Origin of the sequence: Candidatus Thiodictyon syntrophicum (assembly GCF_002813775.1) — a bacterium.
Lineage (GTDB): Bacteria > Pseudomonadota > Gammaproteobacteria > Chromatiales > Chromatiaceae > Thiodictyon > Thiodictyon syntrophicum.
On the sequence record NZ_CP020370.1, the window covers coordinates 515,718 to 573,388 of the forward strand.

44 protein-coding genes (2 of these 44 cut by a window edge) are annotated in these 57,671 nt (G+C 65.0%); 19 read left to right on the top strand and 25 right to left on the bottom strand.

Features of this window, described 5'->3' with window-relative positions:
• The 7 genes from THSYN_RS02245 to katG all read right to left on the bottom strand — a co-directional run.
• Window positions 1-648, bottom strand: the 5' end (the start) of a protein-coding gene (locus tag THSYN_RS02245; protein ID WP_100917703.1) for a helix-turn-helix domain-containing protein. 1,713 nt of this gene lie to the left of the window's left edge; the window shows 648 of its 2,361 coding nt (coding positions 1-648); the start codon lies at window positions 646-648; its stop codon lies beyond the left edge, outside the window.
• 130 nt (window positions 649-778) lie between these two features.
• A complete protein-coding gene (locus tag THSYN_RS02250) occupies window positions 779-3,928 on the bottom strand; it encodes a DEAD/DEAH box helicase (protein ID WP_100917704.1) in 3,150 nt (1,049 codons plus the stop codon).
• Window positions 3,925-4,683 (bottom strand): hypothetical protein, encoded by a 759-nt coding sequence (locus THSYN_RS02255; protein WP_100917705.1) that lies wholly within the window; start codon window positions 4,681-4,683, stop codon window positions 3,925-3,927. Before THSYN_RS02255 ends, THSYN_RS02250 begins: the two co-directional genes overlap by 4 nt.
• Window positions 4,684-5,106: 423 nt before the next feature.
• Window positions 5,107-8,397, bottom strand: a complete 3,291-nt coding sequence (locus THSYN_RS02260; RefSeq protein ID WP_100917706.1) for an efflux RND transporter permease subunit — start codon at window positions 8,395-8,397, stop codon at window positions 5,107-5,109.
• Window positions 8,390-9,520, bottom strand: a complete 1,131-nt coding sequence (locus THSYN_RS02265; protein WP_100917707.1) for an efflux RND transporter periplasmic adaptor subunit — start codon at window positions 9,518-9,520, stop codon at window positions 8,390-8,392. The genes THSYN_RS02260 and THSYN_RS02265 overlap by 8 nt, the downstream gene beginning before the upstream one ends.
• A 353-nt stretch (window positions 9,521-9,873) precedes the next feature.
• On the bottom strand, window positions 9,874-10,887 hold the full coding sequence (locus tag THSYN_RS02270; protein ID WP_100917708.1) for an Rpn family recombination-promoting nuclease/putative transposase: 1,014 nt from the start codon (window positions 10,885-10,887) through the stop codon (window positions 9,874-9,876).
• Between the two features lie 283 nt (window positions 10,888-11,170).
• Window positions 11,171-13,399 (bottom strand): catalase/peroxidase HPI, encoded by a 2,229-nt coding sequence (katG, locus tag THSYN_RS02275; RefSeq protein WP_100917709.1) that lies wholly within the window; start codon window positions 13,397-13,399, stop codon window positions 11,171-11,173.
• A gap of 527 nt (window positions 13,400-13,926) precedes the next feature.
• On the opposite strand from katG, the gene ubiH reads away from it, so the two are divergent.
• The 9 genes from ubiH to THSYN_RS02325 all read left to right on the top strand — a co-directional run bounded on the left by ubiH (window position 13,927) and on the right by THSYN_RS02325 (window position 24,887).
• Complete coding sequence (gene ubiH / locus THSYN_RS02285) at window positions 13,927-15,174, top strand: 2-octaprenyl-6-methoxyphenyl hydroxylase (RefSeq protein ID WP_100917711.1); 1,248 nt, start codon at window positions 13,927-13,929, stop codon at window positions 15,172-15,174.
• Window positions 15,175-15,403: 229 nt separating this feature from the next.
• Entirely contained in the window at window positions 15,404-16,615 is a 1,212-nt protein-coding gene (locus THSYN_RS02290) for a UbiH/UbiF/VisC/COQ6 family ubiquinone biosynthesis hydroxylase (protein WP_100917712.1), read from the top strand.
• Window positions 16,616-16,791: 176 nt separating this feature from the next.
• A complete protein-coding gene (locus tag THSYN_RS02295; protein ID WP_100917713.1) occupies window positions 16,792-18,045 on the top strand; it encodes a 6-phosphofructokinase in 1,254 nt (417 codons plus the stop codon).
• Window positions 18,046-18,376: 331 nt separating this feature from the next.
• Entirely contained in the window at window positions 18,377-20,401 is a 2,025-nt protein-coding gene (locus THSYN_RS02300) for a sodium-translocating pyrophosphatase (RefSeq protein ID WP_100917714.1), read from the top strand.
• A 144-nt stretch (window positions 20,402-20,545) separates the two neighbouring features.
• Entirely contained in the window at window positions 20,546-21,094 is a 549-nt protein-coding gene (gene ppa, locus THSYN_RS02305; RefSeq protein ID WP_100917715.1) for an inorganic diphosphatase, read from the top strand.
• A gap of 151 nt (window positions 21,095-21,245) precedes the next feature.
• Complete coding sequence (gene moaC, locus THSYN_RS02310) at window positions 21,246-21,734, top strand: cyclic pyranopterin monophosphate synthase MoaC (RefSeq protein ID WP_100917716.1); 489 nt, start codon at window positions 21,246-21,248, stop codon at window positions 21,732-21,734.
• The gene (gene yihA, locus THSYN_RS02315) at window positions 21,731-22,369 is read left to right on the top strand and encodes a ribosome biogenesis GTP-binding protein YihA/YsxC (protein WP_100917717.1); all 639 of its coding nucleotides are present in this window, start codon (window positions 21,731-21,733) and stop codon (window positions 22,367-22,369) included. The genes moaC and yihA overlap by 4 nt, the downstream gene beginning before the upstream one ends.
• Before the next feature lie 50 nt (window positions 22,370-22,419).
• Window positions 22,420-23,397, top strand: coding sequence for an Rpn family recombination-promoting nuclease/putative transposase (locus tag THSYN_RS02320; RefSeq protein WP_100917718.1), 978 nt, complete (start codon window positions 22,420-22,422; stop codon window positions 23,395-23,397).
• 125 nt (window positions 23,398-23,522) lie between these two features.
• Window positions 23,523-24,887: a hypothetical protein gene (locus THSYN_RS02325; RefSeq protein ID WP_100917719.1), complete on the top strand. Its 1,365-nt coding sequence runs from the start codon at window positions 23,523-23,525 to the stop codon at window positions 24,885-24,887.
• Here the strand turns inward: THSYN_RS02325 and THSYN_RS02330 are convergent.
• Window positions 24,804-26,090 carry an ISKra4 family transposase gene (locus tag THSYN_RS02330; protein WP_100917720.1) on the bottom strand — a complete coding sequence of 429 codons (1,287 nt, stop codon included), beginning with the start codon at window positions 26,088-26,090 and terminating at the stop codon, window positions 24,804-24,806. The genes THSYN_RS02325 and THSYN_RS02330 overlap by 84 nt on opposite strands.
• A 103-nt stretch (window positions 26,091-26,193) precedes the next feature.
• Between THSYN_RS02330 and THSYN_RS35150 the strand changes: the two genes are divergently transcribed.
• Window positions 26,194-29,481: an H-NS histone family protein gene (locus tag THSYN_RS35150; RefSeq protein ID WP_216644664.1), complete on the top strand. Its 3,288-nt coding sequence runs from the start codon at window positions 26,194-26,196 to the stop codon at window positions 29,479-29,481.
• Complete coding sequence (locus THSYN_RS02340; RefSeq protein ID WP_100917721.1) at window positions 29,478-30,041, top strand: hypothetical protein; 564 nt, start codon at window positions 29,478-29,480, stop codon at window positions 30,039-30,041. The genes THSYN_RS35150 and THSYN_RS02340 overlap by 4 nt, the downstream gene beginning before the upstream one ends.
• 188 nt (window positions 30,042-30,229) lie before the next feature.
• Here THSYN_RS02340 and THSYN_RS02345 read toward each other — a convergent pair whose 3' ends face one another.
• A complete protein-coding gene (locus THSYN_RS02345) occupies window positions 30,230-30,880 on the bottom strand; it encodes a hypothetical protein (protein ID WP_157817402.1) in 651 nt (216 codons plus the stop codon).
• A gap of 287 nt (window positions 30,881-31,167) precedes the next feature.
• Here THSYN_RS02345 and THSYN_RS02350 point away from each other — a divergent pair, with 287 nt between their 5' ends.
• From THSYN_RS02350 to THSYN_RS02365, 4 genes are all read left to right on the top strand, one after another.
• Window positions 31,168-32,658, top strand: a complete 1,491-nt coding sequence (locus tag THSYN_RS02350) for a phosphomannomutase (RefSeq protein ID WP_100917723.1) — start codon at window positions 31,168-31,170, stop codon at window positions 32,656-32,658.
• 89 nt (window positions 32,659-32,747) lie between these two features.
• On the top strand, window positions 32,748-32,996 hold the full coding sequence (locus THSYN_RS02355) for a cysteine-rich CWC family protein (RefSeq protein ID WP_100917724.1): 249 nt from the start codon (window positions 32,748-32,750) through the stop codon (window positions 32,994-32,996).
• Window positions 32,997-33,084: 88 nt separating this feature from the next.
• Entirely contained in the window at window positions 33,085-34,605 is a 1,521-nt protein-coding gene (locus THSYN_RS02360) for an ATP-binding protein (protein ID WP_100917725.1), read from the top strand.
• 9 nt (window positions 34,606-34,614) lie between these two features.
• Window positions 34,615-35,319, top strand: coding sequence for a response regulator (locus THSYN_RS02365; RefSeq protein WP_100917726.1), 705 nt, complete (start codon window positions 34,615-34,617; stop codon window positions 35,317-35,319).
• A 146-nt stretch (window positions 35,320-35,465) separates the two neighbouring features.
• Here THSYN_RS02365 and THSYN_RS33345 read toward each other — a convergent pair whose 3' ends face one another.
• The 3 genes from THSYN_RS33345 to THSYN_RS02385 form a co-directional block, all read right to left on the bottom strand.
• Window positions 35,466-36,047 (bottom strand): hypothetical protein, encoded by a 582-nt coding sequence (locus tag THSYN_RS33345; protein WP_157817403.1) that lies wholly within the window; start codon window positions 36,045-36,047, stop codon window positions 35,466-35,468.
• An 827-nt stretch (window positions 36,048-36,874) separates the two neighbouring features.
• Window positions 36,875-38,032, bottom strand: coding sequence for an IS91 family transposase (locus THSYN_RS02380; protein WP_100917452.1), 1,158 nt, complete (start codon window positions 38,030-38,032; stop codon window positions 36,875-36,877).
• Window positions 38,025-38,873, bottom strand: coding sequence for a tyrosine-type recombinase/integrase (locus THSYN_RS02385; protein WP_100917453.1), 849 nt, complete (start codon window positions 38,871-38,873; stop codon window positions 38,025-38,027). Before THSYN_RS02385 ends, THSYN_RS02380 begins: the two co-directional genes overlap by 8 nt.
• Window positions 38,874-39,543: 670 nt before the next feature.
• On the opposite strand from THSYN_RS02385, the gene THSYN_RS02390 reads away from it, so the two are divergent.
• The gene (locus THSYN_RS02390) at window positions 39,544-40,830 is read left to right on the top strand and encodes an ISKra4 family transposase (RefSeq protein ID WP_100917720.1); all 1,287 of its coding nucleotides are present in this window, start codon (window positions 39,544-39,546) and stop codon (window positions 40,828-40,830) included.
• A gap of 222 nt (window positions 40,831-41,052) precedes the next feature.
• A complete protein-coding gene (locus tag THSYN_RS33350) occupies window positions 41,053-41,394 on the top strand; it encodes a hypothetical protein (protein WP_157817404.1) in 342 nt (113 codons plus the stop codon).
• A 505-nt stretch (window positions 41,395-41,899) separates the two neighbouring features.
• Here the strand turns inward: THSYN_RS33350 and THSYN_RS02395 are convergent.
• The 4 genes from THSYN_RS02395 to THSYN_RS02410 form a co-directional block, all read right to left on the bottom strand.
• The gene (locus tag THSYN_RS02395) at window positions 41,900-42,340 is read right to left on the bottom strand and encodes a hypothetical protein (protein ID WP_100917729.1); all 441 of its coding nucleotides are present in this window, start codon (window positions 42,338-42,340) and stop codon (window positions 41,900-41,902) included.
• Window positions 42,341-42,712: 372 nt separating this feature from the next.
• Window positions 42,713-42,964 (bottom strand): UPF0175 family protein, encoded by a 252-nt coding sequence (locus THSYN_RS02400; RefSeq protein WP_100917730.1) that lies wholly within the window; start codon window positions 42,962-42,964, stop codon window positions 42,713-42,715.
• 32 nt (window positions 42,965-42,996) lie between these two features.
• The gene (locus THSYN_RS02405) at window positions 42,997-43,344 is read right to left on the bottom strand and encodes a chaperone modulator CbpM (protein WP_100917731.1); all 348 of its coding nucleotides are present in this window, start codon (window positions 43,342-43,344) and stop codon (window positions 42,997-42,999) included.
• A gap of 4 nt (window positions 43,345-43,348) precedes the next feature.
• Window positions 43,349-44,293, bottom strand: coding sequence for a DnaJ C-terminal domain-containing protein (locus THSYN_RS02410; RefSeq protein WP_100917732.1), 945 nt, complete (start codon window positions 44,291-44,293; stop codon window positions 43,349-43,351).
• A gap of 660 nt (window positions 44,294-44,953) precedes the next feature.
• Here THSYN_RS02410 and THSYN_RS02415 point away from each other — a divergent pair.
• Window positions 44,954-46,336 carry an MFS transporter gene (locus THSYN_RS02415; RefSeq protein ID WP_100917733.1) on the top strand — a complete coding sequence of 461 codons (1,383 nt, stop codon included), beginning with the start codon at window positions 44,954-44,956 and terminating at the stop codon, window positions 46,334-46,336.
• Between the two features lie 140 nt (window positions 46,337-46,476).
• Window positions 46,477-46,977 carry a single-stranded DNA-binding protein gene (gene ssb, locus THSYN_RS02420; protein WP_269467349.1) on the top strand — a complete coding sequence of 167 codons (501 nt, stop codon included), beginning with the start codon at window positions 46,477-46,479 and terminating at the stop codon, window positions 46,975-46,977.
• A 100-nt stretch (window positions 46,978-47,077) separates the two neighbouring features.
• Here ssb and THSYN_RS02425 read toward each other — a convergent pair whose 3' ends face one another.
• From THSYN_RS02425 to THSYN_RS02465, 9 genes are all read right to left on the bottom strand, one after another.
• Window positions 47,078-48,862 (bottom strand): carbamoyltransferase family protein, encoded by a 1,785-nt coding sequence (locus tag THSYN_RS02425; protein ID WP_100917734.1) that lies wholly within the window; start codon window positions 48,860-48,862, stop codon window positions 47,078-47,080.
• A gap of 5 nt (window positions 48,863-48,867) precedes the next feature.
• Entirely contained in the window at window positions 48,868-50,019 is a 1,152-nt protein-coding gene (locus tag THSYN_RS02430; protein WP_172965222.1) for a glycosyltransferase, read from the bottom strand.
• 49 nt (window positions 50,020-50,068) lie between these two features.
• On the bottom strand, window positions 50,069-51,451 hold the full coding sequence (locus THSYN_RS02435; protein WP_100917736.1) for a hypothetical protein: 1,383 nt from the start codon (window positions 51,449-51,451) through the stop codon (window positions 50,069-50,071).
• A 22-nt stretch (window positions 51,452-51,473) separates the two neighbouring features.
• Entirely contained in the window at window positions 51,474-52,757 is a 1,284-nt protein-coding gene (locus THSYN_RS02440) for a glycosyltransferase family 4 protein (protein WP_157817405.1), read from the bottom strand.
• On the bottom strand, window positions 52,742-53,944 hold the full coding sequence (locus tag THSYN_RS02445; protein ID WP_157817406.1) for a glycosyltransferase family 4 protein: 1,203 nt from the start codon (window positions 53,942-53,944) through the stop codon (window positions 52,742-52,744). Before THSYN_RS02445 ends, THSYN_RS02440 begins: the two co-directional genes overlap by 16 nt.
• 64 nt (window positions 53,945-54,008) lie before the next feature.
• Window positions 54,009-54,680, bottom strand: a complete 672-nt coding sequence (locus tag THSYN_RS02450; RefSeq protein ID WP_157817407.1) for a class I SAM-dependent methyltransferase — start codon at window positions 54,678-54,680, stop codon at window positions 54,009-54,011.
• Window positions 54,677-55,987, bottom strand: coding sequence for an oligosaccharide flippase family protein (locus THSYN_RS02455; protein ID WP_157817408.1), 1,311 nt, complete (start codon window positions 55,985-55,987; stop codon window positions 54,677-54,679). Before THSYN_RS02455 ends, THSYN_RS02450 begins: the two co-directional genes overlap by 4 nt.
• Before the next feature lie 65 nt (window positions 55,988-56,052).
• Window positions 56,053-56,727, bottom strand: coding sequence for a class I SAM-dependent methyltransferase (locus THSYN_RS02460; protein ID WP_157817409.1), 675 nt, complete (start codon window positions 56,725-56,727; stop codon window positions 56,053-56,055).
• A gap of 77 nt (window positions 56,728-56,804) precedes the next feature.
• Window positions 56,805-57,671: the 3' portion of a glycosyltransferase gene (locus tag THSYN_RS02465; protein ID WP_157817410.1), read on the bottom strand. 126 nt of this gene lie beyond the right edge of the window; 867 of the gene's 993 nt are visible here — the last part of the coding sequence; its start codon lies beyond the right edge, outside the window; its stop codon occupies window positions 56,805-56,807.

Consider the following 57,671-nt stretch of genomic DNA (forward strand, 5'->3'; position numbering starts at 1 on the left):
GGTACCGAGTAGTTCGGGGCGCACCTCAAAGCTCTCACAATAGGTTCGGCAGACCAGTCCGTGGTCATTGTAATAGGACCGGAACCAGTTATGCAGTTCGCGCAGACGCGGGTGATGGGCCGCCAGATCCTTAACCGACTCACTGGTGCGGTAAATGGCGCTTGCGAAGGTAGCGAAGTTCGCGAGATTGGCCCCGGAATGGGGCGTGGCGATGAACGCTATGCCACGGGTCTGTGTCGCGATCTTCTGCCACCGCGGCACCCCCAGGTCATTTGCGTGGCGGAGCAATTGTTTGGCGATGATGCCACCCATACTGTGGCTGACGAACAACAAGGGCCGCTCGCCGAGTCGGTGCGTCGCCAGCCGATCGAGTAATTGCACGCCCTGATCCGCCAATGGCATTGACTGTGCTTTCCAATTCGTCGAATTCGCCGGATAGCCCAGGGTCCAAACTCCGGCGTCCGGGCAGTCTTTGGCCAACCAGAGAGGCCAAAAGGTAGCGATATCGTCCGGATTCGACATCCAACTGGTGAACGCATCGCCGTCGAGTCCGTGGATAAACACGATGTTCAGTGCGTCGCTGTCGGATACCGAGATCGGGTGCAGTCCATGCTGCCTATCAATCTTGGGAATCTCTGTCATCAGCATGGTAGGTTTGCTTTGGAGTTCTCTTGATGATTGGGTAGGACGTGATTCGTATGGCCGGTAAGCCGATCAATTGACTCGGCTGCTTGCAAGCGGCTTCGTCTCCGAAGACAGTTTAACGCGGCCACAAAGATCATGAATAGGTCAATCCCTGCATCTGCCGCCAAACCTGCCAAACATCCCCAGGATCGACCCGACCGGCCAAGGCGGAGCGGTCGAGTATGCGGCTCCAGTCGGCCCGGTCAGCCCGCTCGACATGATCCCTGAATCGACCAGTCTCCTTCGGTTTGAGTTTGCCATAACGATCCCGATAGTCCTCGCCCACCGCCTCCGCAAGCTGACGGGGAACCCCCAAGAGCCCGGCGACCGCTGCCTCCGGCGTGCGGACCCCGTACTGGATGTAGGCCGGCAACATCTGCTGTTCGGCCGTGCTGGCGTCCATGACCGTGTTGTTGGTCAACACCAGACCGCGCAGATAGGCGTGCGCGCCCCAGGCGACCGTCATGGCGACCTTGCTGTGGACGTAGACGCCGGCGTTGCGTACACGATCATTCGCTTCCTTTCCGGGAAACTCGGCGGCGATGGTTTGCACTGGGGCACCATCCATCCACGCCTGGACGACTCGCGCGACGGCCGCGGTATCCATCTCGCCCTCGCCTTTACCGATTCCCAGATTCAATTCGGGGAGCCAGTGCAACGCCTCGATAAGGTGTTCCATGCCTACCGACTTGTTGGCGAGCACTGCACCTGGCCCTTGCTGGAGTAATGAATCGCCGCGGATAGCCGCGTACAGCGAGTCGAAGCTGAAGGAACCCAGGCCGGTGGCATCGGCGGTCTTGAGATAGCCGGTCTGCTTACCGGCAATCTCTCGCAGATAAGTTTGGGCCAGACCGCGCAATTGCCGACTCTGCAGCGGGCCGCTGGCCTGGCTGTTGGCAAGGCTCATTTGCAGGAGTTCGTCCAGGGCGTCGCGCGCCCGGTCGGCACCGAGCGTGGCGACCGCATGGGCGAGGTACTGGAAGAAGGGTCTGAGTTGGGGATAGTTGCGGTAGGCATCCTTGAGGCTGACCGCCGCACTGGCCTGGGCGAGCACTGCCAACAGGGCAGACTGGATGTCGTCGCTCAAGGCGTCCGCGTAACGCTCCCACTGGGCGCGGTGCTTGTGATTGACCAAGACCACGAGTCCCTTGTCGGCCATGCCGACGCGGCCGGCCCGCCCGGCGATGTTCCAGAATTCGCCGGGGGTCAGGTCGCCACCACCCCGCGGTTTATGGACGGAATGGACCAGCACGGTGCTGACGGGGAAGTTCATGCCTTGCGCCAGGGTCGAGGTCGCGGTGATGAACCTGATGGTGCCGGCGCGGACCTGGTCCTCGATCAGGAACCGCAACTCCGATGACAAGGCGGCGTGGTGAAAGGCGACCCCGCGCTCCAGACAGCGCACCAGGACGGATTCGGTACCGTAATCGGCTTGCGCCAAGGCGATGGCGAGGCGCAAGCCGGGTGTCGACTGCTGCGGGGAGAGCAGGTCGCGGCCTTCGGCAAGCTCCGCCGCGGTCTTCTCCGGTTCGGACTTGCTCGCGCTGAAGAAACCGAGCACTGGACCCAGGTTGACGAAGCGACGGGCCAGGTAAACCAGCTTGTCGCGGGCCGAGGAGAGCGGCCCAGAATCGGCGATCACCGGGAGGCTCGATGGCTGCGGATTGGGTCGCTCGCTGTGCGGCTCCCGCCAGGCGATCTCGAAGGCTCGGCGCGGTTTGCGCCCAGCGAGCGTGGCAAGCCCGATCATCAGGCGCGATGGACGCCAGGCGATGTTGATGGGGGCGCCGCGATCCCCGCCCAGCCAGGCGGCGATCTCGGCGGCGTTGTCGACGAAGGGCGTCAGGAGCAACAGCCGGATGTCCTTGCATTCGCGGCGCAGATTCGCCAGCAGCAACTCCAGGCGAACGCCGCGCTCCCCGTCGCGCAACAGGTGGGCCTCATCGACGACGATCAGCCGTACCCGGTCGAACCAGTCGCGATGGGTCCGCAACAGCAGGTCGGTCTTTTCCGGGGTGGCCACGATCACGCCGTCTGCCGATTGAAGCAGACCGAGTTCGTAGGGGTCTTCCTCGAAGGCGCCGCCGGCCGCCGACACCGCGATCTCCAGGTCACGCAGATCGCTGTTGAGCGTTCGCCGAACCTGGGTTGCCAGCGCCCGGGTTGGCGTCAGGTAGAGGACACGAGAATCCTTGCCGAAGGATTGCAGGCTTTGCAGGATGGCGAATTCCGCGAGCAGGGTCTTGCCGGCGCTGGTGGGCATCTGCAAGACGACGCAGACGCGCACCGGGTCGAGCAGGCTTTCCCGCAGTGCCTCCTGTTGGGAGGGCATCAGGCTGAAGATCGGGTGCTCCCGCCCGGCGGCCATGAGCGCACTCAGCAACTCGTTCATGCGCGGGTAGAGACCTTGGGCGGTCTTCCAGATCGAGTCCGAGTAGAGCCGCCAGGCCACGACCTTGACCGACTGGAGCCAGGTCAAGGCCTCCGGGTCCGCGGCCAGTTCCAGATAATCCTGTGCTCTGGTCAGCAGGCGCTTGAGTTCAGGCTCCAAGTCTCGCCGGTCGCCGGATGCATCCGCGACCGAGCCCGACAGCATGTATTCCGAGAGCCGCACCGCGACCTGGGCCAGATGGTACAGACCCATCAGGGTGAAGGCATCGCGGCGCCCGCTCCCGTTACGCGAACTGAGCCACTGGCTGTCGCGGTCCTTCTGGATGGCCGAGAGCCGATCAATGATGGCATTGCCCTCGACAAGGTCGGCACGCGTCCCCTGGCAAGCCATGGAGAGGAGCGCCCGGGCGATGTCCTCCCGGACTTGTTCGGGCCAGGGTTGCTCGTTGGTGCTCGGCAAGCCCGGTAGGCGACGCAGGAAGGCGCGGACCTCGGTGTCGCGGCGGGCCAGATAGCCAACGGCTACGTAAGCCAGCAGATCATCGGCGGATGGGCTGCTGCCCGATTCGGACAGCGCCTCCAGATAGGCCTCCCAAGTCCGAAAGACGGTCAGGTCTGGGGCGGCGGCGGTGGGTGCGGTTGAGGCCCCACGGAGCATCCGGTCCATGTCTGCGGTGAAAAGTGCGTCCTGCAGCCCAGCCACGGCGGCAATGCGCAGACGCCCGACGGCGTTGGGTCGAGCGCGCTCGACGGGTTTCGCCGTCAAGGTGGCCACCAGGCGCGCGTCGTCCAGAGCGCTCACGAGTTCGTTGACCTCGCGGGTCGAGTACAGGTCCTTGAGGACTGCGTTCACGCCTTGCGCGCCTCGCTGAAGACGCGGTGGCCGAAGCGCTCTAGGGGTGCACCGACCGAGACACAAAGTCCCCGCGTCTGGGCGGGCTCAAAGCGCGACTGTGCCACACGCAGGCTTGCAAGATCGTCCAAGTGCGCGGCAACAACCCCGCGAACGATCACCGGGCAGACGACAAGCGGTGGAAGGGATTCACGGCCCAAGGCTTCAAGCATGGCGAGCAACGTGGGCGCAAAGGCCGTCGTGTGAAGCAGGGCAAGCATCGCGGTCAAGGCTCGGCAGAGTTTGTCGGGCTCGCGGGGGACGCGGCAGCATTCATCGACCAGCGCCTTGGACACATCCGGCGGACGCTGGTCGTGGTCGGACGCTTTGACCTGAACCAAGACTAGGGCGACCGCACCGTCGTCCAGATCCAGCAGCCCCCATCCGTCGAATCCCAGCACCGGCTGGTTGGCGTTGCCTTTGGTCGCCTGGGGGCCGGCAGGGAATTGGACCTGATAGACGTCGGCCAGGACCTCCTGAGCGATCAACTCCGCGGCCTCCGACCGGTAGTTCCGGAAGGAAGACGGCTTACCCAACTCAACCTCCGGATCGGGCATCCCGGCACGGATCGCCTGTCGGAGGGCACCCAGATCGAAAAGTGCCGCAACGCCACCGTCTGGTTCGGGGAGGCTGTCAAGCAATTGCTCCCCGTAGGACTGGCGAGCGCGCCGGACGATCGCCGACAGGACGGCATCGCCGTTGGACTCCAGATCCACACTACACCGGGACACCAGCCAGCGATGCCTTCCCGGACCGGTGTCCGCTAGCGCCACGCATCCGTCCAAGCAACGACCCTCCGTTGAACGACCCTCCGTTGAAGTTGCCTGCTAGCTTAGCGGTGATCGCGGCCGAGCGATAGTCGGAGCGGGGCGCACATGCCTGACACCGCCCGGGCGCTGGGCTAGTATCGGTACATCGGGCAGGACCGTCACTACCACCCGCGCGCGGGTAACGCCAGGCAGGGGCTCAAGCAACCGGACCTGAGCATTTTCGTAGACGCCTTCAACTGTGGTCAATAATGTGTCGGTCCTCCGATGAGTGCGTTCCGGATGCGTATCAAGAAGATCTGGAGTCCAAGGCTTCAGCCTTGGATGGTCAGCGCCAAGGCTGAAGCCTTGGACTCCAGGCCGGGCAGCGCTTTACCCCGTCGCGGTCCGAATCCACTCCACCCGCTTGAACATGACCCCATAATAGACCACCGGTATGACCACCAGCGTCAGCAGGGTGGAGACCAGGAGCCCGAACAACAGTGACACGGCCAGCCCCGAGAAGATCGGGTCATCGAGGATGAAGACGGCGCCGGCCATGGCGGCGAGTGCGGTCAGGACGATGGGCTTGGCGCGCACCACGGCGGAGTTGATGACGGCATCGGCGAACGGGGTGCCCGCACGCACCTGTTGATTGATGAAGTCGACCAATAAGATGGAGTTGCGCACGATGATGCCGGCGAGCGCAATCATGCCGATCATCGAGGTCGCCGTGAACTTGGCGCCCAAGAGGGCATGGCCGGGCAGGATGCCGATCAGGGTGAGCGGGATCGGGGCCATGATGACGAGCGGCACCAGGTAGCTGCGAAATTGCGCGACCACCAGCAGATAAATCAGGATCAGGCCGACACCATAGGCGATGCCCATATCGCGGAAGGTCTCATAGGTGATCTGCCATTCACCGTCCCATTTCAGGCTGTATTCATAGGGGTTGCCGGGCTGCTGTATGTACCATTGGGGCAGACCGAGTTGCTCGGTCAGCTTGGCGGCGATGGTGAAGAGGCCATAGAGTGGGCTGTCGGTGGGGCCGGCCATGTCGCCGGTCACATAGACCACGGGCAGCAGGTCCTTGTGATAGATGCTGGGGGTGCGGGTGCTCTCCTGCACCGTCACGATCTCGGACAGGGGCACCAGGGCGCCGCCCTGGGCGCGCACCCGCAGGCTCATCACCTGCTCCAGGTCGGCCTTGTCGGCTTGCGCGTATTCGACCCGGATGGGCACCGCGTATTTGACATTGGCCCCGTGCAGGAAGCTCATGTCCTCGCCGCCCAGGACGGTGGCCAGGGCCCCGACCACGCTCGCTTGGTCCACACCCAGGCGCGCCGCCTTGGCGCGGTCGATCTCGACGATGAGCTTGGGCGCCGGGCTCTCCACCGAGTCGTCCACATCGACGATGTCGGGGGTCGACTCGAAGGCGGCGCGGACCCGGCCGGCGGTGGCGATCTGGCCCGGGTAGTCGAGCCCGTAGACCTCGGCCACCAGCGGGGCCAGGACCGGCGGGCCGGGCGGGGGCTCGGCGATCTTGGCGTTGCCTTGGTAGCGGCGGGCGATCTCCTGCAAGGGGCCGCGCAGGCTCAACGCGATGGCGTGGCTCTGGCGGTCGCGATAGTGCTTGTCGACCAGGTTGACCTGAATGTCGCCGACATTGGCGCCCGAACGCAGGTAATACTGGCGCACCAGTCCATTGAAGTTGATGGGGGCGGCGGTGCCGGCATAGGCCTGGTAGTCGGTCACCTCGGGGACAGTGGCCAGATAGTCGCCAAGCTCCGCCAGGACCCGGGTGGTCTGCTCCAGGCTGGTCCCCTCGGGCATGTCCAGCACCACCTGAAACTCGGACTTGTTGTCGAAGGGGAGCATCTTGAGGACCACCACCTTGCCGACCGCGAGCCAGATGGAGCCGCCGATCAACACCAGGATGCCGGCGAGCAGGAACCAGCGATTCAAATGGCCCTTGCGCCCGATCAGAAAGGGGCCGATGGCGGTCCGGAAGCCGCGCGCGAGGAGCGGGTTGCCGCCCTCGCCTGGGAGCGCGGGCGTCCCGCCCGCGTGTCCCCCGATTGGCGGGCGGGACGCCCGCGCTCCCAGGGGGTCTGCGGCAACCATACGATCATGACGCCGGCCGATCATGAAATTGGTCATCCAGGGGGTGAAGACGAAGGCGACCGCGAGTGAGATCACCATTCCCAGCGACGCATTGATCGGAATCGGCGACATATAGGGCCCCATGAGCCCGCTGACGAAGGCCATGGGCAACAGGGCGGCGATGACGGTGAAGGTGGCGAGAATGGTCGGTCCGCCCACCTCATCCACGGCCGCGGGCATCAGGTCCAGGAGCCGGGCCCGGGAGATGACCATGTGCCGGTGGATGTTCTCCACCACCACGATGGCGTCGTCCACCAGGATGCCGATGGAGAAGATGAGCGCGAAGAGCGAGACCCGGTTCAGCGTAAAGCCCCAGGCCCAGGAGGCGAAGAGCGTCAGGGCCAGGGTGATGATGACGGCCGCGCCGACGATGATGGCCTCGCGCCAGCCGACCGCGAGCCAGACCAGCAGGATCACGGAGGCGGTCGCAAAGACGAGCTTGCTGATGAGCTTCCTGGCCTTGGCGTCGGCGGTGGCACCGTAGTTGCGGGTGACCGTGACCTCGACCCCCTCCGGGATGAAGGTCCCCTGCAACTGCGCGAAGCGCTCGATCACACGCTGCGCGACCTCGACGGCGTTCACCCCCTGCTGCTTGGCGACCGCGATGGTCACCGCGGGGGCGGTCCCGGCCGGGGCGCTGCCGTTCTCCCGAACACCGGGGCCGCCGCCGATCGAGACATAGCTGTGGGGTTGCTCCGGACCCTGCTCGATGCTCGCCACGTCGCGCAGAAAGACCGGGCGCCCGGCGTGCAGCCCCACCACCAGGTCGCCGATCTCATCTGGGCTGGTCAGGAAGGTCCCGGCCTGGACCAGGATCTCCTGGTTGGCGGCAGTGACGCTCAGGTTGTCCACCTCCCGGTTGCCCGCCTGCAGGGCGCGGCGCAGGTCGCCCAAGTCGATCCCGTACCCGGCCAGGGCCTGGGGTTGCAGGAGGACGCGCACCGTCTGGCGCGGCACCCCGACGGTATAGACGTCCCGGGTGCCGTCGACGCGCTTGATCTCCTGCTCCAGGGCATGGGCGACCTGACCCAGCTCGAAGGCGCCGACCGCGGCATCCTTGGACCAGAGGGTGGCCGTGATGATGGGTACATCGTCGATCCCCTTGGGCTTGATGATGGGGGTACCGACACCGAGGGTGGGCGGCAGCCAGTCCGCATTGCTCTGCACCTTGCTGAACAGGCGCACCACGGCATCGGTATTGTCCTCCCCCACCTTGAACTGGACGCTGACCACCGCCATCCCCGGGCGCGAGACCGAATAGACGTGCTCGATACCCTTGATCTCGGACAAGACCTGCTCGGCCGGACCGGCCACCAGGTGCTCGACCTCGGCGGCCGAGGCACCGGGGAAGGGGATGAAGACATCGGCGAAGGTGACGTTGATCTGCGGCTCTTCCTCGCGCGGCGTGACCAGCACGGCAAAGACCCCGAGCAGCAGGCCCAGGATGGCCAGGAGCGGGGTGATGGCGGACGCCTGAAAGCCCTGGGTGATGCGGCCCGCCAGGCCCAGGCGCTCAGTCATGATGGTCTCCCGCCGCTGGGCGAGCCGCGGCCTGGGCCTTCAGCAGCACCCCGGCGGCGATCGGGTCCAGGGCCACCTGCTCACCCGCGGTGAGACCGGACAGCACCACGACATCGCCTGCCAGGGCGCGTCCCAGGCGCACCTGGCGCAAGTGCACCCGCCCGGAGGCGTCCACCACATAGACCCCCTTGACCTCGGAGCGGTGCACCACGCTCGCCTGCGGCACCGCCAATTCCGCCTTCTCGCCCACCACAAAGCCGATCTTCACGAACATCCCGGGGAACAGGCGGTTGGCCCCGGGGGCCGCGGCGGCGGGCAGGTCCACCCGTACCTTGAAGGTGTTGGAGCCGGCATCGGCGTAGGGGAAGACGGTGACGGCCCCGGACTCGAGCGGGGTATCGTCGGGGAGATAGACGAGGGCCCGGGCCCCGGCGCGCACCGGGCCGATCAGGCTCTGGGGCACGTCCACCGTCACCCGCAGGGTATCGAGCGAGATACCGCTGACCAGCGGCTGGCCGGGGCTCGCCATCTCCCCCTCCGACACCTTGCGCTCGGTCAGGATGCCCGAATAGGGCGCGCGGATCTCGGTGTATTTCAACTGCTCCTGGGCCTGGGCCAGACGGGCGCCGGCGGCGTCCAGGGCGGCCTGGGCACCGGCCAGTTCCGCGGTCGCCTTGTCCATCGCCGAATCGGAGACGTTCTTTTTGTCGAACAGCCCCTTGAAGCGTGCGTGCTCGTCGCGCGCCTGCTTCACCTGGGCGGTGGCGGACTTGAGATCCGCCGTCGCCTGGGCCACCCGGGCGCGGTGCTCGGTGTCCTTGAGGCGCACGACCACGGTGCCCTTCTCCACATAGTCGTCCACATCGAACAGGATCTCCTGGACCTGCCCCTGGGTCTGGGCGGAGACGGTGGAGCGGTTGACCGCCTCCACGATGCCGTCCAGGCGGTACTCCCGGGGGACGGTGCGGGACTGGACGACCGCGGTCGCGAGGGCGGTCGCGGCGGCCGACTGGGGCGCCGGTGGGGTCTGGGCGGGGGGATCGACCGCCGCGGGCGGATCGGCGGCCACGGCCTGGAACGCGAAGAGCGCGGTCAGGGTCGCGGACGGCAGGGAGAGACGCATGGTGGCTGCACCGTCTGAATATTAGCAACGCCTGATATAAAGCATAAGGGCGGCGACTGCAACCTCGGCGCGCTGATCGGCCTGGGGTTGCCGCGGGCCGCTGTCCGCACCCACCCCAGGCCCGTCCTGCACCCTCAGCCCGCCCGATCGTGATAGCCCTGCAGATTCGTCACCTCGGCGAGCTGCTTCAGGACCGCGCCTGACCCCGGCGCCTTAGGCGCCACCGGGATGGGCACTGCCCGGGTCCCCGCCGCGCGGACCACATCCCGCGCAGAACCAACCGACGAAGGTTCCGCGTCGCCTGCTCGCCCGGGTCTTCTGCGGAACCAGGAATCGACAACAGGCTGAGATCACTACCCCGTCCCGGGATCAGAGGGTTCGGGCTTGTCGGCGAGCAAGCGCTTCAGCCGCTCGTTCTCGGCCAAGGCTTCGTCCTTGGCGGCCCGCTCCTGCTCCTTGGCGGCCCGCTCCTGCTGCGCATCGGCCCGCGCCTGCTCCTTCGCCGTCCGCTCCTGCTCCGCGTCCGCCCGCGCCTGCTCCTTAGCCGCTCGCTCCTGCTCCTTGGCCGCTCGCTCCCGCTCCTTCGCCGCTCGCTCCTGCTCCTTGGCCGCCCGCTCCTGCTCCGCGTCCGCCCGCGCCTGCTCGACCTCCGCGCGCAGGTCCTCGAATTCGAGCTGGATGCTCTGCTGTTCGCGCAGATAGTCCTGCCGCGCCTGGTACGCATAATAGGCGTGCTCTTTCTCGGAGAAGGCCTTCAGTGTGTTCATGGCTCGCCTCATCTCTGGGGTCTGCATCCACGCGGGCAGGGCGTTCTCGTCCAGGCGCTCCGCCTCGTTGAAGAATTTCAGCCACCGCTGCTGCTCGGTTTCGACCGTGTCGGCGGCGAACTTGCTCAGTTCGAGCAGCCAGATACCGCCGTGGTCCAGAAAGACGCGACCGTGCCGGTCGCGCAACCGGAACTCGTGGGCATACTCCGGGGTATCCGGCAGCAGCGTCTGACCCAGCAGCCAGATGGCGTAGGTGGGGCGCAGCTTGCGGTAGCTTTCGCCCTCCTTGATCTGGCTGCGATAGAGGTTCGCCCAGCCATAGAGAATTCGCGCCGGCAGGTCGCGGTGATTGAGTAGTTGGACCTCGACCTGGAACATCTGGCCAGTCGCGTCGCGGGCCTTGACGTCCACAACGGTGAGCTTGTCGTCCAGGAATTCCTTTTCGTTGTAGGGATTCTGGATCTCCACGGCGACGATCGGCCGGGGCAGGTCCGCGCCCAGGACAGCGTTGAGGAAATGGATCAGCAGGTCGCGATTGGACTCGGCCCCCAGCAGGGCCTTGAAGACGCAGTCAATTTTGGGATCGATGGGATGGCGCATGTTGGCAGTTTAGGCAGGTGTCGCCGGTGCGGCAAGGGACACGGTCCCAGGGAACCGCGCCCGGTGCTAAACCGCGTCCAGAACGAGATGCGTAGTTTCGGCGGCACCGGTCTCGGAAAAACTACGTTTCCCGATGTGGTCGCGGTTTAGTACCCCGTTTCAGCTTCGGGGCTTGATCATGCGCAAGAATAGCTGAAGCGGGGTACTAGGGACACCGGGACGACAGCTTTGCGACCGCTCGAGCGAGACTCGTATCGGCTGTCTCGACCCGAGCGGCCTCTACCTACCCTTGCTTCCGATCGAAGCGGTCGGCCGTCATCACCTTGGTCCATGCCGCGACGAAGTCCCGGACGAATTCCCCATCACCGTCCTTGGAGGCATACACCTCGGCGACGGCGCGTAGCTCGGCGTTTGAGCCGAAGATCAGGTCCACTGGCGTCGCCGTCCACTTCAACTCACCCGTGGCGCGGTCTCGTCCCTCGTAGAGACCGTCGGTGTCCGTCGACTTCGACCACTTCGTGGCCATGTCGAGCAGGTTGACGAAGAAGTCATTGCTGAGCGTCCCAGGGCGCGGCGTGAGCACACCATGTTGCACGCCGCCGGCGTTCGCGCCTAAGCTGCGCAGGCCGCCGACCAGAGCGGTCATTTCCGGTACGGTCAGCCCGAGCAGGTCCGCGCGATCGATCAGCATCTCGGTCGGCGACTGCCGATTACCGGTACCGAAGTAGTTGCGGAAGCCATCGGCCGTCGGCTCGAGGACGGTAAAGGACTGGGCGTCGGTCTGCTCCTGGGTAGCGTCCGTGCGGCCGGGCGTGAAGGGTACCTGCAGTTGGTAGCCGGCTGCGCTCGCCGCCTGCTCGATCGCCGCCGCGCCGCCGAGGACGATCAGGTCGGCGAGCGAGACCTTCTTGCCGCCCGCGGCCCCCGCGTTGAAGGCCGTTTGAATGCCTTCAAGGGTCTGCAGCACCCGTGCCAGCTCTGCCGGGTCATTGACCGGCCAGTCCTTCTGCGGCGCCAGACGAACGCGTGCACCGTTGGCCCCCCCGCGCATGTCGCTGCCGCGGAAGGTGGATGCCGAGGCCCACGCGGTCCGCACCAGTTCGGCGGTGGAGAGGCCAGAGCCGAGGATCTTCTTCTTGAGCGCGCCGATATCCTTCGCGTCGACGACTTGGTAGTCAAGGTCCGGTACCGCATCCTGCCAGATCAGCACGTCCTTGGGCACCGCGACGCCCAGGTACAACGCGCGCGGCCCCATGTCGCGATGGGTCAGCTTGAACCAGGCCTTGGCGAAGGCCAGTTCAAACTCCTTCGGGTTATCGAGGAAGCGCTTGGAGATCGCGCGGTAGGTCGGGTCCAACTTCAGCGCCAGGTCCGTGGTGAACATCATCGGCGCGTGCCGCTTGCCCTCCACATGGGCATCGGGGACCGTATCGGCACCGGCCCCCCCCTTGGGTTTCCATTGGATGGCGCCGGCGGGGCTGCGGGTCTGCTCCCAGTCGAAGGCGAACAGGTTCGTCAGGTACAGCATCGTGAACTGCGTCGGCGACTGGGTCCATGCGCCTTCCAGGCCACTGCTGATCGTGTCCTCGGCATTGCCCTTACCGCACTTGTTGGCCCAGCCGAGGTCCTGCCGCTCGATGGGGGCAGCGGCCGGCTCGGGTCCCACGCACTCGGACGGCTTGCCCGCCCCGTGGGTCTTGCCGAAGGTATGGCCGCCGGCGATCAGGGCGACGGTCTCTTCATCATTCATCGCCATGCGACCGAAGGCCTCGCGGATCTGCGTGGCGGCCGCCAGCGGGTCCGGGTTACCGCCGGGGCCTTCCGGATTGACGTAGATGAGGCCCATCTGGGTGGCGGCGAGGGGGTTTTCCAGTTTGCCATCCTGGCTTACGCGCTGCTGGCCCAGCATGTCGGCTTCCGGACCCCAGTAGACGAGGTCCGGCTCCCAGTCGTCCGCCCGGCCGCCGGCGAAGCCGAAGGTCGTAAAGCCCATATCCTGCATGGCGACGGTGCCGGCGAGGACCATGAGGTCGCCCCAGGAGATGTTGCGGCCGTACTTTTGCTTGATCGGCCAGAGCAGGCGCCGCGCCTTGTCGAGATTGACGTTGTCGGGCCAGCTATTGAGCGGATCGAAGCGTTGCTGGCCGCCGCCGGCCCCGCCGCGCCCGTCCCCCATGCGGTAGGTGCCGGCGCTATGCCACGCCATGCGGATAAACAGCGGGCCGTAGTGGCCGAAGTCGGCCGGCCACCAGTCCCGGGAGCTGGTCATCAGCTCCTTGAGGTCCTTCGTGACGGCCTCAAGGTCCAGGCTCTGAAAAGCCTTGGCGTAATCGAAATCCGCCCCGTAGGGGTTGGACGCCGGATCATGATCGCGCAGTGGCTGCAGGTTGACCTGGTCAGGCCACCAGAACTGATTGGGTCTCGGCTTGCCGGGCGCCGGCGCGGGGTCCGCGGCCGCGGGTACAGCGAGAAAGGCCGCCAGGATGGCCGCGGGAATCGCTTTCTTGAGCATGGGAATCGTCTCCTCGTCTTTTGGTGGGCTGAATGGTCGTGGGCAACGCGATTTCCCGTTGCGTTCCTGCCTTCACGAGCCGGTCTGGAGCATACGCCTGTTGGTCCGAACCCGGACTGGCGCTGCTTTGGAAGGGGCGTTACACGCTGGAAGCCTAGGCTACGGGGTCGATCAGGTCCAAGCGTCGAAACTGATGGAAATGATAGGATACGCGGATCGACATGGAGGCCTTGATCATCATCCCGGCCACTGGGAGCGCCGCACCCCAGTGCGGCGCGATCTCTCAGACGGCTGCGGCGTCGCATGTTGCGGATAGGCCGGGCCGCACTGGGGTGCGGCGCTCCCGGTCGGTCGACCTGACGGCCGACCGAAAAACGTCGCTGGCTGGCTGGACGATCGGGGGCGGATAGGGTCTCGGGCGATCGAGTAGAATGGTCACGCCTGTCGCCCAACCCCAAGGTCGGAACTATGCCGCTGTTGCGTCCATTGGCGGGCGGCCCTCTTTTTTCTATTGTTCCGAGAGTGTTATGCAGCCCTACGACCTGGTGATCGTCGGCGGCGGCCTGATCGGCGGCTCGCTGGCCTGCGCGCTGGCGGATACCGGGCTGCGGATCGCGCTGGTGGAGGCGGTGGCTGCGGATGCCGCGCTCCAGCCGAGCTATGACGAGCGGGTGATTGCCCTGTCCTGGGGTAGTCGCCGCATCCTGGAGGCGATCGGTCTCTGGGGTGCGGTCGCGCCGGAGGCCGAGCCGATCCGCCGTATCCACGTCTCCGAGCGCGGCCAGTGCGGCATCACCCGGCTCGATCAGGCCGAACTCGGGGTTGATGCCCTGGGTTATGTGGTCCCGGCGCGCGCCCTGGGAGCGGCCATCCGCCCGACCCTGGATGGGTTGCCGGGGATCGATCTGCTGTGTCCGGCACGCCTCGTCGGGCTGCGGGTGCAGGGCGATTTGGTTGCGCTGCAGGTCGAGGGCCACGACGGTCTGATTGAATTGCGCTCCCGCCTGGTGGTGGCGGCCGACGGCGGCGATTCGGCGGTGCGGCGCGCCCAGGGGATCACCGTCGAGGAACAGCCCTACGGGCATGACGCCATCATCACCACCATCACCCCGGACCGGCCCCGCCCGGGTTGGGCCTTCGAGCGCTTCACCGACACCGGGCCGCTCGCCATGCTGCCCATGACCGCGGGGCGCTGGTCGGTGGTCTGGACCTGCCGGGAGCAGGAGACGGCGGGGCTGCTGGCGCTGCCGGACGACGCCTTTCTCGCCCGGTTGCAGGGGCGCTTCGGCTACCGGCTCGGCCGGCTGGGTCTGGCGGCACCCCGGCGCGCCTATCCGCTCAAGCTGCTGCTGACCCGTGAGACTATCCATCCCCGGCTGGTGCTGATCGGCAACGCCGCCCACACGCTCCACCCGGTAGCCGGTCAGGGGTTCAACCTGGGGCTGCGCGACGTCGCCGCACTCGCCGAGGTGCTGGCCGAGGCCGCAACCCGCGGCGAGGACCCGGGGGCGCCGGCGGTGTTGGCGGCCTACCGCCAATGGCGCGGCCCGGACCAGCAGACGACCGCCGCCCTCACCGACACGCTCGCCCGGCTCTTCGTCAATCCCTGGCTGCCCCTGCGGCTGGCCCGCAACCTGGGGCTGTTGGGGTTGGACCTGCTGCCGCCCGCGCGTCGGTCGGTGGCCCGGCGCTTCATGGGGCAGGGCGGGCGCACGCCGCGCCTGGCGCGGGGCCTCCCACTGGGGGCTGGCCGCACTGCCCGCCTGGAACCGTGAAGCGGTGTCACCCCAGAAAAGCAGTTTTGCCGCAAATGAACGCGAATTAACGCAAATAATCAGAGGCTTGGCCTTTGCTGCATGGTCGCCGTCCGGGTCACGCCCGCGACGATTCTAACCAGCAGATTTATTTGCGCTTATTTGCGTTCATTTGCGGCCAAACACTCTTCTTGATTCATGCAAAGACGTAGAGAAGAGCGGTTCTATGAATCTTTCCCAAAGGTCGCCTATGAACGCAAATGACAGCGATGTGATCGTCGTCGGCGGCGGCATGGTCGGTGCCGCCTTTGCCCTGGCCTGTGCCGATCAAGGGCTGGGCGTCACGGTGGTGGAGGCCCGGGCGCCGCGGCGTACCTGGCCGGCCGGTGAGGTGGATCTGCGGGTCTCGGCCCTGTCGCGCGCCAGTGAGCGCATCCTGCGGCGGCTCGGGGCCTGGGAGCGGATCACTGAACTGGGGGTCAGCCCCTATCGGCAGATGCGGGTCTGGGACGCGGGGAGTGGGGGCCGCATCCACTTCGATGCCGCGGACCTGGGCGAGCCGGACCTGGGCCACATCGTCGAGAACCGGGTGCTGCAACTGGCCCTGTGGGAGCGGTTGGAGTCGCGCCCCGAGGTCACCCTGGTCTGGCCGGCGACCATCACCGGGCTGCGGCGCACCCCGGACGGCCAGGAACTGGTGCTGGCCGATGGGCGTCACCTGCAAGGGCGGCTGCTGGTGGCCGCGGACGGGCGCGACTCGCTGATCCGCGACCTGGCGCAGATCCCCACCCGCGGCTGGGATTATGACCAAAGGGCCATCGTCGCCACCGTGACCCCGGCGCAGTGGCACCAGGAGACCGCCTGGCAGCGCTTTCTGCCCGCCGGCCCCCTGGCCCTGCTGCCCCTGGCGGACGGGCGCTGTTCGATCGTCTGGTCGGCCGGCGGGTCGCGGGCGGATGAACTGCTGGCGCTGGATGACGCGGCATTCTCGGACGCGCTCACCGAGGCCAGCGAGCACCGCCTGGGCCTGATCCGGGTGGCGGGACCGCGCGCCGCGGTCGCCCTGCGTCTCCAGCACGCGCAACGCTACGTGGAGCCGGGGCTCGCCCTGATCGGCGACGCCGCCCATGCCATACACCCATTGGCGGGGCAGGGCGTCAACCTGGGTTTACTCGACGCCGCGGAGCTGGCCGCTGCCCTGGACCTGGCCCGGCGGCGGCGCCGTGATATCGGCTTGCTCTGGACGCTGCGCCGCTACGAGCGCGCCCGCCGTGGGGACAATCTGGCGATGCTCGCCGCCATGGACGCCTTCAAGCGGCTCTTCGGTACCGATCTCGCGCCGGTGGCGGCGCTGCGCGGCCTGGGGCTCTCCCTCACCGACCGCTGGGCGCCGGCGAAGCGATTGCTGATGGACCGCGCCCTGGGGCGCAATCCCGGCCTGCCGCCCCTGGCGCGGCCCTGAGCCCGCGCCGCCGATTCAGTGTATTTCGGAGTCCACCCCCTTTTTGGGCTTGGAGCGGGGCGGTATTTTCTGTAGCCTTGCGCCCGGACCGGGGGAAGCCTCTGCTTGAGCGTGCGGCCCCGTCTGCCCGCGCCCGCGCCACCACATCTGACACCAGAACGAACGAGGGGAGACCCATGACCGCCAAAAATGCCTTCTATGCACAATCCGGGGGCGTCACCTCGGTGATCAACGCCTCGGCCTGCGGCGTCATCGAGACGGCCCGCGCCCACCCCGACAAGATCGCCAATGTCTATGCCGGTCGCAACGGCATCATCGGCGCCCTGACCGAAGACCTGATCGACACCAACCTGGAATCCGCCGAGAACATCGCGGCACTGCGCTACACCCCCTCCGGCGCCTTCGGCTCCTGCCGTTACAAGCTGAAGAGTCTGGAGGCCAACAAGCGCGAGTACGACCGCCTGATCGAGGTCTTCAAGGCCCACGACATCGGCTATTTCTTCTACAACGGCGGCGGCGACTCTGCCGACACCTGCTACAAGGTCTCCCAACTCTCCGAGGCCCTGGGGTTCCCGGTCCAGGCGATCCATGTCCCCAAGACCGTGGACAATGACCTGCCGATTACGGACAACTGCCCGGGCTTCGGCTCGGTGGCCAAGTACATCGCCACCTCCACGCTGGAGGCCTCCTTCGACGTGCGCTCCATGTGCGCCACCTCCACCAAGATCTTCGTGATCGAGGTGATGGGGCGTCACGCGGGTTGGATCGCCGCCGCCGGGGCCCTGGTCGCCGATCAGGGCATCCCGGTCCTGACCCTGTTCCCGGAGGTTGAATTCGACCAGGACAAATTCCTGGCCGCCGTCAAGGTCAAGGTAGCCGACCACGGCTACTGCATCATCTGCGTGTCCGAGGGCTGCCACTACCCGGATGGGCGCTTCCTGGCCGAGCAGGGTACCCGCGACGCCTTCGGTCACGCCCAGCTCGGTGGGGCCGCGCCGGTGGTCGCGAACATGGTCAAGGACGCCCTGGGTCACAAGTTCCACTGGGCGGTGGCGGACTATCTCCAGCGCGCCGCCCGTCACCTCGCCTCCAAGTCGGACGTGGAGCAGGCCTATGCCCTGGGCAAGACCGGGGTGGAACTCGCCATCGCCGGCCACAACGCCATCATGCCCACGGTGGTGCGCAAGTCCTCCTCCCCCTACGTCTGGGAGATCGGGCACGCGCCCCTGTCCGAGGTCGCGAACGTGGAGAAGTTCATGCCGGCCGACTTCATCTCCGCGGACGGTTTCGGCATTACCGACAAGTGCCGCGAGTATCTGTATCCGCTGATCCAAGGGGAGGACTACCCGCCCTACGAAAACGGCCTGCCCCGCTATGTCACCCTGAAGAACGCCCCGGTGCCCCGGAAACTCGGCGCCTTCGCGCTCTGACACGGCGGGTCGGGAGGGGGCCCCGCGGCCCCCTGCCCAGTGCCCGGCTTTCCCAAGAACAAGGTCCGCCATGACCCCCCGACCAGTCTTACGACCCGATCCCCACCGCATTGCACCCCGCGGCGATTATCACTGCACGGCCAAGGGGCGTATCCTAGGCGGGATCGGTCGCGGGCAGGGGCAGGGGGCACTGGACGGGCCGATTCCGCAACGGGGTTCGAGGCCGCCTTCGACCCCCAACCAGGCCCCGATGTCAGTGGTGCCCCCCGCCCGGCCCACCGTGATTGCGGCCTGATTTCGCCTGTTTTTTAACGTTCTGAGGAACTTTTCTATGTCATCGTTCGGTACGACTTTTGCCATCCTGTGCGCCCTGGTGGCGATAGGATATGGCGTCTGGTCAGTCAAGTGGATCCTCGCGTTGCCCGACGGCACCGAGCGGATGCGCGAGATTGCCGCTGCTATTCAAGAGGGCGCCCAGGCCTACCTCAATCGCCAGTACACCACCATCGCCATGGTCGGCGGCATCCTCGCCGTCCTCATCCTGCTCTTTCTGGGCTGGGAGACCGCGCTCGGCTTCGTAATCGGTGCGGTGCTCTCCGGGGCGACCGGCTATATCGGCATGTATATCTCGGTGCGCTCCAACGTACGCACCGCCCAGGCCGCTCATAATGGCCTTGATGCCGCGCTGCAGGTCGCCTTCCGCGGCGGTGCCATCACCGGTCTCCTGGTCGTCGGTCTGGGGCTCCTGGGCGTCGCCGGCTATTACGCCCTGCTGGGCGGTTCCGCCGGGGATCAGGACCACATCCTGCACGCCCTGGTCGGCCTGGGCTTCGGCGGCTCCCTGATCTCGATTTTCGCCCGGTTGGGCGGCGGTATCTTCACCAAGGGCGCCGACGTGGGCGCCGACCTGGTGGGCAAGGTCGAGGCCGGCATCCCCGAGGATGACCCACGCAACCCGGCGGTCATCGCCGACAACGTGGGCGACAACGTGGGCGACTGCGCCGGTATGGCCGCTGACCTGTTCGAGACCTATGCGGTGACCACGGTCGCCACCATGCTGCTCGGCTGGCTCCTGATCAAGGACACCAGCGCCGTCATCTTCCCGCTGGTCCTGGGCGGCGTGTCCATCATCGCCTCGGTCGTCGGCACCTTCTTCGTCAAGGCGAAGGAAGGCGAGAAGATCATGAACGCGCTCTATCGGGGTCTGATCGTGGCCGGCGGCATCGCCGCGGTGGCCTTCCTGCCGCTGACCATGCTGCTCAACCCGGTCGGCAGCGGCGAGTACGCCGCGGCCTACAGCAACTTCGGCCTGTACCTGGCCGCCCTGGTGGGTCTGGCCCTGACCGGGCTCTTGGTGGTCATCACCGAGTACTATACCGCCACCGAGTACTCCCCGGTGCGTCACATCGCCGCCGCCTCCCAGACCGGTCATGCCACCAACATCATCGCCGGCCTCGGCGTCTCCATGAAGGCGACCGCCGCCCCGGTGCTGGTCATCTGCCTGGCGATCCTGACCTCCTTCTGGCTCGCCGGACTCTACGGCATCGCCATCGCCGCCACCGCCATGCTCTCCATGACCGGCATCATCGTCGCACTCGACGCCTATGGCCCGATCACCGACAACGCCGGCGGCATCGCCGAGATGGCCAAGATGGACGAGAAGATTCGCGCCATCACCGACCCGCTGGACGCGGTGGGCAACACCACCAAGGCCGTCACCAAGGGCTATGCCATCGGTTCCGCCGGTCTCGCCGCCCTGGTCCTGTTCGCCGACTACACCTATGCGTTGGGCGGCAAGACGGAGTTCAGCCTGAGTGACCCCATGGTCATCATCGGGCTCTTCATCGGCGGTATGGTGCCCTATCTGTTCGGCGCCATGGCGATGGAGGCGGTCGGTCGCGCGGCCGGCGGTATCGTCAACGAGGTCCGTCGCCAATTCCGCGAGATGCCCGGGATCATGGCCGGTACCCAGAAGCCGGACTACTCCCGCGCCGTGGACATGCTGACCAAGGACGCTATCCGCGAGATGCTGATTCCGTCCCTGCTGCCGGTGGGCCTGCCCATCCTGGTCGGCCTGATCTTAGGGCCGGTGGCCCTGGGCGGCATGTTGATCGGTACCATCGTCACCGGTCTCTTCGTGGCCATCTCCATGACCGCCGGCGGCGGTGCCTGGGACAATGCCAAGAAGTATATCGAGGACGGTAACTTCGGCGGCAAGGGCTCCGAGACCCACAAGGCGGCGGTTACCGGCGACACCGTCGGCGACCCCTACAAGGACACCGCCGGCCCGGCCGTGAACCCGCTGATCAAGATCATCAACATCGTGGCGCTCTTGATCGTGCCGTTGCTGCACTGAGCCCCGGCGGCCGCCGTGAACCCCGCGCCAGTGGGATTTACGGCGGTCTCCTGGACTACAATCGGCGCTTAATGCGCCTGGAAAAGGACCCGCACGGGTCCTTTCCCGTTTTCGGCATCTTTACAACCAATCTGAGGTTCAGTCATGGATTTATCCAAGGTATCCCGCGGCGACAATGTGCCGAACGAGATCAATGTCATCATCGAGATCCCGTCCCATGCCGAGCCGGTGAAATACGAGATGGACAAGGAGACCGGGGCCATGTTTGTGGACCGCTTCATGTCCACCGCCATGCACTACCCCTGCAACTACGGTTATGTCCCCCACACCCTGTCGCTCGACGGGGACCCGGTGGACGTGCTGGTCCTGGCCCCCTATCCGCTGATCCCGGGTTCGGTCATCAAGTGCCGCCCGGTCGGCGTCCTGACCATGACCGATGAATCCGGCGACGATGCCAAGATCCTGGCAGTGCCCATCGACAAGCTCTTCAAGGGCTATCACAACGTCGCGAGTTTCCGTGATCTGCCCGTGTTCCTGCTCGATCAGATCGCCCACTTCTTTGAGCATTACAAAGACCTGGACCAGGGCAAGTGGGTGCGTGTCGGCGGCTGGAAGGGGATCGACGAGGCCAAGGCGGAGATCCTGGCGAGTGTGAAGATGTTCGAGGACGCCCCGGAGAAGCCGGCGTTCTAGGGAAGTTAGGAGTTAGGAGTTAGGGGATAGGTGGGTGTTTAGGTCGTCCTCTACTCCAGCAACCATCTACTAACCCCGAACCCCTAACCCCGAACCCCGAACCCCGAACCCCTAACTCCTAACTCCTAACTCCTAACTCCTAACTCCTACCATGACCCTGACCCACTTCAACGCCGCTGGCGAGGCCCAAATGGTCGATGTGGGCGACAAGGCAGTGACGCGCCGCGTGGCGGTCGCCGCGGGTCTGATCCGGATGGACCCCAAGACCCTGGCCCTGATCGAGCAGGGCGGGCACCGCAAGGGCGACGTGCTCGGCGTCGCCCGTATCGCCGGCATCATGGGCGCCAAGCGGACCGCCGACCTGGTGCCGCTGTGTCACCCGCTCGCACTCACCCGGGTAGCGATCGAATTGGACGCGCGCGCCGCCGACTGCGCCGTCCACTGCCGGGCCACCGTCGAGACCACCGGTCAGACCGGGGTCGAGATGGAGGCCCTGTGCGCCGTCCAGGTCAGCCTGCTGACGGTCTATGACATGTGCAAGGCCATGGACCGCGGCATGACCATCGAGTGCGTGCGCCTGCTGGAGAAGACCGGCGGCAAGTCCGGACACTGGTCACGCACTGCTGGAGCTATTCCATGAACCCCCTCTATCAGGGCGCGCGCTTCCTCACCGCCGCCTCCCGCATTGAACAGGCGCCCGACGATCAAGGCCGCGAGGTCGCCTTCGCCGGCCGTTCCAACGCCGGCAAGTCCAGCGCCATCAATACCATCTGCCACCAGCGGGGACTTGCGCGCACCAGCAAGACCCCGGGTCGGACCCAGTTGTTGATCTTTTTCAACCTGGATGACGAGCGTCGCCTGGTGGACCTGCCGGGCTATGGCTATGCCCGCGTCTCCGAGGCGATCAAGCTCGAATGGCAGGCCCACATGGCGACCTACCTGGAGCGTCGTCAGTCACTCGCCGGTCTGGTCATCGTGATGGACTGCCGCCACCCGCTGGCCGACTATGACCGGCAGATGCTCGCCTGGGGCCGCCGCGCCAACCTGCCCTGCCTCCTGCTCCTTACCAAGGCCGACAAGCTCAAGCGCGGCGCCCTGCTCGCCACAACCCGCGCGGTGGAACAGGAGGCCGCGCGACTGGCCGGGAAGCCGACCGGGAAAGACGCCTGCCCGGTCGAGGTGCTGAGCTTTTCCGCCTTGGAACAGGTCGGCGTGGAGCCGGTGCAGGCTTGGCTTGATGGGCGGCTTGGGGTCATCCGTCCAGACGCGACTTGAACGGGGGGAAGTCTCCGCTGTCGCGCCTCCATCCATACCTGCTTTGACCGATGTCTGAACTCGTCAATCCCCACGACAAACTGTTCCGTGCTTTGCTCGACGACCCCATTCGCGCCGAGACGCTGATCCGCGAGTATCTGCCGCCCGCGCTCCGGGACCGCCTCGCGGATGCTCGCCCAGAACTGGTCGACGGGACCTTCGTCGATGCCCGGTTACGCGGCTCCCAGAGCGACCGGTTGTTTCAGGTCCGCCTCAAGTCCGGTAAGCCGCTGTTGCTCTATGTCCTGCTGGAGCACAAGAGTACCCCGGACCCCGGGACTCCAATCCAGCTACTCGGCTACTCCGCCCGGATCTGGGAGCGCTACGGCGAAGGCCGGACCGAGAAACTCCGGGCCCTGCCGCCGATCATTCCCTTGGTCTTCTACCATGGCAGTGCGGTCTGGCAGGTGCCCGCTTCCGTGATCGACTGTCTCGACACCGATCCGGAGGTCTTGGACCTGGTACGGGATTTTCGCTATGTGCTGCATGATCTCAAGCCCATCGCCTACGAGCGCCTCTCGGCCGAACGCGCCTTGCGGGCCGGGTTGGCGGCCCTGAAATTCGCCTTTGAGCGGGGCCTACCCCTCGCGGACATGGTGCGGATGCTGGAAGATCTACCCGACGGCGGGATGTTCGAGAAGCAATTCTTCGAGTATGTTGTGGCCGTCTATGACATGCCGGTGCAGACCTTGCTCGACGCGGTCGCACTCGCCAAACCCGAACGGGAGGAGATACTTGTGACCACGATTGCACAACAATGGGTGAACCAGGGTGAAATGCGCGGCAGGGCCCAAGGGATCAAAGAAGGCGAAGCCCAAGGCCAACGTAAGGCCATCCTGCTGGCCCTGGAGACGCGGTTCGGGGATTTGGACATCAAGGTGCGTGCCCACGTCGCAAAAATACCGGACGCCGATCTCGATGTCTTGCTCCGGCGGGTGCTGACGGCATCGACCCTGGAGGGCGTGTTCGACGATAGCCAATGGCATTGACCGCCAGCAAGCCCATCAATGTCGGTCGGCGAGACCCGGACGAATCCCTGAAAAGTGGCGGGCGACTGCGCTTTCTGGCCTCCTATTTCCGCCCCCTCTGATGCAGAGTTAGTATTATAGGCGGCATGGACGAATATCTTGATCTAGACCGCCGATTCAGTCTCCGGACAACGTACACGGCCGACCAGCTTCTTGCATCTGATGTCTTGGGTAAGCGACTAACCTGGAACAACGTGCTGGCGGGGAACTTCTCAGTCATCGTGGGCCGGGCCAACTTTGGCAAGACCATGGAGATTAAGGCCAAGAGCAAAGCCCTGCGTGCCCAGGGGAAGCCTGCGGTCTATGTTGCGCTGCACAAGGTTCTGGGAGAGGACGACATCCAGGACGCGCTGGAAGCAGGTGACCGCGAGGTCCTGTCGGCATGGAAGCAGTCGAGCGGCGAGTTGATAGCTTTCGTCGACTCGCTGGACGAGGCATCCCTTGGTACCGAAGATGGCATTCAAAAGGCGCTGCGGCGTTTGAGCAAGGCGCTTGACTGGCCGAACTCCGACGTCCGGTGGGTCCTGACCTCCCGGCCGGCCGTGCTTACGCAGGATGTCCTTGAACTGCTCGTGGCAGAGCTTCGCACCACGCTCTACAGGGTTGCCCGCAAGAACTCGTCAGACGATGAAGAGTTCGACACTGCCTTTGCTGAAATGGCCGCTGCCTCCGAAGACGACATTGAGGACGAGCAGGAGATACCTCAGGTTGAGGGCCCAGACTGGGCGATTGGCGATGTTGCGTCCGCAAACGCGGCCAGCAAGACTGAGAACAAGGCGCCAACACCTGAGCAGTTGAAAGTGTATGCGTTGCTACCGCTGGACAAGGCTGGGGCAGCCCACTACCTGGGAAGTCACCTTGGCATACCTCAACCAAAGGAGACGCTGAGCGCTGCTAGGCAGTACGGCCTCGGACGCCTTGCAGAAGGACCTGGGGGCCTGGACATGCTGGCTTACATCGACCCGGTTCAAAATCCGCCCCAGTACCTCACTCAGGTTTTCGCGAAGCTGGTCGAAGCGGTGCAACAGCAACAGCGCACCGATCCTCGTGAACGCCGGGTCGGAAGCCCGCCTCCTGAGAGTCTGGAGGAGGCTATTGAGCGTCTTGCGGGCGCCTCGGCCATTTGCCAGCTTCCCAATATTGAGCTATCACCCAAGGCGCTGCGTTATCGGGACGGCGTGCTCTCAGCGCGCCCAATCATCGCCTCTCTCGTGTCGGAGCAATCTCTGGAATACCTGCTGGGCTCGCGCCTGTTCATTGACTCAGGTCAGCACCAGGTCAAGCTCTACCCGGATGATCTCGTGCCGTTCCTTGCGGCTAAGCGCCTTGGGTCGCTCGTGAAGGGGTGCGGCCTCCGAATAATGTGCCTAACCGTAGCACTCAGCCCCAAACTGGTCGATCTTCTGCCAGAACTGTGCCCATCGTCCGGTGGTCTGCGTCAGTGCGCGTAGGCTGAGCACAATCTTGGCCCCTTTGTTCTTCCAGCGCATCCCGGAGGCACATAGCCGTTGCTTGACCAAGGTCTTGCAGGCGGCCTCGGTGACGCCCGATCCGATCGGCAGTCCCGCGGCGACGAAGCCCGGGTAGTCCATTTGATGGCGATGGTTGGTGAAGTAGGTCCAAGCGCTGAGAACGTCGTCGCGCAGCGTCTGCGAGAGGGTGTGCCGCTGCGACAGGCGCGCGGCCTCGCCGATGAGCAGGTCAAGGGCGGCGGGGTCGTGCTTGAGCGTCGTGCAGTGCGCGCTCTGCCACTGCGCGCGCGGGCCCTCGGCGTGGCGCTGCGGATGGGTCGCTTGGGCGATTTTGCCCACGTATTCCGTTGCATGGAAAAAATCGATCAACTGGCGGTCGGTGTGTTGCTCGAGGAACCGCCAGTTGCTTGCCGCCCCGTCGGCGATGCCCAGGTACAGTGCCTCGGGGAGGTGCCGCTTGACGCGTTGGATCTCGCGCTCCATGCGTTGCCGGAACTCCTGCTTGCCGTACTCGGGTGCCGCAGCGAGGTAGATGGTGTGCTGGCGCTCGCCCTCGCCGTCGTAAAGCGAGAGGGTTCCGACCATGGCTTCGCGCCAGCCCGCACTGTCGGCCATGGGGATCATGGCGCCGTCGAGGCTGACCACGACGGTCGCGATGGGCGTCTCAAGCGCCGGCATCGCGTACTCCCAGTCCTCCTCTTTGGCCGTGGCGATGGTGCCTACCCACTCCGCAACATTTTGAATATACGAGGTAGCGATCGTCCGACCGTGGTTCTGCTCAAGGTCAGTCTGCACCGCGCGCACGTTGAGCTGCGCATACTTGTGGCTGAGTTGACTGGCGAATCGGGGGGTCGCCCCGCGCACGATCCGCGCCTGGTGCTCGAGCGGACAGTAGATCCGCCCGCCGCGCGAGCTTTGGTAGACATAACGCTCGACCTCGACCGGCCCGTAAGGCGTCTGGTACTCCTTCGGATCGCGCCCGCGCGCGGTCAGCTTGATCGCGCCGACACGGATCGCACTGCCGTCGGTGTCGAAACGCTGCAGCGCCTCCTCGGTGGCGCAGCGCCCCACCGCGTTGGTGGCCTCCTGGATGGCTCCTTCCATGTCCAGCAGGCTACCGCTGAGCCGCACCGTTACCTCGACCGTCACCTCGTCACCCGAGATCCTGACTACCTTCGCCACGACTGCACCTTCTCGTCTAGTCACAGAAGGTTACGAAATACTCCTCAAAGGCACATCATGTCAAGGCCGCACCCTCGTGAAGTCTCCAGAGCACGCTCAACAGTTGCTCGCCAACTTCACCTGGCGTTCGACCACTGGCGAGTGCGGGGTCTACCGAGCACTGCTGCCCTTGGCGGGCTGGCTGGCGGTCTTCAGTGCACACTGCCGCCAGGCGATCCTGAACGTGGAGCCTCAGGCAGTCGCATTCTTCGGCGACTTGAAGAACCCACAGGTCCCGCTGGCCGAAGCTGCGAATGCACTTGAGCGCACCATTGAGCGTCTTGTCTCGTCCGGGGATTCGCTCGGGCGCTCGTACTTCACGCTTACGGCTGAGAACTTCTGGCAGGCCGCCAAGCCCGGTATAGAGCCGACGCTTAAACGCCTGTTCGAGAAATTCGGCGCCGATTGGCACGCCAGGAATGCGCTCTTGAATATTGCCGGGCACGCGTGGTTGGATCTCTACCGCGACGCGGTGCTGGATACCCACGGTCGGGATTACTCCAAATTGCTGGATGACCAACTTGACCTTGATTACATATTGTCTCTGGGGCGAAAGGATGACTTCTCCGCCCTGGGCGTCGCACTGAGGGGCAAGCCTGGGCTATCCGAAACGCGCGTGGCTCGCCTTGTGGCAACGCTCGCGTGGGAGCCTCTTGATGCCAGGTCCATCGCAGAGATCACTGGACAGCAGTTTCGCATGGGGCGAACTGCTTCCTCGATTGGTTGGATGCTTACACGCGATGTCGCGGACGAGGCGAGCGATCTTGGCCTTTACCGGCTAACTCGCTCGTTGTTGCTGCGACTTGTGAACTCCAAGGGCGGGCTAGGACACCGTGCTGACAGGTTCCGGGCCGACCGGAATTTCGTTGATCTCGTAATGGGCCTGCTCGCACTGGTCATAACACGCTCAGCGGTTGAGTCCTCGCGAGCGGCCGGGCTTTGCCTAGTGCTTAGCCGCTTTGTTAAGAAGCACCATTACAGCAGCGCGGACTCAACCAAGCTGCGAGCCGCGCTCCAAGCTAACAAGGAGGTCCGCCTTGATCTCCTTCGCGGCCTCATCCATCCCACCGACAAGACGGCTGACGGCATTTTCCAAGCGGTGTTTGTTTTCCACCACATCGACCTACAGGTTGATGGCGATGAGCTTGAGCTTGGGGAGCCAGGCTTCAGTGAACTGATTGAGCAGAGGAAGAAGCATGCCGCTGAACCACCTCGCACCCACAAGGCAACCACGCGACAGGAACGGGGACTCACCGTTGACAAGAAGTCCAAGGCAAGGCTGCTGGCGATCCTTGATGGGCTCCGCGATGCCTCAAACGAGGGCGCTCTGGCTTGGGTGGCCCAGTGGCTGAGTCGCACGATTGAGCAGTCGCGCTACAGCGAGTGCAACTTCGCACTCTTCGAGCAGGCTGCAGGCAGCGAAATTGCTCAGGCCGTTCGTGAAGGCCTTAGCACTCTCTGGCGCAGCAAGGACCCGACCTGGAATGAGGACGAACCCAACGCCACCTACGACATCACCATCGCCGGCTTGCAGGGGTTGCACCTTGACTTGGATGACGGCGTGGGCCGACCGACGCTCAGCGAGCAGCAAGTCCGCCGCGCTATTCGCTATGGCCAGTTCGAGATAAACGGCTACCCCAAGTGGTTCTGGAGCCTGGTGCGCGCCCACGCGCAGGTCGCGACGCAGGAGTTTGGTGTCATCCTAGTAAGTGCGTGCAAGGGGCAGGTGTCGCTGGACAAAGCCGATACGCTCATTCGGCACCTCAACGAAGCGCCTAAGGGCGTCCAGCAGAGCCTTGCTCGCGCAGTCTGGGATTTCATGTTGCGCAATCCCAAACTCTCCGAGTACACATCCGAGGCCGCCTTGGACCTTGCAGCAGCCAATACCGGTGCCATCGACCAAGTGACATTCGAGGGGGAAGCCTGGTGTCGGATAGGCTCCGCATTTGATGAAGAGATTCCGTCGCTTGAGGACGCGCCGGACGTGTTTGACGCCGTGGCCCAGAAGGCGCGGCAGGAGATCGAGAAACGTGTTCACGAACTGAAACGCCGACGCTCCAACGCTGCTGTCTGGGGTTGCTTCTGGTTGTGGACCTACCCAGGCACCTTTCGGCAACGGTGGGATGTATGGCGACTAGAAAACCCATGCGCGGCGGATGTCTTTATGTTTACGCTGGCGGCGCATCTTGGGGAAGACTGTGGCGCGCGCCTCAAGCAGGTAGCTGAGAAGGGCAGCATTGGCCTCAACACCCTCAAGATCCTCTACGAGTGGGTGCATTCGGTGGTCAGGGAGGAAGACGACATTAAGCGCGAGGACGGCCGCGTTTATTCACCGGGTGACCGAGACCACGCCCAAGGCCTGCGCGATGCCTTGATTCCGGCCATCTCGCACGCCAAATCCGAGCACGCCTACGAAGTCCTTGATGAGCTTCGACAGCGAGCTGCTGCCCCTAACGCCAAATATCTGCGCCACGTGCAGTTCATGATGCGCGAGGAGCAATACGCCAAGAAGCCCGTTGCGCAAGCCGACTACCCCGAGTTCGAGAGAAGCTTCGCTCCGCGCGTTTCCGATTATATGTCCTTCGCAATGGCCGTGGAAACGGACTTGCTCGCCGTGAAGAGCCAGATTGAGATAGGAGACTTCAGCCTGCGGCGCTTCTTCAACTCGCTGAACTTCAACCACATCAAGACCGCCAACGACGGGCTCGCGCTCGAAGAGGACTTCCAGGCGCTACTGGGCAGTGAGCTCAACCACGCAGCGGGCAGCCGCTACGTGGTGACGCTCGAGCCCATCCTCCCAGAGGGGACTCGCCGCGATGTGCTATGCCAGACCGGCTCGCTGCGGGCAACTGTCGAACTCAAGATGTCGCTCAGATGGACCCTGGGGGACCTCATTGAGGCATTGGAGAAGCAGCTCGCGGGGCAATACATGAGGGCGCCGAATTCAAAGATAGGCTTCTTCGTTGTCGTGCTCCAGAAACAGCGTGAGTGGGTCGGGCCGGACGACAAGCGTATCGGGTTTGATGAACTCCTTGGCATCCTGAAAAGTAAGGCTCGAGAAAAGGAGAAAACCGACAACTCCGTATACCTGCGTGTGATTGGCATTGATGCCACGCCTAAGGAGGACTTCCGTTCTGCCAGGAGTTCGAGTGAAGCCGTTACCGATGCTGCCACACCAAAATATGCTGACGACGCAGGCAACACCTGGAGCGGCCGCGGCCGCCAGCCGAAGTGGGTTAAGGATGCAGTGAGATCTGGGAAGTTGCTCAACGAACTACTCAATTCCAGAGTTCCGGGCGTCGAACCCATCGCGAAGCTGCGCAACCAACTGCGTAACGAGAAACTCCCATGAATGCGTACATCGTTGTGGAAGGCGAGTCGGATGCGGACCTGATCCGCCGACTCATCCCAGCCGAGTTCAGCGATGGAATTGCCGTGGTGGCGGCCGACGGCAGGTCGTCCGCCGTTTCTCTAAGCAGGACAATATTGGGTGCGCGTCAGACACCGACTGCACTGGTGGTTGACTCCGATACCACCAGCGAGGCCCTGACAAACGAGCAGAAGACGATGCTAAACGATTTGCTACGCTCGGCCGCCGGGGCGACTCCGTATCTGGTCGCACTGGCAATTCCCGAAACCGAGGCGATCCTGTTCTCGGCACCAGAGGTCTTGGAAAGGATCGTCGGAGCGAGTCTGAGCGAAACCGACAGAATAACCGCCAGGTTCCGACCCAAGGAAACGCTCGCGCGGCTCATCCGCCCGGCAGGAATAGCGAGCGTGGCGGATCTCGTCTCCCGCCTTAGCGAAAGCGATCTGGCCCGCCTGCGCTGCGATCGGCTGGTCGCCGACCTCATCGACTTCATTCGGGAGTCTCTCCAGCCCGCGAACGCCGGGTTCCGTCGGACCGGCTAGGAAGGCGCGGAGGCGCTTATCCGGATTTCGAGATGACCGTGGGATAGAGCCGGGCATCGACGAACTCTTTGGCGGACAACATTGAGACTTCGGCAGACCTGGCGATGGCCCATCGCCGCTTTAGCACTTCGGGTGCTATTTCGCCTCAGACCCCGGCTGCGCCGGGGTCCGAGGCGCACGAGCGGTGTTTAGGGTTGAGCCGGGGCCGGCGGTGCCGCCTGCTCCATGGCGCCCTCGTCATAGGGCATCGGCATGGGTCCGGGGCCGCCCTGGTAGGGGCCGGGGCCATAGCCCGGATAGCCGCCCTGGGGGCCATAGCCGTAGCCGCCGCGCATGGGCCGCTGCGGGGGCATTGGGGGCATCGGCGGCATCGACCAGTCGGGGTCCTGCATCGGTGGGTCGCCGGCGCCGAACATGGCCCGGACGGCTTCCAGTTGCTCGGGGGTCAGGGCCTCGACGGTCTTGCGATACTTCTCGAACTGCTCGTGGGCCTCCTTGCGGCGCTGCTCGGCGGCGACCCAGGGCGGGGTCTCCGGCAGTTCGACGCCGCGCACGGCGGCGCGGGCGCGCATCTCCTTCCAGTGGGTCTCACGCATGGCGGCGCGCTCTTCCGGCGTCATCGCCATCATCTTGTCGCAGCTCGCGCGGCGCTCGGCGCGCATGGCGTCCATCCTGGCCCGCGGGTCCTCGGCAGCGGCCGGGGCGGTCGCGGCCGGTGCGGCGGGGGGCGTGGCCACTGGGGCCGTGGCCGGCGCCTGCGCCAGGGCCGGGCCCTGGCTCAGGGCCAGGGCGAGGACGGCGGTGGAGGCGAATGATAAAACCCTGGGGGTATTGAACATCGGTTGGTTTCCTCGTCGTTGATAGCAGTTATGGGGCGGCGGTTCCGATCCCAGGACTGATCCTGAAGTGTTTATTTTATTTGGGCTTCCATGCGGGGCCAGGCACCGTCTCACGGGGGCCGGGCCGGGCGGCGCTCACTGTAACCGATTCGCCCGCGGCGGGGCAGTAGCGCCGCGTCCGCGCGCGCCGCATGCCGGTCGCAAGTTACACTACAGCGCAGCGCAGAACCCGAAACCAGTTCGAGCGCTCGCTTGCCCGCGTTGACCTGCCCCAGTTGGAGTCCCTCATGCGTATCGGCGATCTGATGAACGAGAGCGGGGTCGGATTCGGCACCAGCGGGGCGCGGGGACTCGCCGCCGACATGACCGACCGGGTCTGCTATGCCTACACCCTGGGCTTCCTGCAATACCTTCTCGCGACTGGGGCGGCAGCGCCGGGCTGCGAGGTGGGTCTGGCCGGGGATCTGCGTCCCAGCACCGGGCGCATCCTGAACGCCGCAGCCCGTGCCGCGCTGGACCTGGGGTGCCGTCCCCGCTATTTCGGCCGCATCCCCAGCCCCGCGGTGGCGGCCTATGGCATCGCCCGCGGCAGCCCGTCCCTGATGGTCACCGGGAGTCATATCCCCGATGACCGCAACGGCATCAAGTTCAATCTGCCGACCGGGGAGGTCCTCAAGGCCGACGAGGCCGGCATCCGCGCCCAGGAGGTCGAAATCCCGTCCGCGCTGTTCGACGTCGGCGGGATGTTGCGGGCCGGGGAGCCGCCCGCACTGCCGCCGCAGGAGCCGACCGCCAATGACGCCTATGTGCGGCGCTATCTCGACTTTTTCACCGCCGGCTGTCTCGCGGGCCTGCGGGTCGGCGTCTACGAACACTCCAGCGTTGCGCGGGAGCCCTATCGGGTGATCCTGGAAGGGCTGGGCGCCCAGGTGACGCGGCTTGGCTGGTCGGACCGCTTCATCCCGGTCGACACCGAGGCGATCCGCCCGGAGGACGTGGTCCTGGCGCGGGACTGGGCGGCGGGGGGGGCCTTCGACGCCCTGGTCTCCGCCGACGGCGACGGCGACCGCCCCCTGGTCGCCGACGAGACCGGCCGCTGGCTGCGCGGCGACATCGCCGGCATCCTGTGCGCCCGCCGGCTCGGGGTGCGCGCCTTGGCGACCCCGGTCAGCAGCAACACCGCGGTGGAGCGGTGCGGGGCCTTCGACCGGGTCCTGCGCACCCGCATCGGCTCCCCCTATGTGATCGAGGGGATGGGGCAGTTGCGCGCCGCTGGGCTCGCCCCGGTGGCGGGCTATGAGGCGAACGGCGGCTTTCTGCTGGAGACCCCCATCACCTGGGGCGACCGCACCCTGGCCGCCCTGCCTACCCGGGATGCGGTGCTGGTGGCCCTGACCATCCTCCTCACCGCCGTGGAGCAGGGCCGGCCCGTCTCCGCCCTGGCCGCGGACCTGCCCGCCCGCTTCACCCACAGCGACCGCATCAAGGACTTCCCGACCGCGTTGAGCGCCGCGCGCATCGCCGCCCTGACGAGCGGCGACCCCGCGCGCGACCAGGCGGCCGTGGCCGCGGTCTTCGGCCCCGCCTTCGGTCCGGTCGCCGCGCTGGATACCACCGACGGGCTGCGCATAAGCTTTGCGAGCGGGGAGATCGCCCATCTGCGCCCGTCCGGCAATGCACCTGAATTGCGTGCCTATACCGAGGCCGCCAGCCCCGAGCGGGCAGCGCAGATGAATGCGATCTGTCTGGACCTCCTGGCGGGTTGGCGCCGGGAGTGATCTTGCATTCGGACAGAGAGGGAATCCGCAACGACAAGGATCGTGCTTAACTTGCTCTCGACTCGTTACTAAGGGGGACCCCCCGAACCATGCCCGCACGCCAGACCAAACACGAGTTCAAGACCTGCCCGCGCTGCGGGCGCTTGTTCGAGTGTAAGCTCAATAACCCGGTGCATTGCGACTGCGCCCGGGTCGTGCTGCCGGAGGAGACCATGCTCGCGATCCAGGAACGGTTCCGGGACTGCCTGTGCCTAGTCTGTCTGACCGAGCTGGCGGACGGCGCGGACCTGGCGGGGGCCGGTGAGCGGGGCGCATCCGGGGACGCGCCGATCGGCTGAGGTTCTTTGCCTTCCATCTTTGTTGCACCAGGGCGGTTCATCCTGGCGGGAGTCCCCCGGCTGCGTCGACCCCTGAGCGCTGACTCCTATGACCCTCTCCATCCGTGCCAAGCTCTTCCTGGCCCTGCTCCTGGCCTGCCTGCTGGTGGTGATCGGCACCCAGGCCTTCGTGCGCTGGTCGCTGGAGCAGGGGATCATCGAGCTGGCGGACGCGCGCGAGTCCGAGCGCATTGCGGAGATCGCGGAGCGGCTCACCCTGGTCTACGCCCAGGACGGGTCCTGGGAGGGGCTGCGCGGGGACCTGCGGCGCTGGGTTGCGGCACTGGTCGGCCGCGACCTCGGGCGCGCTGCGGACCCGGCGCCGGGGCGCCCGGGGTCTGATCCGGAGCCCGGTCGGGGGCCGCGCGCGGGTCCCGAGGGGTCGCACCGGGACCGCCCGCCGCCCTGGGTCCGCCGGGTGCTGGCGCAGCCGGGGCCCTGGCCGCCCCCGCTCGCCTTGGAGCACCTGCGCGACCGGGAGCGCCCCATCCCGCCGGAGTTGCGGCTGATGCTGCTCGATGCCGCGGGGACCATCGTCTATGGCCGGGAGGAGCTGCTTGCGGGGGCGCGGCGCCAGACCCTGGAACTGGACGGGCAGCCCATCGGCAGCCTCGCGATCCTGCCCGGCAGGCCTATGACCGAACTGCGGGAAATCCAGTTTCAGGCGCGTCAGGGCAGCCGCCTGTGGATCATCGCACTCGGGATGGTGCTGCTCTCCGGTTTGCTTGCCTCCCCCCTGTCGCGCTGGCTGGTGCGGCCGGTGCGCCGTATCCAGGAGGCGACGCGGCGGCTCGCCGCGGGCGACTTCAGGGCCCGGGTGCGGGTCCAGGGGGGCGATGAACTCGCCCGTCTGGGGCTTGACCTCAACGCCCTGGCCGCGACCCTGGAGGGTAACGAGCAGGCGCGCCGCCGCTGGGTGGCGGACATCGCCCACGAGTTGCGCACCCCCATCGCCCTGCTGCGGGCCGAACTGGAGGCCATGCAGGACGGGGTGCGACCGCTGGGGCGGGCGGGGGTGGACGCCCTGCACGCCGACGTGCTGCGCCTGGGCCGTCTGGTGGGGGACCTGCACGAGCTCTCGGTGACGGACCTGGGGGCCCTGAGCTATCGGATGGTCGAGACCGATGTGCGCGAGTTGCTGGCGGCGGACCTGGACGCCTTGCGCCCCCGCTTCACGGCCGCCGGGCTGCGCCTGGATTTGCACGACCGGGCGCCGGTGCCGCTCCTGCTCACCGCCGACCCGGACCGCCTCTCCCAGGCCATCCGCAACCTGCTTGCCAACAGCCTGAAATATACCGACCCGGGCGGCGGGCTCACCGTGACCCTGGGCGCCGCGGCGGGACGGGTGACCCTGGACTTCGAGGACAGCGCCCCCGGGGTCCCGCCGGAGTCCCTGCCCCGGCTCTGCGACCGGCTCTACCGGGTCGAGGGCTCGCGCAGCCGTCACACCGGCGGGGCGGGCCTGGGGCTGGCCATCGTCAAGAACGTGGTGGAGGCCCACGGGGGCCGCATCAGCGCCGCCGCCGCCCCCGCCGGGGGCCTGTGGATTCACATTGAATTGCCCACCTGAGAGATGCCCATGAACAGCCCGCAGCGCGTCCTGATCGTCGAGGACGAAGAGCGCCTGGCCGCCCTGGTGGCCGACTATCTAAAGGCGGCCGGGTTCGCGGTCCACCTCGACTACGATGGCCTGGGGGTCCTGGAGTGGGTGCGCGCGCACCGGCCGGACCTGATCATCCTGGACCTGATGCTGCCGGGGAAGGATGGGCTGACCCTGTGCCGGGAGGTCCGGGCCGAGAGTCAGGTCCCCATCATCATGACCACCGCCCGGGTGGAGGAGATCGACCGGCTGCTCGGTCTGGGGCTGGGTGCCGATGACTATCTGTGCAAGCCCTACAGCCCCCGGGAACTGGTGGCGCGGGTCAAGGCGGTATTGAGGCGCAGCGCGGGCGCCACGCCCGGCGGCCCCGCGGCCGTCGCCGACCCCGCCGACACGGACCCCTTGACCCTGGACCCGGACCGCCTGCGGGTGACGGCCGCCGGCCGGGATATCGAACTGACCGCGGTGGAGTTTGCCCTGCTGGCCACCCTGCACCAGGCCCCCGGCCGGATCTTCTCCCGGGAGCGGCTGATGGAGCGTATCTACCGCGACCATCGGGTGGTCTCGGACCGCACCATCGACAGCCACGTCAAGAAGCTGCGCCGCCGCCTTCAGGAACTGCTGCCGGAGCGGGAACTGGTTCACTCGGTCTATGGGGTCGGTTATCGGTATGAGGACCGGTAGCGACCGCGCGGTTCCCGCGCGCGGTCGCTTTGGTACCTAACAGAAACGTGAGCGCCTCCCCCCAACCCAACAAAGGAGCGGCCTGGTAAACCCGTAACGCGCGCACGGTGTTGACAAAAAGGTCCTATTATCGCCGGACGGGCTGATCAATTTTTTTGGTCACCAAAGACCTCGCCGAAGAACGCGAGGGGTACGAGCAGGCGTCGGCCGAAGCACCTGAACAGCGGGCGTTGGCCGAGGAACGGGGCCGCCGCGGCGAGGCCCAAGATGCGGAACTTCGGGACCTGCGCCGGCAGGCCGGGGAGACCGCCGCGGAGTTGGGCCAGGTCCGCGGCCACTTTGAGGCCCTGCGGGGGCAGGTCGAGGATCTGCGAGATGCGCGAGCCCGCATTGAGGCCGAGCGCGACCAGGCACGGGCGGCACTCCAGGAGGCCCACGGCGAGGCCCAGGAACGCGCCCGGCGCATTGAGGCCCTCGGGGGGGCGACCTAGAGGCCCTGCGGGGGCAGGTGGCCGCGTCAGCGCTTGAGGGCGCCCGGTCTGAGTGGGACCCTGGACCGGGCGCGTCAGGACGCCGCAGAAGCCGAGCGCCGGGCCGGCGCGGCAGAGACCCAGGCCGAACGCACAGCCGAAGCCCTGGAGGTTGCACAGGCAGCCCAAGCCGGCGCCGAGCGGGTCGCCGTGGATCTGCGCCTGGAGGTGGCCACCCTCACCGAGCGGGCGGCTCATGTCGCCGATTTACGCGCCATCATCGCGGGCTCACAGGTTGGCGCGGAAGTGCGGACGGATGCGTCCGCTCTGGAGCTTGAGGCTGTGCCATCGCTGAAGCCGAAGACTCCAGTCCGGCGCCGGCGGCAGGACCATGCCCCCACGGGTGCGACCGACTGAGGCACTCCCTTAGTAGGCAGAGCAGTAGTCTGCGGGCATATTGTAACGCTGCATGTTTGCAACGCTGCGCATAACAACCAATGCAGTATCAGACTACGCAGGTAACTGCGCTACATAACAATAACTGCATGTAAGAGTGCTGCGCGTAGCAACCAATGCAGCGTAGCAAAAAATTACCTATGTGAGAGTTTGACAATTCGGGCGGACCGGGCAAAGATGCATCCGTGCCCCCCCACGGGTGAGACCGACTGAGGCACCCACTTAGTCAGACAGAGCAGTAATCTGCGGGCATACTATACGCTGCACATAACGAATAAGCGTTTATCCGTCGTGCGCGCCCAACTGACCCCGAGTCGGAGCGCGACGCCGCGCGCGCACGACGGATAAACGTTTGTTGGACTAATCCGCTCCTGGCACGACGCCTGCTGCGGCCGCGGTCCTCTTTAAGAGAGGGAATTGTATCCCTGAGGCCGGGGCGCCGGTCGGTCCCGGACCACGTTGCAGCACCCGGATGCCGCTCGGTGCGGCACCAAGCGGGCCTCCGCAGGGCTCCGCGGGGCTGGACAACGGGCTATTGAGGACGAAGTGTAGCCCATTTCCCGGATGTTGGGCGAGCGCGAACGCAGGCCGCGGGCGGCCTGTCCCGGACGGCCGGCGGGCGCTGAGGCTTAGCAGGTGGCGGGCATCAGCGAAACCCCCTGACCACGCCGTAGCGGGGCCAGGTGCGCGGTGACGTGCAAGCGCCCAGTGCGGCACTTGGGACAGGGATAGCCGTCAAAGGGCGCCGTCGCCGCCGGTGCCGTGGCGGGTTCCGGCGTCGGCGGCGGGGCCGCCAGCGCCGCACGGATCAGCGCCAGACAGCGCGCCCGGCAGCGGTTGGCCAGGAAACCGAAATGACGAACGCGCATGAACCCTTTGGGTAAGACGTGCAGCAGGAAGCGCCGGATCAGTTCCTCGCCGGTCAGGGTCATGACCTTGTTGCGACTGCCGTCGCGGTAGTCCTTGTAGCGGACGTCCACCGTGTCGTCCTCTTCATCGAAGGCCAGCAGCCGCCGGTCCGACAGGGCGATGCGATGGCTGTAGCGGCCCAAGTACTCGATCACGGTGTCGGTGCGCGCCAGACAAGGCTTGGAATAGACCACCCACTCGGGCTGCATCAGGGCGTTGAGGACGCGGTCAACCTCCGCGGCCGTGAGGCGCGACAGTCGCCCGTCTTTGAAGGCCCGGCGCAACCGGCTGACCAAACCGCCGCGGAAGTGCCGCGACAGCGCCCGCACCGGGAACAGATAGGTACTCTTGGCCGGATGCCAGGTCCCGTCGGCGCCAAAGGCCCCGCCCGGCACCAGACAGTGCAGGTGGACATGGCGTACCAGCGTCTGCCCCCAGGTGTGCAGCATCGCCGTCATCCCCAACTGCCCGTCCAGGCGCTTGGGGTCCTCAGCGAAGGCGGACAGGGTCGCCCACACCGTCTCGAACAGCAAGGCGTAGATCACCTCGGGGTGGACCTCGACCCAGCCGTTGAGGGTGTCGGGTAGCGTGAAGACCAGATGGTGATAGGTCACCGGCAGCACCGCCGCACGCTGGCGTTCGACCCATTCCTCGGAGGCCCGGCGTTGGCAGCGCGGGCAATGGCGATCACGGCAGGCGTGATAGAGGAAGGGGCAATCCCCACACTGGTCGCATTCCAGGGCGAAGCCGCCCAGCGCGGCGGTACGACAGTCCAGGATGTGATGACAGACCTGCCATTGGTGCGGGCTCAACGGGTGATGTTCGGCATAACCGGACAGGCACGCCGCCATGACCGCTTGCAGGGAGGTATTAGCCATGGCCGGCCTCCAATTGGGCAAGCAGGTCCAGGGTCCCTTCGCCCTCGCTGGCACTGGGCAGCCAATGCACATAGCGCAGGGTGGTCTGGATGCTGCGGTGGCCCATCAACCGTTGCAGGCGCTCCACCGACAACCCGCCCGCCAATTGATGGGTGGCGTAGGCGTGGCGCAGCCCATGGATCCCGCCGACCGTGGTTACGCCGGCCTGGCGCTTGGCGTCGGTGAAGGCCTTCTGCAAGCCGGTCGGCGACAGCGGCGTCCCGGCGCGCCCGGCGAACAGCCAATCCGCTGGCCGATAGAGGCGCCAATAGTCCCGCAACGCCTCCAGCAGGGTCGGTGAGAGTGGGACCAGGCGGTCCTTCGCCCCCTTGCCCTGGGTGATCCGCAGCAGTCGGCGCTCGCCGTCGATGTCCTGCACCCGCAGGGCCAGGACTTCGCTCAGGCGCAGTCCGCAGCCATAGCAGACCGTCAACATCATGCGGTAACGCGGATTGTCGCAGGCGGCCAGGATGGCGGCGACCGCGCCGCGGGTGAGCAGCTCCGGGATGCGCTGCGGGCGCTTGGGTAAGGTGACCTCCAGGTCGACCGTCGGCCAGCCGAGCACCCGCAGATAGAAGAAGCGGATGCCGTTGTACATCAGCCGCACGCTGGCCGGGGCCAAACTGCGCTGCACCACCAGATGCTCGAAGTAGCGCGTGAGATCGGCGTGCTCCAGGGTGTCCGGGGAGCGCCGGGTGAATTTGGCGAGGTCACGCACCGCGTCGAGATAGCTTTCGTGGGTGCGCGGCGAGAAGCCATGCATCTGCATGGCCGTGATCATCTGCTGACGCAGGGGTGTCATCGTCTGGTTCTCGGTCAACGACCCGGAGTGGGCCGTTACGAGTGTGGACGATGGGGGACGGGGCGGGGCCGCGGGTAACCGTGGGACGGCTGGGCTTATCCGCGCTTCATTCGCTATTCAATGGCGCTGCGGGATGGCCGCGGAAGGCCCCGCGGAGCGGATTAGTTCAACAACAACTGCATGTATAACATTACTGCGCGTAACAACCAATGCAGTATAAGACTACGCAGGTAACTGCGCTGCGTATAGCAACAACTGCACATTAATAACACCGCACACGGCAACCAAAGCAGTATAGAAAAATGCTTGATGGGGGAGGTTGACGATTCGGGTGGGGCGGCATACCTTAAAAGGAAAGAGACTAAACCTGAAGTTTCCGGGTTCTGAAAGCTGGCCAGGGCCAGGCACTTGGGGCCGGGAGTTTTCGCAGGGTTTGGCTGGATCTTCGCAAACCCCTCGAAAATCCCCCCAGCGTAACCCCCCGCCGTTCTGGTACCCCCCTGGAAAAGCCGGAAACTTCAGACTAAACTTAACAAGCATCAAAAACCGGGGATAAAAATGAAGATTGTAAAAACTGCGCCCGCCGTGCCGGCGAAGGGTGCGGCCTTGACATGATGTGCCTTTGAGGAGTATTTCGTAACCTTCTGTGACTAGACGAGAAGGTGCAGTCGTGGCGAAGGTAGTCAGGATCTCGGGTGACGAGGTGACGGTCGAGGTAACGGTGCGGCTCAGCGGTAGCCTGCTGGACATGGAAGGAGCCATCCAGGAGGCCACCAACGCGGTGGGGCGCTGCGCCACCGAGGAGGCGCTGCAGCGTTTCGACACCGACGGCAGTGCGATCCGTGTCGGCGCGATCAAGCTGACCGCGCGCGGGCGCGATCCGAAGGAGTACCAGACGCCTTACGGGCCGGTCGAGGTCGAGCGTTATGTCTACCAAAGCTCGCGCGGCGGGCGGATCTACTGTCCGCTCGAGCACCAGGCGCGGATCGTGCGCGGGGCGACCCCCCGATTCGCCAGTCAACTCAGCCACAAGTATGCGCAGCTCAACGTGCGCGCGGTGCAGACTGACCTTGAGCAGAACCACGGTCGGACGATCGCTACCTCGTATATTCAAAATGTTGCGGAGTGGGTAGGCACCATCGCCACGGCCAAAGAGGAGGACTGGGAGTACGCGATGCCGGCGCTTGAGACGCCCATCGCGACCGTCGTGGTCAGCCTCGACGGCGCCATGATCCCCATGGCCGACAGTGCGGGCTGGCGCGAAGCCATGGTCGGAACCCTCTCGCTTTACGACGGCGAGGGCGAGCGCCAGCACACCATCTACCTCGCTGCGGCACCCGAGTACGGCAAGCAGGAGTTCCGGCAACGCATGGAGCGCGAGATCCAACGCGTCAAGCGGCACCTCCCCGAGGCACTGTACCTGGGCATCGCCGACGGGGCGGCAAGCAACTGGCGGTTCCTCGAGCAACACACCGACCGCCAGTTGATCGATTTTTTCCATGCAACGGAATACGTGGGCAAAATCGCCCAAGCGACCCATCCGCAGCGCCACGCCGAGGGCCCGCGCGCGCAGTGGCAGAGCGCGCACTGCACGACGCTCAAGCACGACCCCGCCGCCCTTGACCTGCTCATCGGCGAGGCCGCGCGCCTGTCGCAGCGGCACACCCTCTCGCAGACGCTGCGCGACGACGTTCTCAGCGCTTGGACCTACTTCACCAACCATCGCCATCAAATGGACTACCCGGGCTTCGTCGCCGCGGGACTGCCGATCGGATCGGGCGTCACCGAGGCCGCCTGCAAGACCTTGGTCAAGCAACGGCTATGTGCCTCCGGGATGCGCTGGAAGAACAAAGGGGCCAAGATTGTGCTCAGCCTACGCGCACTGACGCAGACCACCGGACGATGGGCACAGTTCTGGCAGAAGATCGACCAGTTTGGGGCTGAGTGCTACGGTTAGGCACATTATTCGGAGGCCGCACCCCCGGCGAAAGTCATCATTGTCCGGCCATTGAATACCAACCCACTGCCGCCAATGCTGAAAATTAGTGATTCGCGTCCGCTGTCATCCGCGCAACCGATTCTGCAAAACTCCGCTACTCCCGTATCATCCTCCAATGTTGGGGAAAGTCAGGGCGGAAGAGTAGTAAGGACTGGAGCGTCGAAGCCAATATCTAAGCTAATGAAAAAGCCAACCATAGAGGATTTCTCTATGGAGGAATTCTTGGATAAGCTGTCTTCTACGGGCTGCCTAGAATTGGATCTTCCGGAATGTAAAGAAAAAGAGTTCCGGAGAGCCGTCAGTAAAGCTAGAGCTAGCTATACTAAAGATGGTGGCGATACCCGGAAGGCACGTTCCGAAGTAATCAATAGATTTTTAGATCAGGGCGGGCGCAAAATGGTTACGCTGCGGTATTGTGTAAAGGGGGTTTTATTTCAATCAAAAGGGGTTTTATCAAAAAAATACGGAATAACTAATGTTCGCGATCCTAGTTTGAACCCTGTTGAAGATGAGCTTGACTGAGTGCTGGCTCGCCGAACAATCTGACGTGTCAATCGCGAGGCTCGGGCTAAATGATTTGCTTCGGATGTGATGGTCGTTCCAGCCGCGATCGATGCCCCGATGAGATATCCAGTCGGGGCGCCGATCGACGCTAGACAATCCAAATCATGCCAATTCGGCTTCTCTGGAAAAATTATGAAAACGGCTCAGTGTCAATTATGGTATTTCTCGGGTGATGAAGATCGCCCGAATTGTCTCGATTGTCCAGAATGCGAAAATTATACGCTCATATGCAACGAGGATTCCAATACTGGGTTTGGATGTACTTTCTGCGGAAATGAAGATAGCGATGAAATACCGGCTACCTGCTCTATCTGTGGAGTTAATGCGACTCGCGGCGAATTATCTTCAGGGTTTTGTTATCGTTGCTCCGGCCGTTACCTTGATGAGAATGATTGAAGATTATTTTTTCCTATTAGCTAAGACCCACTACAGTCAGTCAGAATGTTTGTCAACGTCCTCTTTCCTACCGCCCTTCTTCGAGCGTTCGGCCAACAGAGGAGCACCTTATGGATTCCCACGCCTCCCGCCGTCGCGGATCGTCGACTTCGGCGAGACCCAACAGCGCACCGAGCAGGGCGGGCGGCTTCTTGGCAAGCTCCCCGGTCTTGGTGTCGAGCAGGCCAGCGAGCCCCATCAATCCCGCCGCCTGAAACATCTTGTGATCGCGGGCCTTGCTTGCAGCGTCCTTGCGCCCGGTGACGATGTTACCGGCTTTGATCTGAGCGAGCTGATGCTTCTCCGCGGCTTTCTCTGCGGTCCACAGTGCCGCAAGATCCCGCTCTTCGGCAGCGGTGCGGGTGGGTTGGTCAACGAGATCGAGCAGCAGACGTTGTTGATCGTTCGGTTCGGTGAGCCCCCGGATATGTTCCAGTCGCTTTGCTCGCCACTCGTCTTTGCTTGCCATGTTGCCCTGTCCGTTTTTTCTGGGGCCGAAACCACAATTCTACTCCCGCGCGTTTCATCTATGAAACCGCCTTGAAGCGCGGCGAAGAGGACGCGCGCACGCCGTTTCCAGCGTGCTAGGATTGGCCGAAGCCGTAGGGTCCGCTGTGCGGACCAACGACCTCGCGGTTTGTGCGGTGGCCGGGATTATGACCAAGGCCGGCAGCAGAGTGTAGCGCAAGGCTTGCGCAAGCGGAGCGCGCCAAGGGCCGCCAAGATGTCAGCATTCTACAAGCCCTCGATCTCTCCCACATCACGCAGCACCGCATCGATTAGGCTCTGACCAATGACCGACAGTGCGATCAAAGGACCGCTGTCGGCAACGACGACGGGGCTAGTCGTCACGCAACTCGTCCGCAATCTGGTCGTCGTCCAAATTCATGACCGGAATCTGCAAACGACCCAGTTCAAACAAGAACCGTACTTTGCCCATGTCGCAAAATTCAGCAGCCTTGCCGATGGACAGGCGATGCAGTTCAAACAGTTTGACAGCCAGCAAGAACCGCAATTCTGCTGCCAACGCTTCCTGCGTCTGGCCGGAGGTGAGAAGCAAGTCATCCGCGTGGGGAAGGGTCAAGGTTTGCATGACATTTTCCGCTCCGGGCGCGCGGGCGAAGTCTACCCGCGGTCGCGTCCGCCCAGTGTGCCGAGCTGATGCTCCAGGGCGCGGATGCGCTCGCGCAGGGCCTCCAGCTCATCGAGCAGGTCCAATGCCAGGGCGGTCCCGGACAGGTTGAGCTCCAGGTCATGGCGCAGGCGCAAGGCCCGGCGGGCGCGCTGTACCGCGACGCCGTCGAAGCGCCACTCGCCCGGCGCGCCGCCCGCCCGCGGCCGCAGCACCCCCTCACCCACCAGCAGTTGCAGGGTGCGGCCACTGGAGCCGCACAGTTGGGTCAGTTCCGCGAGGGTGACGACAAACCCCTCGTCCATGACGACCCCTTCGATGCGTGTTTCGCTCTTAACCATGGTCTTAGACCCCCAGCTCCGCACGCGGGTTGAAGTGCAACTGCTCGGCCATGTGCTCGAAGACTCGTCGCGCCTCCTCGGTCTTGGCCGACGGCACCACGATCTCCAGGATGACCATCTCGTCGCCCGGCGGATCGCCGGGGAGCCCGCGCCCCTTCAGGCGCATCCGCTTGCCGGTTTGAGACCCCGGCGGAATCTTGAGGTTCACCGGCCCGCCCAGGGTCGGCACCGGGATGGTCGCGCCCAGGGCCGCCTCCCAGGGGGCGATGGGCAGGCGCAACGCGATGTCCTTGCCGTCCGCGGTGAAGTGCCGGTGGGGCCGGATGTCCACCTCCAGATACAGGTTCCCGGCCGGCCCGCCATGCACCCCGGGTGCGCCCTGGCCGCTCAAGCGAATCTGGCGGCCCTGGGTGACCCCCGCCGGGATCCGGACATTGAGCGTGCGTTCGTGGCTGGTCATGTGCCCGTCCGCGCCCACCTCCGGAATCTCCAGGCGCAGTTGGCGGGTGGCGCCCTGGAAGGCGTCCTCCAGGTCGATCTGGACCCGCACGGTCTGGTCCTGGCCGCGGCGCTTGCGCGGTGCGCCGCCCCCGCCGGCACCGGCGCCGCGGAACTCGCGGTTGAACAGGCTCGAGAAAAAGTCGCTGAAATCGCCCGTTTCGTTGGGGTCGAAGTGGAATCCCTGTTGGGGTCCGGCCCCGCCCGGGGGCGGCCGGAAGTCCTGGCCGGCCCGCCAGTTGTTGCCGAGCGCGTCGTAGGCGGCGCGTTTCTGCGGGTCCTTCAAGACCTCCTGCGCCTCGTTGACCTCCTTGAAGCGGGCCTCCGCGTTCGCCTCCTTGCTCACGTCCGGATGGTACTTGCGCGCCAGCTTGCGGTAGGCGCGCTTGATGTCGTCCGGGGTGGCATCGCGGGCGACACCCAGGGTCTTGTAGTAATCCTTATATTCCATAGCAAGGTCTCGGGGCAAGGAGTCGGGGTTGGCGTCGGACGGACTCGAATCAGTGCCGAAGATGGGGATTCACGGCCCCGGTTGCACCGGGTCGCCCCCGCCTGGCTAGAATAACCTCAGAGGGGCAAATCAGTCCGCGAAAAAGGCGAACAACTCGAAAAAGATCATGGCTATTGGCGGCAGCGCTCGTCCATCCATCGCCTTGGCCGCCGCGCCGCCGCGGGCCTGGCCCCTGCACGACCCGGTACCGTAGGGTCCGCTGCGCGGACCAACGACTACGCGCCCGCCCCGGATGGCCCGCCCCCACTGAAGCCCCCGCCCACGGCCGTTCGGAGGGTGCGATCAGAACTGATGTGTTAACGCACATGTCGTAGGGTACGCATCGCGTGCCCGCCAAGCTGCCACGATCGCCGGAGCCGGGTGGGCGATGCCTACCCTGACAGCGACAGCTACCGGACGCTCTCACGGACCGGGCGTCGTTGTCGTTGTCGTTGTCGTAATCGTCGTCGGATTATTCGATTACGACAACGACAACGACAGCGTACCCGGGATCTCGGTCACCACATCAGTTCCGATCGCAGCCGCAGTTCGGTCCGAGACGCCCCCGGCGGACCGAAGCTGGTATCATCCGGCCTTTGCCGTCACCCCAGCGTCTGCGCCGTGAACCCTGCCAAACCTGCAGTCATCCCCCTGACACCTGACGAACGCCGCGCCTCGCTCGGCTTGGCCGGCATTTATGGCCTGCGGATGCTGGGGTTATTCCTGATCCTGCCGGTCTTTGTGCTCCACGCGGACGGCTACACGGGGGCAACACCGCTCCTGATCGGGCTCGCCATCGGCGCCTACGGGCTCACCCAGGCCATCCTCCAGATCCCGTTTGGGATGCTGTCCGACCGGATCGGGCGCAAGCCGGTGATCTACGGCGGGCTCGCGGTCTTTGTACTGGGGAGCGTGATGGCCGCGCTGGCCACCAGCATTGAGGGGGTGATCCTGGGGCGGGTGATCCAGGGGGCCGGGGCCGTGTCCGCCGCGGTCACGGCGCTCGCCGCGGACCTGACCCGGGACGAGGTGCGCACCCGCGCCATGGCCGGGGTCGGCGCCAGCATCGGCATCGCCTTCGGCCTCGCCTTCATCATCGCCCCGGTCATCGCCCGGTTCTGGGGGCTCGCGGGGATCTTCTGGGTCACCGCCCTGCTCGCCTTCGCCGGCATCCTGGTGCTGTGGCTGGTGGTGCCGAACCCCAAGCGCCGCTCCGTCCACCGGGACGCGGAGCCGGTCGCGAGTCAACTGATGGTGGTGTTGCGCGACAGCCAATTGCTGCGGCTCAACTTCGGCATCTTCTCGCTGCATCTGATGATGACCGGCATGTTCCTGGTCATCCCGCCCTCGCTGGTGAAGGCGGGCGTGATCAACGCCGACCACTGGGAGGTCTACCTGCCGGTGCTGCTGCTCGGCCTGTTGGCGATGGTTCCGTTCGTCATCATCGCGGAGGGGCGCGGGCGCATCAAACAGGTCTTTATGGGGGGCATCGCCACCGTCGGGCTGGCCGCGCTCGGGTTCTCCGTCTGGGCCACCGAGTTGATACCGTTGATGATCCTGCTCGCGGTCTTCTTCACCGGCGTCAACCTGCTGGAGGCCCTGCTGCCCTCGATGATCTCCAAGATCGCCCGGGCCGGGGCCAAGGGCACCGCCATGGGGGTCTACTCCACCTCCCAGTTCATCGGCGCCTTCCTGGGCGGCATGACCGGGGGGCTGGTAAACCAGTACCTGGGCGCCCCCGCGGTCTTCGTGTTCGCCGCCTTGTGCGCGCTCGCCTGGCTGCTGGTGGCCGCCACCATGGCCGCCCCGCAGCGGGTGACCAACCAGCTGCTCCCGCTCGGACCCATCGGCGCCGACGGCATCCTGGACCTGGAGCGGCGCCTGCTGGCCGTCCCTGGGGTGCGCGACGCGGTGGTGGTACTGGAAGAGGGGGTCGCCTATCTCAAGGTGGACAGCCGCGAACTGGATTCGGCAAGATTGGCCGCTTTGTCCGCGGCAACCTGAGGACCTGGCAGGGCCGTCGAACTGGTCAGGAGACGCGACGCCCGCGCGCCCACCGGATGGCCTGCCGGTGTCCAAGGTGCCCTGCCGGGGTAATAAGGTGCCCTGCCGGAGTAATTCAGACTAACCATGAGGTGCACATCGTGTCGAAAGGAACCATCAATAAGGTCATTCTGATTGGCAATCTCGGGGCTGACCCGGAGGTCCGCTATATGCAGAGTGGCGATGCGGTAGCCAACTTGCGTATCGCCACCAGCGAGTCTTGGCGGGACAAGAACACCGGCGAGACGCAGGAGCGGACCGAATGGCACACCGTGGTGTTATTCGGTAAGGTCGCCGAGGTCGCCAAACAATACCTTCACAAGGGCTCGAAGATCTATGTGGAGGGGCAACTGCGCACCAAGAAATGGCAGGACAAGGAAGGGCATGACCGCTACACGACCGAGGTCGTCATCGCCGGCTTGAGCGGCACCATGCAGATGCTCGACGGCCGCCCCGGCGGTGGGTCCTCGGTTCCCTACGACGACGCCCCGCGCGGTCCGGCAGCGCCGGCAGCGGCCCCGGCCGGCGGCGCTCGGCCTGCCGCTCCCCCCGCCCCCGATCAGGGCGGCGGTATGCCGTTCGACGACGATATCCCATTTTAGGTCCCAGGGGACCTCGATCATCGTGCCGGCCGCGCCTACCGCGGCGTGGCGCGACGATGCTCAAGCACGGCGGCAGGCCTAGGCGTCGGCGAGATGATCTTCACGCGCCGTCGGCGACCCCGCAAGCCGGTCCCTGCAACCCGCGGCGACTAACCCGCCAGCGCCCTAAGACCAGGCAGTCCATGTCCGTGCGTAAGAAGCAGTCGAGGGCCTCCTGGGGGAGACAGACGATCGGTTCGTTCTCGTTGAATGAAGTGTTCAGAACCATCGGTATACCGGTGATATCACGGAAGCACTCGATCAACCGATAATAGAGCGGGTTGGTCTGTCGGTGCACCGTTTGTACGCGCCCCGATCCGTCCACATGGGTCACCGCCGGGATCAGTGCCCGCTTGTCCTCGCGAATGCTGAAAACCTCGCTCATGAATGGTACATCAACGTCCTCCTCAAACCACTCCCCAACCGCCTCCCGCAACACCGAAGGGGCAAAGGGCCGAAACGATTCGCGGCGCTTGATCTTGGCGTTGAGGAGGTCTTTGATGTCACCGCGGCGGGGATCGCAGACGATGGACCGGTTGCCCAGGGCGCGGGGCCCCCACTCCATCCGTCCCTGAAACCAGCCAACCACCAGCCCGGCAGCGATGGCCCGGGCCGTTTCGCGACAAAGGTCCTCCTCCGCCGCAACCAATTCGACGTGCAGTCCACGCCCCTGCAATTGCATCCGTCGCGCGCCCAGCAAGTCGCCGATCTCCCCGTCGGAGAATGCCGGCCCCCAATACGCATGGTCCATCTGTCCCTCACGACCCCGGCAACCCGAGGTCCAGGCAACCTGCAAGGCCGCTCCCAGCGCACCACCGGCGTCGCCGGCCGCCGCCGGGATATAGACTGCCTTGAAACCCATCCGCCGCTTGATCTTGCCATTGGCCACTGAATTCATGGCACAGCCCCCGGACAGCCCGAGATTCACCCTGGGGAACCGCCGCGCTGCATCGCTCAGCAAATTGAAAAATACCTCCTCGTACCAAGCCTGCACGCTGCTGGCAAGATCCCGGTGACGCTGCGTCAGCGCTTCATCCGGGGACCGTGGCGGCCCCAGCAACCCGGCCAACGCCGACGAATACAGGGCGCCGACGCCCGGCGCGCCCCCCGACCATTGGTAGCTGATCTTCTCCCGGTGGTGGCGGAAATAGGCGAGGTTGAGCGTGAACCCGCCATCCCGGCCGAGCCTGAGTATCTCTTCCATCTCCCGCAGGTAGCGCGGCTTACCGAAGGATGCCAACCCCATCACCTTGTACTCATCGCCATAATTCGGGAAGCCCAGGAACTGGGTCATCGCCTGATAGAAAATACCGAGGGAATGAGGGAAGAGAACCCGGGATTCGACGTGGATCCCGCGGGCATCACCGTAGCCCCAGGCGGCGCTCGCGAAATCACCGAAGCCATCCACTGAGACCAGCATCGCATCGGTAAAGGGTGAGGCATAGAAGGCGGACGCCAGGTGGGCGATGTGGTGTTCGATACGGTGAATAGATGCCCGACAGGTCTGCCCCGGCAGGGTCCGCTCCAACTCCTCGCTAACCGAGGTCCGCCGCAGTCGGTTGTTGATGCGGTCAAGCACTAACGCCAGGGTCGGGCGCTGCCGGACAGCAAAGCGCAGCTTACGCCGCAGGTTTGCGCGCGGATTACTGTTCACCGCGATCCGGTCCAGGTCACCGAGGGTAACGCCCCCCTCGCTGAGGCAATAACATACCGCCAGAGACGGAAAGCCAACCCAGTGCTTGACGCGCCTGAACCGCTCTTCCTCGGCCGCCGCGACGATACGTCCGGCCTTTACAAGGCATGCCGCTGCATCGCCATGGTAGGTGTTCAATCCCAATACGAGCATCGGCTTCAGTCCCCCTGGGGTCGGCTCGCCCGGCTGACAAGGTCCGCGTAGATCTCCATCAGCCGGGCCGCGACCACCTCCCAACAGAACTGCTCCTCTACCAGGGCGCGCGCCCGGGCGCCTGCGGCCCGCAGCGCTGCGTGCGGCAATCCAATCGTGGCTGCTAAGGTGTCGCGAATTGAAGTCCAGTCTGGACCGCAGGAAAACGCGGCACCCCTATGGAATCCGACATCCAAATTGCACTGTCGCGACAGAACAGCGGGGAGGCCATGGGACCAAGCCTCAAGGACCGCAACCGGCAGCCCCTCGCTCAGCGATGGCAGCACAAACAGGTCGGCCTGCGCAAACGCAGTGGCCTTCTCACTTCCGAACACTGGACCGGCGATCTCAACCGTGCTACCCAGCGCGTGCTCCCGCACCAGGCGTGTTAACTCCATAACGTGCCTGGTTGCGCCCCACCCGACGAGGCGCAGTCGCCAGTCTTGATCCAGGCCCGGCTCCCGAAGCAGGAGTTCTCGCCAGGCGTAAAGTAATGCCGGCAGGTTCTTTTTCGGGTCAAGGCGTCCGAGGTAGAGCAGGCACCGGCGAGGGTCCAGAGAGTCCCTTGTACCCACGCCTTCGGCGCGCCTGCGCGGTAGCCAAACGCCGTTTGGTACCGTAAAGATGGCGTTACGCAAGCCATATCTGCGCATTGCACCGGCTTCCGCGGGTGCTAACGCATGGAGCCCCTGGGCACCCGCCAGGCACGCATCTGCATACACGAATGCCGCGGCGAGTTTCCGCAAACGCGACTGCCCAAGCGCCCAAGAGTCCAGCATGCCATGCGGCGAAACCATATAGGGCCTGCCACCGGAGCACTTGGACCAGAGCGTGACGGAGCGCATCGAAAGACACCATAGCCCATGCAGGTGCACGAGGTCGAGATCATTGCCGAGAAGTAGCTGAGTAAGATCTGTTGACAGGCCCAGCTTGGCAGGCCCAATGACATGAAAAGTCTTTAGTTCGACAGCGGGGAAATCGCGCAACCTACCCGACTCCGGGCCCGCATCCCGAGCCAGCACCACAACCCTGCAGCCCCTGAGACCAGCGAGTGCCACTGCCAGGTTGCGCACCACTTCCGCCACCCCACCTCCGTTAGTGCCGATGAAATCGGTCACCAGTCCTATGCGCACCATGTCCAGTCCGTTCCACGCCGAGTGAAACTATTCATCCCAGGCCCCCAACCTTCCGGTTGTTAGTCGATCGAGCGACAACCGGACGACCTGAAGGTATCTCGTGGTTCCCGCCCTTACGGGTGATCCATACTAGCACCAATGCATAGAACAGCGGCCGAGTCGCGGCGCGTAAACCAAGTTGTGAACCGATGCCAAGGCCAATCAGGCATAAGACTACACCAATCTCATAATCCAATCCCGGAGAGGTCCGGGCCTGCTTTTCAAACCATCCGCATACCGCGCCGATGAGCAACATAAACACGCTTCCGAGGTAGCCGAAAGCATAGAAAAGGTCCGCCAACAACGGAGACGTCAAGCCAGTGCTGCCAAACGTACCCATGACCTTTGCAAGATCGCGCCCGATGGGGGGAAGCCCGGTGAACTCGGAGGGTACAGGGTTCAGGTGCCATAGCACCGAAATGAGCGACGCCAGGCCGTCCGGATCGTCAAGTTTCCGTTGTTGCGCCTTGCGTGTCCAAGCGGACACCGCCTCAAGAGGGTTGTCAGCAGGCCCAAACGGTAAGGCCCTAATGCGATGGTGGCGCTGCAGGTCGCTCTCGTCACTGATCACGGCGGCGAGAAAATTACCGACACCAGGATAATAATTGCCCCGCTCATTAAGTCCAATTTGACCCAGATTCCAAGCCAGAAAAAGCGCCCCGACCCCGGCAGTAAGGCTGCGGTTAGTACCGAGACGGAAGGCGATGAACGCGAAGATTCCCAAGGGTGCCCCAGCACCCCGGCTAAATGCCCAAATCCCGGGCAGCAGGGCTACGACCAAGGAGAAGATACCCACCCACCAAGGCGCAGTCAGTGCCCGATTCCGCAAGAGCACCACGGACGCGACGGTCGCGACGACGACGCCTGCCGCGCCCGCTAACACGGCAACCATTTGACTCAGCTTACCGACCGCGTCGCGGGTCGCGAACTGACCGAATCCGCGCGGCAAGTCCGATGCCCAAACCTGTTCGACGCCGCCTGCCTGCACCACCATCGCGATCAGCAGAAAAGTGCTGAGTACGACCAGTATGTAGGGCTTCACGCGGAACGCATCGCTCGCCAGCAGGGCCTTGACCTGACCTCGACGCACCCCTCCCCCCGCCCATGAGTAGCCGAGCAAAAACGCGAACATGCTCAGGGTTGAAAACAAGAGTGCAGCACCAATGAAGCGGGGCACCAGAAGAAAACTGTTCCAGGATCCTTGCAGATAAAAGAGCCAGGGAGAAAGATGGTAGCTGACCCAAAGTAACAGGATGCCAGCAAATCTCAGGCTGGCCAACTCTAGACGGCCGCCGCGAACGAGGTACAACAGCATTAGACCTAACGGCAGCAAGCCGAACAGCAGGTAAGGCAGGAGTCCGTCGGTTGAACGCATCACTATGACTCCCGTCCGCTGCTCACGCTGTCGCCGCCATCAGTCGCCTGCCATAAGCGTCCAAGCTATAGCGCCGTGCCGTCAGGCGCGCTGCCTTGGACATAACGTGCAGTAACTCCCGGTTCCGGATCAAGGATTGGAGTGCCGCGGTGATCGCGTGGGGGTCCGCGGCTCGCACGATGAAGCCGTCCACGCCATCGGTCACCACGGCTCCGGTGTTGGCGGTACAAATGACCGGCAAGCCGGCCGCCAGTGCCTCGTAGGTCACCGTCGCTGAGCCTTCACACAAAGATGGCAGTACGAAGACATCGGCCCACGCGTAGTGCGGTGCGATAGCCGCGCGCGGCACGGCCCCCCGGAGATCGACGTACCTGCGGATCTCTTGTTCGATCACGGCCCCAATCCGCAGGGCGCCGATCATGCGGAAGGCTGCGCCGCGGCCGATGAGGCGCGCCGCCTCCAGGACCTGCGGCGAGCCCTTTGCGATCCCTACTGAACCGACGGTCAACACGCGCAAGGGACCGCTATGCGGCGGGCGGTCGACGTTGAACGCAGTCCCAATCCCATAGGGAACGACTGTACACCGTTCGACCGGTCCTCCGACCTGCCTCACGCCCTCCACGACGAACTGCGAACCGCACAAAACTCGATCCGCCAGCGCCCATTCCGCGGTTTCGCGTGCAACCATAGCAGCGATTGCTTCGGCCCCGATCGGCGGCCCCTCCCACTGCGGGAACAGCTCGCGCTGTTGGTTAATGAGTTGCCAGGCGACGCTCAGCGGGGCACTGGTCTGCTCCATGATGGCCACCAGCCCCTGCTCGCGTGCCGCCGCCATTATCTCGAGGCCCGCGCCATTGAACGTATAGGTAGCCGCGGCCGGGTGCAGACCGCAACGCACGACGCGCCGACAGAATTGCTGAGCACCCCAGACATAGGCTTCGATCAGGGCTGCGGTCGACGCCGCGGCCGCGGTGCGGGCGTGATAGCGCAAGCCGAACGTGGAAAATGACACAATCCTGCGTGGGGGAATGCCATCGGGGACCCTTCCGGCCAGTCGTTGCAACGCGGCGGGGCCGCGGTCTTTCGTCAGGGTGCGGACCAGTTTGGGCCAGCCTTTCACTGCACAGATATCGGTATACAGGCGCTCCAGTCTCCCCGCCTGATGCAGCAGTATCGGAACGGCATAGTGCATGCGGGCGCCAATCTGCGCGACCGATACGGCGGCCGCGCTCGCCGTCGTCGCCGATCCGTCCAGCGCCGGCCTAGGCTTGGTGCCGACTGGCCCTTGGGTCAGCGACTGAGCCATTCGCGCACCCTGCGGCCCCGGCTCTTCACCCATTCCGGCAACCGCGTTCGCATCCCGCTGCATAGCGCGGGGGGAAAACACCAGTCATCGATCGACAGGGGTGGTGACAGGGTGCTAAGGTCCCCCTGAGCCACTCGCGCCAGCAGCTGCCAATAACCTGACGCCATGCGCTCGCTCGAGAATCTCGACACGGCCGCCCGGCGCGCCGCCCGCGCCATCTGCTCGCGGCGGGCTGGGTCCAGCGCCAGCGCGTCGATCGCCGCTGCCGCGGCGCCGAGGTCACCGATCGGGAACAAACAGCCGTCGCGTCCGTGATCGACGATCATATCCGTCACGCCCCGTATCCGCGAGGCCACCGGCACCACCGCGCACGCCATCGCCTCCACGATAGCCTGTCCGAAACCTTCGTAACGGGATGGAGCAAGCAGGACGTCATGCTCTCTGAGAATCCCAGGCACTTGGTGGGAGGAAACGGCAGTGCGCAGATGCGCGGCAACGGCCGCACCGCGCAAGCCTTGCTCGAGCCGGACGCGGTCGGGCCCATCGCCGACAATAGTCAGGTGTGCCGCGGTGCGCAGTCGACGCATCACCTTCGGCAACCATAGGACACCTTTCGAGCTGTCGTCGAGGCGGCCAAGATAGAGTAAGCGTAGGCGCTCGCTGACGCGCGGGGCACCCGGGTTGAACTGATCAACCGCGACGCCGTTAGGGATCGCAAAGACGCGCTCGCGTCCAATTCCGCGAGCGACCAGATCGTCGCGGACGCGGACGGATACGCCCACGATCGCGTTCACATAGGGGGCCAAGGTGCGCGCTGCCGCATAGGCACCGACACTGGTGGTATGGACGATCATGATCCGCGCTACTGCGGGGTCGAGATAACGGATGCAGTTGTTTTCGACGCGACCGCAGAGCGCTCCGACGAAGACCCCACGGTATTGTCCAGTCTCGAGATGGCGCTTAAGCCGCCGGCCCTGCTCGCATTCGTCTTCGACCTCAGGCGCAATCAACTCGCCCTCGTCGGCACCAGCGGGGTGCTCACAGGTTGCAAGGACGCGCGCGCTCTGCGCGCCGACCGCAACCCAGCGGACCTCTACCCCGCGCGACGCGAGGCCCCCGCGCAAGGTCTGAAAGACCCGGTAGGTGCCGCCGAGGTGAGGCGTCGTCAGGAATGCGTAACGGCGCATCACAACCATTCGTTCAAAGTGGGCGAAGCGTGCGGCGCTGCCGCAACACAATCCGCCGGCGTAGTCATGGCCGGCCCTCGTCGCTGTGCTTCAGCCAGAGGCAGAGGATGTCGCCCGGATACGGGTCCGGCAGCAGCAATCCCAATAGGCTTGCGGTGAGTCGCGACAACCGGCGGCTGCCGTGAATCGCGGCGCCCTCGGGGTAGGTCCAAAGCTCGGTGATCGCCAGTCCGTGGCGTAGCAGTAAACGCCGAAACGGATCGAGAAAAATCGGGGTCACGTGGGTCTGGTCGCCGTGTTGGTCAAATTGCCGCAGACGACCGGTAGCGCAGAGACGCAGACGTGTCATCAGCGAAGCGGTGTTCGGCGTTGTCAAGAGAATGCGTCCGCCCGGTGCCAATACCCTGGCCAGCAGGGTAAGAAAACGCCCGAGGTTCGCAATATGCTCGATGACCTCGATGGAGGTAATCAGATCGAAGGCGCTGGGCGCGAGCGGGTCCGCAAGCTCGACGGTCTCCAGGTCGATATGGTAAATCTCGACCCCGGGTAGCGGGTCCGGGACCCGGTCACGATCGACGCCGATCAGGTGCGCAAAGCCCTTGTCTCGCAGTCGTGCAAGCCAAGCGCCTTCGCCGCAGCCGAGATCCAGAACCCGTGTCATCGGGTCGAGGGCGGGTAGTCTCGCGATCAACGCCTCGTGAAGACCCTGGAGGGTTCGCGCGTTCGGCTTGGTCATAGGAGCTTGTCGTTCCTCACGGATCGGAAGGCGGTCGACGACGACCATTGCAATATCAATACAATCAGTGTATTGGCAAGTAACTGCACGCCGTAGCCGGCGAGCATCGCGCAAGCCAACGCCAGTGCACCGGCATCTCGCAGAAGCCAAGTGGTCAGATACATCGTTAGCGCCCAGAGTGTAGTGGTCGAGAGCAGTGTCCAAGCGATTCCGCGCCCCACCAGATCCTGCCATATTACCCCCGAGACGACCAACCCGGGGGCCAAGAGCATCAAGACCCGAACCGCGTCGTTGGCGTCGGCGTTGGCGAAGCCCTTGCCGAACAACGGCATCAACGAGGGGATGGCAGCGAACACGGCAACCGCCGGGATGATGGTCACCGAGAATTGAATCGCGGCGAGTTGCCAGGTTAAACGCGCACCCAAGCGATTCGCCCGCTGTGAGAGCAGGGGCAGAAACGCGGCCGAGGCCGCAAGCGGGAGCGACGTGACCAGGGTTAGCCAGCGTTGCGCAGCAAAAAAGGCGCCGAGCGCCGCCGTGCCGTTAGGCTGATGCGCGATCACCGATTGGCAGATCCAGAGCACGGGAATATGCAAGGCGTGCGCCAGGGCGGTGGGGAGACTAAAGCGCCACAGGACTCTCAACTCGCCGCGACAGCCGCGCAACCCCATGGGAATCTTGGCGCGTGTAAGCGCGCGAGCGGTCAGCGATGCGTAGAGCAGCGCACGCAGGACTTCGGTCGCTACCAAGGCCAGCACCGCCCCCGTGAGCCCGAGATGGCGCACGAGCGGCACCAACAGCGTCAGCGAACAGAGCCCGACAGTCAGCTCAAGCCAGGCAATCACCCGGAATGTTTCAAGACCTTGCAGTATAGCCCGGCAGATGCCGCCGAGTCCGATGAACACCAAGGCCGGGGCGATGAGACGCAGGTGCAACGCAAGTTCGGGGAGTTCAAGAAAGATCGCCGCCAGCGGCCCCGCGCTCACCCACAGTGCAAGCGTGGCCAACGCCGAGAAGCTGACCCCGATGAGCAGTGCCAGCAAGGCGACCCGCCCGGCGCGCTGCGGCTCACCCACCTTGTAGCATGCAATAAACCGGGTGCTCGTCAAGCCAAGGCCGAGCGTCGCAAACACCGAGAAGGCCTGCAGCGTGGTCTGCAATAGCCCGAGCCGGCCATAATCGGATACTCCCAGCAAGCGAGCCAGCAGCACCGTGACCGCGAACGCGGTTGCGCGGGTCAGCGCGTCCGCAATGACCGACCACAATGCCCCGCCCATCAGGCGTTGACGAGTGGTGACAGCGAGCACGGGCCCCGGTCTAAGGCGCACTGCCGGCGTGCGCGTCGGGGCGGCGGTTGAGGGTTGAGAGCGCTTCAGCGGCGTCGCACTCGCAGGCTGCGGCGGGCGCCGTTGCGTACTAGCGGATTCGACGCCAGGGCCGCGGTGAGCGCCGACACCTCCCACAAACCCAACTTGCGCACAGGAAAGCCCTCAATCCAGTCGTCGATCCAGAAGATGGGTTCCGGAAAAAAAAACGGGGCCAAGCGCAGGTTAAGGGCACGAAAGCCACCGTTGTGTGTATCCCGGTTGCGCGTACACTCAGCGTGAGACGTTGTCAGCAGATAGCGAATATCGCTGCGCTCAAGATTGGCAAGGAGGCTGCCAATGTCACGGTCGCAGAGGTGGCATAGCAGGTCACGGCAGAGCCATAGATCGGCGCTCGGCAAGGGGTCGGAGACGATGTCTAGACATCGAAACGCTGTGCCGACATTACCGTAGCGCTGCTGATTGGTCGTGATCAAGGCCTCGACCACGTCGATGCCAAGATAGTCGACCTCCGCTCCACGGTCAACAAATTGGCACCAATGGTAATCACCGCAAGGCGCATCGAGCAATCGGTGGACCCTGAGTGACGTGAACAGCGCGGGCAAGCGCGCGCGCAGATTCTTGGTATACTCAAGGGTTGAACCGGTGCCGGACACCGACTCGTCACTGCCCCAGGAATTCTCGCGGTAGATCGTCGTGAAGACCTGTCGTCTGGTCTTCAAACGGTATCGAAACAACCGGTACACCCAGGCCGCCGCCTCGCCGCCTGGGGCCTGTCTGATCCAGGCGCGTAAGTTAGTCACAGCAACCCCGGGCGCGTGCGCGCGAAGGACTCCAGGGAAAAAACCTCCAACGCGAAGGGGCGGCTTGGGCCGGTCGCGACCGCCGCCTTCGCTGCGCCCCAACACTGAGCGGCGAAATGGTCGAGACCCCAGGCACCGATGTCCGCGTGGGCATTGCGTCCCAGCTGACGGACCCGCTGCGGTTGTGCGTCGATGAACCGCACGAGTTCTGTCAGCTCCTTGACATTCGTAGGATCGATGACGAAGCCGTTGTGGCCGTGTCGCACCAGATCATCGGTGCATCCACAGGCGCTGGAGACCAAGACCGGGAGGGCGCTTGCCATGGCCTCGTTGACGACCAATCCCCAAGGCTCTGACCGGCTGGGAACAATGAGTGCCTCAGCGAGTCCATAATAGCTGGGAAGTCTATCGTAGCCTTGGAATCCGTGGAAATGCACCCCCGCGTCAATCCCAAGAGCCGCAGCCAGTTGCATCAAGCGGGGCCGATCGCTCCCGTCACCGACAAACAGCAAGTCGAGCCCTGCCGTCGTGGTGCCGGCGCGGTAGCGCGCAAATGCCTCGAGCAGCATGGCAAACCCCTTGCGGGGGATGAGCCTGGCCACGCACAGCAAATAGCGCCCGGGCAGATTCAGCGCGGATCGCACCTGTGCCGCGGCGCGTCTTGCCGCCTCCGCCCCGGCAGCGAAATGCTCGTTATCGACCGCATCGTAGCCCTGAAATATGCTCGCCTCCGGCAGGCCCAGAGTACGGAGGTACTGAGCGCTGCGTCGACCGCCGACGAAGGCCGCGCCGGCCCGCCGGACCAGCAGGCACTTCACGCCCTCCCGCCATGCGACCCGCGTCTGATCCGCCGCCGTGCTTTC

Coding starts and splice junctions, on each gene's coding strand:
- THSYN_RS02260 (WP_100917706.1), bottom strand. CDS start 8,397: ATGACTGAGCGCCTGGGCCTGGCGGGCCGCATCACCCAGGGCTTTCAG.
- THSYN_RS02265 (WP_100917707.1), bottom strand. CDS start 9,520: ATGCGTCTCTCCCTGCCGTCCGCGACCCTGACCGCGCTCTTCGCGTTC.
- THSYN_RS02270 (WP_100917708.1), bottom strand. CDS start 10,887: ATGCGCCATCCCATCGATCCCAAAATTGACTGCGTCTTCAAGGCCCTG.
- katG (WP_100917709.1), bottom strand. CDS start 13,399: ATGCTCAAGAAAGCGATTCCCGCGGCCATCCTGGCGGCCTTTCTCGCT.
- ubiH (WP_100917711.1), top strand. CDS start 13,927: ATGCAGCCCTACGACCTGGTGATCGTCGGCGGCGGCCTGATCGGCGGC.
- THSYN_RS02290 (WP_100917712.1), top strand. CDS start 15,404: ATGAACGCAAATGACAGCGATGTGATCGTCGTCGGCGGCGGCATGGTC.
- THSYN_RS02295 (WP_100917713.1), top strand. CDS start 16,792: ATGACCGCCAAAAATGCCTTCTATGCACAATCCGGGGGCGTCACCTCG.
- THSYN_RS02300 (WP_100917714.1), top strand. CDS start 18,377: ATGTCATCGTTCGGTACGACTTTTGCCATCCTGTGCGCCCTGGTGGCG.
- ppa (WP_100917715.1), top strand. CDS start 20,546: ATGGATTTATCCAAGGTATCCCGCGGCGACAATGTGCCGAACGAGATC.
- moaC (WP_100917716.1), top strand. CDS start 21,246: ATGACCCTGACCCACTTCAACGCCGCTGGCGAGGCCCAAATGGTCGAT.
- yihA (WP_100917717.1), top strand. CDS start 21,731: ATGAACCCCCTCTATCAGGGCGCGCGCTTCCTCACCGCCGCCTCCCGC.
- THSYN_RS02320 (WP_100917718.1), top strand. CDS start 22,420: ATGTCTGAACTCGTCAATCCCCACGACAAACTGTTCCGTGCTTTGCTC.
- THSYN_RS02325 (WP_100917719.1), top strand. CDS start 23,523: ATGGACGAATATCTTGATCTAGACCGCCGATTCAGTCTCCGGACAACG.
- THSYN_RS02340 (WP_100917721.1), top strand. CDS start 29,478: ATGAATGCGTACATCGTTGTGGAAGGCGAGTCGGATGCGGACCTGATC.
- THSYN_RS02345 (WP_157817402.1), bottom strand. CDS start 30,880: ATGTTCAATACCCCCAGGGTTTTATCATTCGCCTCCACCGCCGTCCTC.
- THSYN_RS02350 (WP_100917723.1), top strand. CDS start 31,168: ATGCGTATCGGCGATCTGATGAACGAGAGCGGGGTCGGATTCGGCACC.
- THSYN_RS02355 (WP_100917724.1), top strand. CDS start 32,748: ATGCCCGCACGCCAGACCAAACACGAGTTCAAGACCTGCCCGCGCTGC.
- THSYN_RS02360 (WP_100917725.1), top strand. CDS start 33,085: ATGACCCTCTCCATCCGTGCCAAGCTCTTCCTGGCCCTGCTCCTGGCC.
- THSYN_RS02365 (WP_100917726.1), top strand. CDS start 34,615: ATGAACAGCCCGCAGCGCGTCCTGATCGTCGAGGACGAAGAGCGCCTG.
- THSYN_RS33345 (WP_157817403.1), bottom strand. CDS start 36,047: ATGAGCCGCCCGCTCGGTGAGGGTGGCCACCTCCAGGCGCAGATCCAC.
- THSYN_RS02380 (WP_100917452.1), bottom strand. CDS start 38,032: ATGGCTAATACCTCCCTGCAAGCGGTCATGGCGGCGTGCCTGTCCGGT.
- THSYN_RS02385 (WP_100917453.1), bottom strand. CDS start 38,873: ATGACACCCCTGCGTCAGCAGATGATCACGGCCATGCAGATGCATGGC.
- THSYN_RS33350 (WP_157817404.1), top strand. CDS start 41,053: ATGAAAAAGCCAACCATAGAGGATTTCTCTATGGAGGAATTCTTGGAT.
- THSYN_RS02395 (WP_100917729.1), bottom strand. CDS start 42,340: ATGGCAAGCAAAGACGAGTGGCGAGCAAAGCGACTGGAACATATCCGG.
- THSYN_RS02400 (WP_100917730.1), bottom strand. CDS start 42,964: ATGCAAACCTTGACCCTTCCCCACGCGGATGACTTGCTTCTCACCTCC.
- THSYN_RS02405 (WP_100917731.1), bottom strand. CDS start 43,344: ATGGTTAAGAGCGAAACACGCATCGAAGGGGTCGTCATGGACGAGGGG.
- THSYN_RS02410 (WP_100917732.1), bottom strand. CDS start 44,293: ATGGAATATAAGGATTACTACAAGACCCTGGGTGTCGCCCGCGATGCC.
- THSYN_RS02425 (WP_100917734.1), bottom strand. CDS start 48,862: ATGCTCGTATTGGGATTGAACACCTACCATGGCGATGCAGCGGCATGC.
- THSYN_RS02435 (WP_100917736.1), bottom strand. CDS start 51,451: ATGCGTTCAACCGACGGACTCCTGCCTTACCTGCTGTTCGGCTTGCTG.
- THSYN_RS02440 (WP_157817405.1), bottom strand. CDS start 52,757: ATGGCTCAGTCGCTGACCCAAGGGCCAGTCGGCACCAAGCCTAGGCCG.
- THSYN_RS02445 (WP_157817406.1), bottom strand. CDS start 53,944: ATGCGCCGTTACGCATTCCTGACGACGCCTCACCTCGGCGGCACCTAC.
- THSYN_RS02450 (WP_157817407.1), bottom strand. CDS start 54,680: ATGACCAAGCCGAACGCGCGAACCCTCCAGGGTCTTCACGAGGCGTTG.